Origin of the sequence: Nonomuraea sp. CA-141351 (assembly GCF_050944675.1) — a bacterium.
In the GTDB taxonomy this organism is placed as follows: domain Bacteria; phylum Actinomycetota; class Actinomycetes; order Streptosporangiales; family Streptosporangiaceae; genus Nonomuraea.
Genome location: NZ_CP191982.1, coordinates 12,377,215 through 12,434,504, shown reverse-complemented (window position 1 = coordinate 12,434,504; position 57,290 = coordinate 12,377,215). Strand labels below are relative to the sequence as shown.

49 protein-coding genes (2 of these 49 only partly in view) are annotated in these 57,290 nt (G+C 70.3%); 27 read left to right on the top strand and 22 right to left on the bottom strand.

What is annotated here, in order from left to right; all coding sequences use genetic code 11:
* On the bottom strand, positions 1-843 hold the 5' portion of the coding sequence (locus ACQPWU_RS58430; RefSeq protein ID WP_433435694.1) for a 4-hydroxy-3-methylbut-2-enyl diphosphate reductase. 105 nt of this gene lie to the left of the window's left edge; the window shows 843 of its 948 coding nt (coding positions 1-843); the start codon lies at positions 841-843; its stop codon lies off the left edge, out of view.
* An 11-nt stretch (positions 844-854) separates the two neighbouring features.
* Positions 855-1,904, bottom strand: a complete 1,050-nt coding sequence (locus ACQPWU_RS58425) for a polyprenyl synthetase family protein (protein ID WP_433435693.1) — start codon at positions 1,902-1,904, stop codon at positions 855-857.
* A gap of 220 nt (positions 1,905-2,124) precedes the next feature.
* Here ACQPWU_RS58425 and ACQPWU_RS58420 point away from each other — a divergent pair, with 220 nt between their 5' ends.
* From ACQPWU_RS58420 to ACQPWU_RS58400, 5 genes are all read left to right on the top strand, one after another.
* Positions 2,125-3,306 (top strand): zinc-dependent alcohol dehydrogenase, encoded by a 1,182-nt coding sequence (locus ACQPWU_RS58420; protein WP_433435692.1) that lies wholly within the window; start codon positions 2,125-2,127, stop codon positions 3,304-3,306.
* Between the two features lie 52 nt (positions 3,307-3,358).
* Entirely contained in the window at positions 3,359-4,408 is a 1,050-nt protein-coding gene (locus ACQPWU_RS58415) for an NAD-dependent epimerase/dehydratase family protein (RefSeq protein WP_433435691.1), read from the top strand.
* A 97-nt stretch (positions 4,409-4,505) separates the two neighbouring features.
* Positions 4,506-4,976, top strand: a complete 471-nt coding sequence (locus tag ACQPWU_RS58410; protein WP_433435690.1) for an ATP-binding protein — start codon at positions 4,506-4,508, stop codon at positions 4,974-4,976.
* Between the two features lie 72 nt (positions 4,977-5,048).
* Positions 5,049-5,948, top strand: coding sequence for a dihydropteroate synthase (gene folP, locus ACQPWU_RS58405; RefSeq protein WP_433435689.1), 900 nt, complete (start codon positions 5,049-5,051; stop codon positions 5,946-5,948).
* Between the two features lie 9 nt (positions 5,949-5,957).
* On the top strand, positions 5,958-6,353 hold the full coding sequence (locus ACQPWU_RS58400) for a DUF1992 domain-containing protein (protein ID WP_433435688.1): 396 nt from the start codon (positions 5,958-5,960) through the stop codon (positions 6,351-6,353).
* A gap of 158 nt (positions 6,354-6,511) precedes the next feature.
* Here ACQPWU_RS58400 and ACQPWU_RS58395 read toward each other — a convergent pair whose 3' ends face one another.
* Positions 6,512-8,869, bottom strand: coding sequence for a glycoside hydrolase family 6 protein (locus ACQPWU_RS58395; RefSeq protein ID WP_433435687.1), 2,358 nt, complete (start codon positions 8,867-8,869; stop codon positions 6,512-6,514).
* A 268-nt stretch (positions 8,870-9,137) separates the two neighbouring features.
* On the opposite strand from ACQPWU_RS58395, the gene ACQPWU_RS58390 reads away from it, so the two are divergent.
* The 3 genes from ACQPWU_RS58390 (at position 9,138) to ACQPWU_RS58380 (ending at position 16,236) form a co-directional block, all read left to right on the top strand.
* Positions 9,138-12,086, top strand: a complete 2,949-nt coding sequence (locus ACQPWU_RS58390) for a glycoside hydrolase family 48 protein (protein WP_433435686.1) — start codon at positions 9,138-9,140, stop codon at positions 12,084-12,086.
* Positions 12,029-14,590 (top strand): glycoside hydrolase family 9 protein, encoded by a 2,562-nt coding sequence (locus ACQPWU_RS58385; protein ID WP_433445559.1) that lies wholly within the window; start codon positions 12,029-12,031, stop codon positions 14,588-14,590. The genes ACQPWU_RS58390 and ACQPWU_RS58385 overlap by 58 nt, the downstream gene beginning before the upstream one ends.
* Before the next feature lie 65 nt (positions 14,591-14,655).
* Positions 14,656-16,236, top strand: a complete 1,581-nt coding sequence (locus ACQPWU_RS58380; RefSeq protein ID WP_433435685.1) for a cellulase family glycosylhydrolase — start codon at positions 14,656-14,658, stop codon at positions 16,234-16,236.
* A gap of 225 nt (positions 16,237-16,461) precedes the next feature.
* Here ACQPWU_RS58380 and ACQPWU_RS58375 read toward each other — a convergent pair whose 3' ends face one another.
* The 5 genes from ACQPWU_RS58375 to ACQPWU_RS58355 all read right to left on the bottom strand — a co-directional run bounded on the left by ACQPWU_RS58375 (position 16,462) and on the right by ACQPWU_RS58355 (position 22,788).
* Positions 16,462-16,989: a hypothetical protein gene (locus tag ACQPWU_RS58375; RefSeq protein ID WP_433435684.1), complete on the bottom strand. Its 528-nt coding sequence runs from the start codon at positions 16,987-16,989 to the stop codon at positions 16,462-16,464.
* The gene (locus tag ACQPWU_RS58370) at positions 16,986-18,038 is read right to left on the bottom strand and encodes a lytic polysaccharide monooxygenase (protein ID WP_433435683.1); all 1,053 of its coding nucleotides are present in this window, start codon (positions 18,036-18,038) and stop codon (positions 16,986-16,988) included. Before ACQPWU_RS58370 ends, ACQPWU_RS58375 begins: the two co-directional genes overlap by 4 nt.
* A gap of 236 nt (positions 18,039-18,274) precedes the next feature.
* The gene (locus tag ACQPWU_RS58365; RefSeq protein ID WP_433435682.1) at positions 18,275-19,510 is read right to left on the bottom strand and encodes a serine/threonine-protein kinase; all 1,236 of its coding nucleotides are present in this window, start codon (positions 19,508-19,510) and stop codon (positions 18,275-18,277) included.
* Positions 19,497-20,468 (bottom strand): LacI family DNA-binding transcriptional regulator, encoded by a 972-nt coding sequence (locus ACQPWU_RS58360; protein WP_360683780.1) that lies wholly within the window; start codon positions 20,466-20,468, stop codon positions 19,497-19,499. The genes ACQPWU_RS58365 and ACQPWU_RS58360 overlap by 14 nt, the downstream gene beginning before the upstream one ends.
* Positions 20,469-20,649: 181 nt before the next feature.
* Positions 20,650-22,788, bottom strand: coding sequence for a transglycosylase domain-containing protein (locus tag ACQPWU_RS58355; protein WP_433435681.1), 2,139 nt, complete (start codon positions 22,786-22,788; stop codon positions 20,650-20,652).
* 288 nt (positions 22,789-23,076) lie between these two features.
* On the opposite strand from ACQPWU_RS58355, the gene ACQPWU_RS58350 reads away from it, so the two are divergent.
* From ACQPWU_RS58350 to ACQPWU_RS58335, 4 genes are read left to right on the top strand one after another with little or no spacing between them, the layout of a single operon-like run.
* A complete protein-coding gene (locus ACQPWU_RS58350) occupies positions 23,077-24,354 on the top strand; it encodes a hypothetical protein (protein WP_433435680.1) in 1,278 nt (425 codons plus the stop codon).
* Entirely contained in the window at positions 24,351-25,349 is a 999-nt protein-coding gene (locus ACQPWU_RS58345; protein WP_433435679.1) for a hypothetical protein, read from the top strand. The genes ACQPWU_RS58350 and ACQPWU_RS58345 overlap by 4 nt, the downstream gene beginning before the upstream one ends.
* 18 nt (positions 25,350-25,367) lie before the next feature.
* Positions 25,368-25,877, top strand: a complete 510-nt coding sequence (locus tag ACQPWU_RS58340) for a MarR family winged helix-turn-helix transcriptional regulator (protein WP_433435678.1) — start codon at positions 25,368-25,370, stop codon at positions 25,875-25,877.
* 60 nt (positions 25,878-25,937) lie between these two features.
* Positions 25,938-26,357, top strand: a complete 420-nt coding sequence (locus ACQPWU_RS58335) for an STAS domain-containing protein (RefSeq protein WP_433435677.1) — start codon at positions 25,938-25,940, stop codon at positions 26,355-26,357.
* Here the strand turns inward: ACQPWU_RS58335 and ACQPWU_RS58330 are convergent.
* A complete protein-coding gene (locus ACQPWU_RS58330) occupies positions 26,345-27,751 on the bottom strand; it encodes a dihydrolipoyl dehydrogenase family protein (RefSeq protein ID WP_433435676.1) in 1,407 nt (468 codons plus the stop codon). The genes ACQPWU_RS58335 and ACQPWU_RS58330 overlap by 13 nt on opposite strands.
* A 146-nt stretch (positions 27,752-27,897) precedes the next feature.
* On the opposite strand from ACQPWU_RS58330, the gene ACQPWU_RS58325 reads away from it, so the two are divergent.
* On the top strand, positions 27,898-28,998 hold the full coding sequence (locus ACQPWU_RS58325; RefSeq protein WP_433435675.1) for a sialidase family protein: 1,101 nt from the start codon (positions 27,898-27,900) through the stop codon (positions 28,996-28,998).
* A 23-nt stretch (positions 28,999-29,021) separates the two neighbouring features.
* On the opposite strand, the gene ACQPWU_RS58320 is transcribed toward ACQPWU_RS58325, so the two are convergent.
* Positions 29,022-30,572, bottom strand: coding sequence for an IucA/IucC family protein (locus ACQPWU_RS58320; RefSeq protein ID WP_433435674.1), 1,551 nt, complete (start codon positions 30,570-30,572; stop codon positions 29,022-29,024).
* Positions 30,573-30,653: 81 nt separating this feature from the next.
* Here ACQPWU_RS58320 and ACQPWU_RS58315 point away from each other — a divergent pair, with 81 nt between their 5' ends.
* Complete coding sequence (locus ACQPWU_RS58315; RefSeq protein ID WP_433435673.1) at positions 30,654-32,222, top strand: IucA/IucC family C-terminal-domain containing protein; 1,569 nt, start codon at positions 30,654-30,656, stop codon at positions 32,220-32,222.
* Here ACQPWU_RS58315 and rfaE2 read toward each other — a convergent pair.
* Entirely contained in the window at positions 32,194-33,609 is a 1,416-nt protein-coding gene (gene rfaE2, locus ACQPWU_RS58310; RefSeq protein WP_433435672.1) for a D-glycero-beta-D-manno-heptose 1-phosphate adenylyltransferase, read from the bottom strand. The two genes, ACQPWU_RS58315 and rfaE2, sit on opposite strands and share 29 nt — an antisense overlap.
* A gap of 189 nt (positions 33,610-33,798) precedes the next feature.
* On the opposite strand from rfaE2, the gene ACQPWU_RS58305 reads away from it, so the two are divergent.
* The 3 genes from ACQPWU_RS58305 to ACQPWU_RS58295 are packed head-to-tail and all read left to right on the top strand — an operon-like array spanning position 33,799 to position 36,259.
* A complete protein-coding gene (locus tag ACQPWU_RS58305) occupies positions 33,799-34,854 on the top strand; it encodes a glycosyltransferase family 9 protein (RefSeq protein ID WP_433435671.1) in 1,056 nt (351 codons plus the stop codon).
* 47 nt (positions 34,855-34,901) lie between these two features.
* On the top strand, positions 34,902-35,480 hold the full coding sequence (locus ACQPWU_RS58300; protein WP_433435670.1) for a TetR/AcrR family transcriptional regulator: 579 nt from the start codon (positions 34,902-34,904) through the stop codon (positions 35,478-35,480).
* Between the two features lie 20 nt (positions 35,481-35,500).
* Complete coding sequence (locus ACQPWU_RS58295; protein ID WP_433435669.1) at positions 35,501-36,259, top strand: SDR family NAD(P)-dependent oxidoreductase; 759 nt, start codon at positions 35,501-35,503, stop codon at positions 36,257-36,259.
* Between the two features lie 65 nt (positions 36,260-36,324).
* Here ACQPWU_RS58295 and ACQPWU_RS58290 read toward each other — a convergent pair whose 3' ends face one another.
* Positions 36,325-37,839 carry an N-acetylmuramoyl-L-alanine amidase gene (locus ACQPWU_RS58290; RefSeq protein WP_433435668.1) on the bottom strand — a complete coding sequence of 505 codons (1,515 nt, stop codon included), beginning with the start codon at positions 37,837-37,839 and terminating at the stop codon, positions 36,325-36,327.
* A gap of 186 nt (positions 37,840-38,025) precedes the next feature.
* Between ACQPWU_RS58290 and ACQPWU_RS58285 the strand changes: the two genes are divergently transcribed.
* Together ACQPWU_RS58285 and ACQPWU_RS58280 are read left to right on the top strand one after the other, a co-directional pair.
* On the top strand, positions 38,026-39,972 hold the full coding sequence (locus tag ACQPWU_RS58285; protein ID WP_433435667.1) for a family 10 glycosylhydrolase: 1,947 nt from the start codon (positions 38,026-38,028) through the stop codon (positions 39,970-39,972).
* A gap of 40 nt (positions 39,973-40,012) precedes the next feature.
* Positions 40,013-41,083 (top strand): sensor histidine kinase, encoded by a 1,071-nt coding sequence (locus tag ACQPWU_RS58280; protein ID WP_433435666.1) that lies wholly within the window; start codon positions 40,013-40,015, stop codon positions 41,081-41,083.
* A gap of 1 nt (position 41,084) precedes the next feature.
* On the opposite strand, the gene ACQPWU_RS58275 is transcribed toward ACQPWU_RS58280, so the two are convergent.
* On the bottom strand, positions 41,085-41,462 hold the full coding sequence (locus ACQPWU_RS58275) for a YbaB/EbfC family nucleoid-associated protein (RefSeq protein WP_433435665.1): 378 nt from the start codon (positions 41,460-41,462) through the stop codon (positions 41,085-41,087).
* A gap of 15 nt (positions 41,463-41,477) precedes the next feature.
* Positions 41,478-41,867, bottom strand: coding sequence for a YbaB/EbfC family nucleoid-associated protein (locus ACQPWU_RS58270; RefSeq protein WP_433435664.1), 390 nt, complete (start codon positions 41,865-41,867; stop codon positions 41,478-41,480).
* Positions 41,868-42,003: 136 nt separating this feature from the next.
* On the opposite strand from ACQPWU_RS58270, the gene ACQPWU_RS58265 reads away from it, so the two are divergent.
* From ACQPWU_RS58265 to ACQPWU_RS58250, 4 genes are all read left to right on the top strand, one after another.
* Positions 42,004-42,324, top strand: coding sequence for a hypothetical protein (locus ACQPWU_RS58265; protein ID WP_433435663.1), 321 nt, complete (start codon positions 42,004-42,006; stop codon positions 42,322-42,324).
* Positions 42,321-43,448 (top strand): hypothetical protein, encoded by a 1,128-nt coding sequence (locus ACQPWU_RS58260; protein ID WP_433435662.1) that lies wholly within the window; start codon positions 42,321-42,323, stop codon positions 43,446-43,448. The genes ACQPWU_RS58265 and ACQPWU_RS58260 overlap by 4 nt, the downstream gene beginning before the upstream one ends.
* Before the next feature lie 6 nt (positions 43,449-43,454).
* Complete coding sequence (locus ACQPWU_RS58255; protein ID WP_433435661.1) at positions 43,455-44,138, top strand: hypothetical protein; 684 nt, start codon at positions 43,455-43,457, stop codon at positions 44,136-44,138.
* A gap of 133 nt (positions 44,139-44,271) precedes the next feature.
* Positions 44,272-45,417: a monooxygenase gene (locus tag ACQPWU_RS58250; RefSeq protein ID WP_433435660.1), complete on the top strand. Its 1,146-nt coding sequence runs from the start codon at positions 44,272-44,274 to the stop codon at positions 45,415-45,417.
* On the opposite strand, the gene ACQPWU_RS58245 is transcribed toward ACQPWU_RS58250, so the two are convergent.
* A complete protein-coding gene (locus ACQPWU_RS58245; protein ID WP_433435659.1) occupies positions 45,414-46,379 on the bottom strand; it encodes an ABC transporter substrate-binding protein in 966 nt (321 codons plus the stop codon). The two genes, ACQPWU_RS58250 and ACQPWU_RS58245, sit on opposite strands and share 4 nt — an antisense overlap.
* A gap of 121 nt (positions 46,380-46,500) precedes the next feature.
* Between ACQPWU_RS58245 and ACQPWU_RS58240 the strand changes: the two genes are divergently transcribed.
* Positions 46,501-46,917: a hypothetical protein gene (locus tag ACQPWU_RS58240; protein ID WP_433435658.1), complete on the top strand. Its 417-nt coding sequence runs from the start codon at positions 46,501-46,503 to the stop codon at positions 46,915-46,917.
* A 49-nt stretch (positions 46,918-46,966) separates the two neighbouring features.
* Positions 46,967-48,385 (top strand): pyridoxal phosphate-dependent decarboxylase family protein, encoded by a 1,419-nt coding sequence (locus tag ACQPWU_RS58235; RefSeq protein ID WP_433435657.1) that lies wholly within the window; start codon positions 46,967-46,969, stop codon positions 48,383-48,385.
* On the opposite strand, the gene ACQPWU_RS58230 is transcribed toward ACQPWU_RS58235, so the two are convergent.
* Genes ACQPWU_RS58230 through ACQPWU_RS58200 form a run of 7 tightly spaced genes read right to left on the bottom strand, consistent with a single transcriptional unit; the run spans position 48,378 to position 56,372 of the window.
* Positions 48,378-49,556 (bottom strand): ABC transporter permease, encoded by a 1,179-nt coding sequence (locus ACQPWU_RS58230; RefSeq protein ID WP_433435656.1) that lies wholly within the window; start codon positions 49,554-49,556, stop codon positions 48,378-48,380. The genes ACQPWU_RS58235 and ACQPWU_RS58230 overlap by 8 nt on opposite strands.
* Position 49,557: 1 nt before the next feature.
* Entirely contained in the window at positions 49,558-50,232 is a 675-nt protein-coding gene (locus ACQPWU_RS58225) for an ABC transporter ATP-binding protein (RefSeq protein ID WP_433435655.1), read from the bottom strand.
* Positions 50,225-51,952 carry a peptidoglycan-binding protein gene (locus tag ACQPWU_RS58220; RefSeq protein WP_433435654.1) on the bottom strand — a complete coding sequence of 576 codons (1,728 nt, stop codon included), beginning with the start codon at positions 51,950-51,952 and terminating at the stop codon, positions 50,225-50,227. Before ACQPWU_RS58220 ends, ACQPWU_RS58225 begins: the two co-directional genes overlap by 8 nt.
* A complete protein-coding gene (locus ACQPWU_RS58215) occupies positions 51,953-52,849 on the bottom strand; it encodes a hypothetical protein (protein WP_433435653.1) in 897 nt (298 codons plus the stop codon).
* A 34-nt stretch (positions 52,850-52,883) separates the two neighbouring features.
* Positions 52,884-53,795, bottom strand: coding sequence for a hypothetical protein (locus ACQPWU_RS58210; RefSeq protein WP_433435652.1), 912 nt, complete (start codon positions 53,793-53,795; stop codon positions 52,884-52,886).
* On the bottom strand, positions 53,792-54,112 hold the full coding sequence (locus tag ACQPWU_RS58205) for a PadR family transcriptional regulator (protein WP_360683677.1): 321 nt from the start codon (positions 54,110-54,112) through the stop codon (positions 53,792-53,794). The genes ACQPWU_RS58210 and ACQPWU_RS58205 overlap by 4 nt, the downstream gene beginning before the upstream one ends.
* Positions 54,113-54,155: 43 nt before the next feature.
* Complete coding sequence (locus ACQPWU_RS58200; protein ID WP_433435651.1) at positions 54,156-56,372, bottom strand: glycoside hydrolase family 9 protein; 2,217 nt, start codon at positions 56,370-56,372, stop codon at positions 54,156-54,158.
* 189 nt (positions 56,373-56,561) lie between these two features.
* Here ACQPWU_RS58200 and ACQPWU_RS58195 point away from each other — a divergent pair, with 189 nt between their 5' ends.
* Positions 56,562-56,744, top strand: a complete 183-nt coding sequence (locus ACQPWU_RS58195; RefSeq protein WP_433435650.1) for a hypothetical protein — start codon at positions 56,562-56,564, stop codon at positions 56,742-56,744.
* Positions 56,741-57,290, top strand: partial view of a GNAT family N-acetyltransferase gene (locus tag ACQPWU_RS58190; protein ID WP_433435649.1) — the 5' portion only. 50 nt of this gene lie beyond the right edge of the window; the window shows 550 of its 600 coding nt (coding positions 1-550); its start codon is at positions 56,741-56,743; its stop codon lies off the right edge, out of view. Before ACQPWU_RS58195 ends, ACQPWU_RS58190 begins: the two co-directional genes overlap by 4 nt.

Below are 57,290 nucleotides of genomic sequence, written 5' to 3'. Positions count from 1 at the left end.
CCAGTCGAGTAACTCCCCGACCAGCCGCTCGGGGACCGAGGCGCCGGAGCTGACCCCGACGGTCCGCACGCCGTCGAGCCACCGCTCGTCGGCGTCGGCGGCCCTGTCGACCAGGTACGCCGCGTCCGCGCCGGCGCCCAGTGCCACCTCCACCAGCCGCCGGGAGTTGGAGGAGTTGGCCGAGCCGACGACGATGACCAGCTCGCACTGCGGGGCGATCCTGGTGATCGCCTCCTGGCGGTTCTGGCTGGCGTAGCAGATGTCGTCGCTGGGCGGGTCGACCATGTCGGGGAAGCGCTTGCGCAGCTCGGTGACGGCCCGCATGGTCTCGTCCACGGCCAGCGTGGTCTGCGACAGCCAGCTCACCGGCCCCTTCACCGGCCCCTTCGCCGACACCTCGCCGGGGCGGGCCGGGTCCACGATGTGGATGCGGTCGGGGGCCTCGCCGTACGTGCCCTCGACCTCCTCGTGCTCGGCATGGCCGATGAGCACGATCTCGTAGCCCGCCTCGGCCATGCGCACGGCCTCCTTGTGGACCTTCGTGACCAGCGGGCAGGTCGCGTCGATCGTCCGCAGGCCGCGCCGCCCCGCGTCATCCTTGACGGCCGGCGAGACGCCGTGGGCGGAGAAGACGACCAGCGATCCGTCGGGCACCTCGTCGAGCTCCTCGACGAAGACCGCGCCGCGCCGGGTGAGGTCGTCGACCACGTAGGTGTTGTGGACGATCTGTTTGCGCACGTAAACGGGTGCGCCGAAGCGTCTCAGCGCCTCTTCCACGGTGCTGATCGCGCGTTCGACGCCCGCGCAGAAGCCGCGCGGGGCCGCGAGAAGTACCCGTCCCATCTGGGAACCCCCTACTTGGTGCGGTGCGCGAGCTGGTCTGCCAGAACGGCCAGCGCTTTGGCGGCCTCCGGTTCGATCGGCGCCGCGGCCAGTGCCGTCACGGCCTCGCGCACGCGTTCTTCGATCATTTCCTCGACCTCGGCCAGCGCGCCCGTGTCGCGCAGGATCTCCCGCACCTCCGCGGCGCGCTCCTCGGTCAGCTCCGGGTTGCCGTGCCAGCTCTTGAGATGGATGAGCTGGGCGGGTGAGGCACTCCGCACGGCATGCGCGAAGAGCACCGTGTGCTTGCCCTCGCGCAGGTCGTCGAGCGCCGACTTGCCGGTCTCCGGCTCAGAGCCGAACGTGCCGAGCACGTCGTCTCGGAGCTGGAACGCCTCGCCCAGCGGCAGGCCGAAGCGGGAGTACGACTCAAGCAGCTCCATCGAGGCCCCCGCCAGCGCGCCGCCGATCTGCAGCGGCCGCTCGACGGTGTATTTGGCGGTCTTGAACCGGATCACCGTAAGGGCCTCGGCCACGCTCGCGCCCGAGCGGAGCTGGGCGAGGATGTCGAGGTACTGGCCGCTGATGACCTCGGTGCGCATGGCGTCGAACACGTGGTGCGCGGCGCGCAGCCGATGAGGCTCCACCGCGCACGACGCCAGCATCGTGTCGGACCAGGCCAGGCTGAGCGTGCCGAGCAGGATGCCGCCCGCCTGCCCGAACGCCTCCGCGCCCGGTCCGCGGTGCAGCCCCGCCAGGCTCCTGTGCACGCTGGTCCGGCCGCGCCGCACCTCGCTGCCGTCCATGATGTCGTCATGGATGAGCAGGCCGGCGTGGCACAGCTCCAGGGCCGCGGCAGCGGTGATGATCTCCTCGCTGTCGCCGCCGCCGGCGCCGCGCCAGCCCCAGTAACACAGCTGCGGCCTGACGCGCTTGCCGCCGCAGAGGATGAAGTCGGCCAGCAGCCGGTACGCCGTCTTGACGTCGGGGTCGTCGACGGGGGCTCGCCAGATCTCGAGGAAGCCGGCCAGGCGCCGGTCCACGCGTGATCCGACGTTGTGCTGAGTGAAGCTCACCGGCATCCGCGCGGCTCCTTCGGTCAGACGCTCACTACCAATAGTTATTCATCCAATACGCAGCGTGTAAAGTGTCTTTTGTAGCTGGAGCCTTCTTTTGCCACAGCAGTCCCAACGGCAGGGCGTGTCGAGACGCGGGGCCGTGTGGGCATTCGCAGCCGGAGCCGTTTGATGCGCTATGTGGGGGTATGCCGCATTTGTGTGCCCCCTTCCGTAAGGAGACACCATGAAGGCAGTCACCTGGCACGGTAAGCGCGACGTCCGGGTCGAGGAGGTCCCCGACCCCGCCATCAAGGAGCCCAACGACGCGGTCATCAGGGTGACCAGCTCCGGCATCTGCGGCTCAGACCTGCACCTGTACGAGGTGCTCGGGCCGTTCATGGCCGAGGGCGACATCCTCGGGCACGAACCCATGGGCGTCGTCGAGGAGGTCGGCCCCGCGATCGACAACATCAAGCCGGGCGACCGCGTGGTCATCCCGTTCAACATCTCCTGCGGCCACTGCCACATGTGCTCCATGGAGCTCTACGCCCAGTGCGAGACCACCCAGGTGCGCGAGCAGGGCACGGGCGCCGCGCTGTTCGGCTACACCAAGCTCTACGGGCAGGTGCCCGGCGGGCAGGCTCAGTACCTGCGGGTGCCGGAGGCGCAGTTCGGCCCCATCAAGGTGCCCGAGGGCCCGCCGGACGAGCGGTTCCTGTACCTGTCCGACGTGCTGCCGACCGCCTGGCAGGCCGTCGCCTACGCGGACGTCCCCGAGGGCGGCAGCGTCACCGTCTTCGGCCTCGGCCCGATCGGCCAGATGTGTGCCCGCATCGCCGCTCACCTGGGATACCGGGTGATCGGCGTGGACGGCGTCACGCAGCGCCTCGAGATGGCCCGCCGCCACGGCATCGACGTCATCGACGCGAGCGAGGTCACCGACGTCCCCGAGGAGATCCGCCAGCGGACCTCCGGGCGCGGCACCGACTCGGTCATCGACGCGGTCGGCATGGAGGCCCACGGCTCGCCCGCCGCCAAGCTCGCCCAGACCCTCACCGGCATGCTGCCGGCCGGGGTCGCCGCGCCGCTCATGACCCACACGGGCATCGACCGGCTGGCCGCGCTCAACCAGGCCATCGACTCGGTACGGCGCGGCGGCGTCATCTCCGTCATCGGCGTCTACGGCGGCATGACGGATCCCATGCCCATGCTGCGCATGTTCGACAAGGGCATCACGATGCGCATGGGCCAGGCCCATGTCAGGCGGTGGACCAGCGTGCTGATGCCGCTGGTGACCGACGAGTCCGATCCGCTCGGCGTGATGGACCTGGCCACTCACCGGATGCCGCTGGAGCAGGCGCCCATGGCGTATGAGATGTTCCAGAAGAAGTCGGACGGAGCGGTCAAGATGCTCCTACAGCCATAACTTGGCAGGTCACGGGGATTTTCCGGCCCTAAGGGCGGGCAGCGCAGCTTCCATGAGAGTCGTTGTGGTGGGAGCAACCGGGAACGTCGGCACCAGCGTGGTGCGCGCGCTGGCCGCGGACGGCGGCGTGACCTCGATCGTCGGGGTCGCCCGCCGGTTGCCTGGGTGGCGGATCGACCGCACCGACTGGCGGCAGGCCGACATCGCGAGCGCGGACCTCACGCGGATCTTCGACGGGGCGGACGCGGTCGTGCACCTCGCGTGGTTGTTCCAGCCGACCAGGCACCCGTCCACGACCTGGCGGGCGAACGTGCTGGGCAGCATGCGCGTCTTCCGCGCCGTCGCGGAGGCGGGGGTGCCCTCGCTGATCCACGCCTCGTCCGTGGGAGCGTACTCGCCGGGGCCCAAGGACCGGCCGGTGGATGAGAGCTGGCCCACGCACGGCTGGCCGGGGGCCGCGTACGGGCGGGAGAAGGCGTACGTCGAGCGGGTGCTCGACGTCTTCGAGCACGATCACCCCGGCATCCGCGTGGTGCGGATGCGGCCCGGGTTCGTCTTCCAGCGGGTGGCGGCGACCGAGCAGCGCAGGCTGTTCGGCGGGCCGTTCGTGCCGCGGCGGCTGATCAGGGCGGGGCGCATCCCATTCGTACCGGACATCCCCGGCCTGCGGCTGCAGGTGCTGCACGCGGAGGACGCGGCGGAGGCGTACCGGCTGGCCGTCACCAAGCAGGTGCGGGGCGCGTTCAACATCGCCGCGGAGCCCGTGCTCGACCCGCCCGACCTGGCCAAGCTGCTCGACGCCCGCACGGTGCCGGTCTCGCCGGGCGTGGCCAGGGCGATCATGGCGGTGGGCTGGCACCTGAGGCTCATACCGGCCGCGCCCGGGCTGCTCGACCTGGTCCTGCGGATCCCGGTCATGAAGACCGACCGGGCCAGGGAGGTGCTGGGCTGGACGCCGCGGCACTCGTCGTGGGAGGCCATGCGGGAGCTGCTCGAGGGGCTGCACGACGGCGCCGGCATGGAAACCGCGCCGCTGGCTCCCGACGGCGGACCGGTCGAACGGGTGAAGGAACTCGTCACCGGTGTGGGCGGGCATTCGTAATTGAGGCCTGGGGTGTAAGTCCTCGGCTCCGGGGAACGGGAGACACAACGCGAGGTCCTGAAGCGCGGCCTGTGTGTCGGACGACACGGAGGAGTGCATGCGCACCCTGATGGCCCAGCCCTTCACCCTCCACGACGTCACGAGACTGCGTCGCACCGTGGCCGAGCTGGCCCGGAGTTGCGGGCTCAGCGGTCCCCGGCTCCACGACTTCGTGCTGGCCGTCCACGAGAGCGTGGTCAACGCCGTGGAGCACGCCGGTGGGCACGGGTACTTCAAGCTGTGGACGGTGAACGGCGTGATCCGGTCCGAGACGACCGATGGGGGCTCGGGCATCCCCGGCGCGTACGTGGACGCCGACCTCAAGCCTCCCGACCTGTCCCAGGAGGGCAGAGGGATCTTCCTCATCCGCCGCTTGTGCGACATGGCCGACTTCGACACCGGCCCCGGCGGCACCACCGTCCTGCTCACCATGCGGCTGCCACGAGCGCCCCATCACACCACCCATCGGGCCATGAAGCGGATCCGGGTGGACGCCGGCCACCACCCCTTCGGCCGCTTCACAGCCTGACACCTGCCCTGGCGTCCGGGCGCGTGGTGGGCGGGCGGCTGGCCTGGGCAACGGGCAGGTAGGCTCACAAAGGTGAGCGGCGAAACGCCTTCCCCCGGGATGATCCAGCCCGTCCGGCGCATCGGGCGGCGGGAGTTCGATTTCGCGCGCCAGGTCGCCATCATGGCCATCGTCAACAGGACGCCCAACTCCTTCCACGACCGGGGCAGCACGTTCGAGCTCGACAGCGCCGTCGCGGCCGCGTGCAAGGCCGTGGACGAAGGGGCCGACTGGGTCGACATCGGCGGGTTCGCCTTCAGCGCGGCCCAGGCCCAGATCGGCGCGGACGAGGAGATCGACCGGGTCGCGCCGGTGATCGCCGAAGTGCGGAAGGCCACCGACGCCGTCATCTCCGTCGACACCCACAGGCCCGACGTGGCGCGGGCCGCCGTCGAGGCGGGGGCCGACGTGATCAACGACACCAACGGCCTGCGCGAGCCCGGCATGGCGGAGTTCGCCGCCGAGTCCGGGGTCAGCGTGATCGTCACGCACAGCCTCGGCGGCCCCGGCAAGCGCGTCTTCCGGCCGAGCTACGCCGACGTCGTCTCCGAGGTGGCCGCGTTCCTGCGCGAGCGGGTCGCGTACGCGCTGAAGGCCGGCATCGCGGAAGACAAGATCATCATCGACCCCGGCCACGACCTCAACAAGAACACCTTCCACTCGCTCGAGATCACGCGCCGGCTCGACGAGATCACCTCGATCGGATATCCGACCCTGGTGGCCCTGTCCAACAAGGACTTCATCGGGGAGACGCTCGACCGCCCCCAGGGCGAGCGGAAGGAGGGCACGATCGCCGCCAACGTCTTCTCCATCGTCAAGGGCGCCCGCATCCTGCGGGTGCACGACGTGGCCGCCACGCTTGCCTCCGTACGCATGACCGAGGCCATGCTCGGCTGGCGTGGCCCGCTGATCCCGAGTCACAATCTGGCCTGAGGAGGTCAATTGACCGAGCGGAAACCACTGGGGATGCCGTTCGAGAGCTGGATCGACCGGCAGATTCGCCAGGCGGAGGAGCGCGGGGAGTTCGACAACCTGCCGGGGGCCGGAAAGCCTCTGCCGGACCGGCCGCACGACGACATGTGGTGGATCAAGCAGAAGGTCGAGAGTGAGGGGCTGTCGATGCCCCTGCCGCCCACGCTGGCGCTGCGCAAGGAGGCGGAGGAGGCGCTGGCCGAGGCTCGCGGCGCCAGGTCGGAGACCGAGGTGCGGCAGATCCTCGAGGACATCAACAAGAAGATCCGCCAGGCGATCAGGACGGGGTTGTCCGGTCCACCGCTCAACCTGATGCCGTTCGACGTGGACGAGATCGTGTCGGAGTGGCGCAGGGCCCAGAAATAGCAGGGCTCACAAATAGAAGGGGCCCCGAGATCGGGGCCCCTTCGACTGGCCGAGGGACCCGGGTCAGGCGGGCCCCTCCGAGAGACCCGGGTCAGGCGGGTCGCTCGGGCTTGAGTCCGGGGCCCGGATCAAGGTCCGGGCCCCTGCGGTGCCGGTTGCTAGTTGACTGGCGGGTACGCGTTCCTGAGCAGCTCCTGGAACTGCGCCGAGAACCACTGCCCGGACAGCGGCGCGTTGGGCAGCGCGCCCGACAGGTTGTTCTTGTTGAGGTTGTTGCCGTGGTACGTCGGGTCGCACATCCTGTCGAACTTCTTGCCCTCGTCGTTCGGGATGTCCGAGCTGGCGCCGTCCGACTCGCCCGGAGGCTTGATCCAGACGTAGGCGTCGAACCCGGACGCGGGGTTGGCGGTCGGCCGCGCGCCCAGGCCCGCGCCGCTCTGGTTGCACCAGTTGCCGGGGTGGATCCGGCGGTCGGTGCGCGACTGGTCGACGAACTGGTTCAGGTCCGTCGAGGTGCTCGGCCCGCTCGGGCGGGCGGTGCCGCCCCAGCCGTTGCGCGAGGTGTCGATCAGCATGCCGAGGCGCTGCTTGAAGCCCTTGGAGATGAGCGCGCTGCGCAGGGCGGTGGCGAAGGTCGACTCGTCCACGTAGTAGTTCCAGTCGACCCAGTTGGACTGCCGGACCGTGGTGCCGTTCACGGTCGAGTTGATCGTGAAGTACGGCTCGGTGGTCGCGGAGTAGTTCGCGGTGTTGACGATGAAGCCGTCCACGCTGTCCACACCGGCGGTGGCGCCGGCCACGGTGCTGTAGAAGATGTTCACCGACGGGTTGAAGTTCGAGTCCCAGCCGAGCCAGGCGTGGTGGGCGGCGTCGATGTAGGTGTAGACGTTGGTGATGGCGTGCAGCTTGTTCAGCGCGTAGCGGACGCCGTCGACGTAGGCACCGGACGAGTTGGCCTCGGCGCACTTGGCGAAGCTGAGGTTGGTGACCAGGTTGGGCAGCGAGTCGGGCTCGATGATCGTGACGATGCGCAGGTTCGCGTAGGCGGGGTCGCTCATGATCGCCGAGATCGGGTCGATGTACTCGGTCTTGTAGCGGTTGAGGCCGTTCTCGGCGACGAGCAACTCACCGTTGGAGGCCAGCGCCGAGCAGTCGCGGTTGGGCAGGTCGTAGATGACGAACTGCACGGTCAGCGGCGCGGAGCCGTTGGCGGCGTCCTGCCTGACGGCCTCGTCCAGGTGAGCGCGCAGGCCCATGGCGGAGGAGGAGCCGGCGATGGCCGCGATGCGGTCCAGCCACACGGCGGTGGAGGTGTTGGCCACCGCGGAGCCGCCGGGCTCGGCCTGGGCCTTGGCCTTCCAGTTGGGGTTGACGTAGCCGGTGGCGCCGGCGTACGGGTTCTCGACGTGGCCGCCGGGGGTGGTGCCGCCGTCGTTGTCGGCCTCGGTGGCGGTGACCGTCCTGGAGGTCAGGCCGGTGGAGGCGACGGTGATGGTACGGCTGCCGTTGGCCGTGTCGGAGTCCTCCGCGGCGGCCAGGGTGACCGTCTGCGGGGTGTTCCAGTTGGACGGCGTGAAGGTGAGGCTGCCGCCGCTGGAGACGGTGATGTTGGTGTCACCACTGCTCGCCGCTGTCGAGGTGACGGTCACGTTCGAGGCCGGCGCGGTGGCCAGGCGCACGGTGTACGTGGCGGTGGAGCCCTCCGGCACGGTCACCGAGGCCGGCGTGACGATGATCGACTGCTCCACCACGGCGTCGTCGTCCACCTCGGTGGCGTTGACCGTGGCCGGGGTGACGCCCGTGCCGCCGACGGTGAAGGCGGCCGTGCCCGCGGTGGTGTCGGAGTCCTGGGCCGCGGCCAGGGTGACCGTCTGGGCGGTGTTCCAGTTGGACGGGGTGAAGGTCAGCGAGCCGCCCGAGCTGACGGACAGGTCCGTGTCACCGGTGGTCCGCGTCGTGGTGACGGTCACGTTGGCGGACGGCGCCGAGGAGAGCTTGGCCGTGAACGTGGCCGTGCCGCCCTCGTTCACCGCGACCGAACTGGCCGAGGTGACCACCGACGGGGTCGTCGGGGTCCCACCGCCGCCGCAGGTGGTGCCGTTGACACTGAAGCTGGTCGGGTTCGGGTTGCTCCCCGTCCAGGTGCCGTTGAAGCCGATGGAGACCGAGCCGCCGGTGGACAGGCTGCCGTTGTACGACATGTTCGTGGCGGTCACGCGGGTGCCGGACTGGCTCCAGTTGGCCCCCCAGCCGGTGGGGGTGTACTTCTGACCCGTGGTCGGGAAGTCGAAGCCCAGATTCCACGACGTGATGGGGTCGCCGGTGTTCTTCAACGTGATGTTCGCGGTGAACCCGCCCTGGCCAGGGCTGCTCGTCCACGAGTTGGCAGAGTAGGTCACGTCGCAGGCGACCGCGGCGTTCGCGGCCGTGCTCTGGCCGACGACGAGCCCAAGGGCCGCGACACTCGCGGCGGTCGCGGTCACGGCCCATTTGCGAAGGCCGCGTTGGAGTCTCACGAGCGATCATCTCCAGTGTTAGAGGGCTGGGAGCGCTCCCATGGTCTGCCGCGGTCGCATTCGTGTACAGGGGTCGGCGTTCCAAAAGGTGTCCGCCGCCCCACATGCTCGTTGAATGCCCCGGAACCCGGATGAAACTTTCATCCCGGGCAGCCTGGTGAGAGGAAACACGGGGGTTACCGGACCGCCATTCCGTTGACATACGCGGGAGGGCACCCACAATCCCGTTTGGGAGCGCTCCCACTCCTCTACTCCCCATGGAGATCCCGTGAAGTACAGACCTCCTTCCCTCCTCACCCGCTTATCGAGGCGGCTCGCCGTGGCCACGACGCTCGTCCTCGTGGCGGGCGCGACCGCGGCCGTGGCGGCCAGTCCGGCACAGGCAGCCGTGGCGTGCGACGTGACGTATGTGGCCAACTCGTGGACGAGCAGTCCCGGCCAGGGCGGGTTCACCGCGAACATCACGTTGAAGAACACCGGCGATCCCATCACCTCTTGGAATCTGGGCTTCGACTTCCCGACCACGGGTCAGAAGTACACCCCCACCGGCTGGGGCGCCAACTGGAGCCAGTCCGGCACCCGCGTGACCGGAACCAACATGTCGTACAACGGCAGCCTGGGGACGGGCGCGTCCGTGTCCATCGGCTTCAACGGCACCTGGACGGGGAGCAACCCGAACCCGACCAGCTTCAGCGTCAACGGCACCACCTGCGGCGGCGCGGCCAACACGCCGCCCACCGTGTCGCTGACCTCGCCGACCGCAGGGCAGACGTTCAGCGCCCCGGCCACCGTGCCGATCGCGGCGAACGCCTCCGACACCGACGGCACGATCTCGAAGGTCGACTTCTACCAGGGCTCCACGCTGCTCGGCACCGACACCTCGGCGCCGTACAGCTACAGCTGGACGAACGTGGCGGCCGGCAGCTACTCGATCACCGCGAAGGCCACCGACAACGGCGGCGCGACCACCACCTCGTCGCCGGTCGGCATCACGGTCTCCCAGAACACGGGCCCCGCGCTCGTGGTGAGCCCGACGACCCTGTCCGTGCCCGAGGCGGGGACCGCGAGCTTCGGGGTGAAGCTGTCGCAGGCGCCCTCGGCCAACGTGACCGTCACCACGGCGCGCGCCAGCGGCGACACCGACCTCACGGTCTCCGGCGGCGCCAGCCTGACCTTCACGCCGTCCAACTGGAACACCGCCCAGAACGTCACGCTGGCGGCGGCCAACGACTCCGACACGACCGCCGGCTCGGGCGTGTTCAGGGTGAGCGCCACCGGCTACACGGCGGTGGACGTGACCGCCACCGAGGCGGACGACGACGTCGGCGGCGACAACACGTACGTCCAGCGCTTCGTCGAGATGTACAACGAGATCCACGACCCGGCCAACGGCTACTTCTCGCCCGAGGGCGTTCCCTACCACTCGATCGAGACGTTCATGGTCGAGGCGCCGGACCAGGGGCACGAGACCACGTCCGAGGCCTACAGCTACTACCTGTGGCTGGAGGCGGCGTACGGGCAGGTCACCGGCGACTGGTCGAAGTTCAACAACGCGTGGGCCTCGATGGAGAAGTACATCATCCCGGCCACGGCCGACCAGCCGACGAACTCCTTCTACACGCCGTCCAAGCCGGCCACGTACGCGCCGGAGTCGAACACGATCAGCAGCTATCCGTCGGCGCTCGACAGCGGCGTGTCCGTAGGCCAGGACCCGATCGCGGGCGAGCTGCAGAGCGCGTATGGCACCCGTGACATCTACGGCATGCACTGGCTGCTCGACGTCGACAACACCTACGGCTTCGGCCACTGCGGCGACGGCACCACGAAGCCCGCCTACATCAACACCTACCAGCGCGGTCCCGAGGAGTCGGTCTTCGAGACCATCCCGCAGCCGTCCTGCGACACGTTCAAGCACGGCGGCCCCAACGGCTACCTGGACCTGTTCGTGAAGGACAGCTCCTACGCCAAGCAGTGGAAGTACACCAACGCCCCCGACGCCGACGCGCGCGCCGTGCAGGCCGCGTACTGGGCGGAGACGTGGGCCAAGGCCCAGGGCAAGGACTCGCAGATCTCCGCGTCGGTCTCCAAGGCCGCGAAGATGGGTGACTACCTGCGCTACGCGATGTACGACAAGTACTTCAAGAAGCCCGGCTGCACGAGCACCTCGTGCGCGGCCGGCACCGGCAAGGACGCCTCCAACTACCTGCTGAGCTGGTACTACGCCTGGGGCGGCGCGACCGACACCAGCGCCGGCTGGGCGTGGCGCATCGGCTCGAGCCACAACCACTCCGGCTACCAGAACCCGCTCGCGGCCTGGGCGCTGGCGAACGTGGCCGAGCTGAAGCCCAAGGGCAGCACCGCGGTGACCGACTGGAGCACCAGCCTCACCCGGCAGCTGCAGTTCTACGGCTGGCTGCAGTCGGCCGAGGGCGCCATCGCCGGTGGCGCGACCAACAGCTGGGAAGGCCACTACGCGGCGCCGCCGGCCGGCCTGCCCAAGTTCCACGGCCTGACCTACGACTGGCAGCCCGTCTACCACGACCCGCCGTCGAACCAGTGGTTCGGCTTCCAGGCGTGGACCATGGAGCGGGTCGCCGAGCTGTACTACGCCTCGGGCAACGCCGATGCGAAGGCGCTGCTCGACAAGTGGGTCACCTGGGCGATGGCCAACACCACGATCAACGCGGACGGCTCGTACCAGATCCCGTCCACGCTGAAGTGGACCGGTCAGCCCGTGGGCGACTTCACCGCCACCTCCGGGATGCCCCCGGCCAACCCCGGCCTGCACGTGACGATCGCCGACTACACGAATGACGTGGGTGTGGCGGGCGCGTACGCCAAGGCGCTCATGTACTACGCGGCCAAGGCGAACAACACGGCGGCCAAGAACATGGCCAAGTCGCTGCTCGACGGCGTGTGGAAGTACCGCGACGCCAAGGGCGTGTCGGTCCCCGAGACCAAGACCGACTACAAGCGCATCGCCGACCCGGTCTACGTGCCGTCCGGCTGGAGCGGCAAGATGCCCAACGGCGACGCCATCAACTCCAGCTCGACGTTCATCTCGATCAGGTCCTTCTACAAGAACGACCCCGACTGGGCGAAGGTCAACGCCTACATCAACGGCACCGGCCCCGCGCCCGTCTTCAACTATCACCGGTTCTGGGCGCAGGTGGACGTCGCCGTCGCCCTGGCCGAGTACGGACGGCTCTTCCCGTGAGAAAGGCACTGATCGCCGTGGCGTCGCTGGTCCTGCCCCTGTGTTTCACAGGGGCGGGGCCGGCGGCCCACGCCGCCGCACCGGCCTTCGCCTACGGCGAGGCGCTGCAGAAAGCGCTGTGGTTCTACGAGGCCCAGCAGTCCGGCGACCTGCCGAGCTGGAACCGCGTCTCCTGGCGCGGGGACTCCGGCATGAACGACGGCAAGGACGTGGGCGTGGATCTCACAGGCGGCTGGTACGACGCGGGCGACCACGTCAAGTTCGGCCTCCCGATGGCGTTCTCCACCACGATGCTGGCCTGGGGCGCGGTCGAGTACCGCGACGCCTACTCCTCTTCCGGCCAGCTCACGCACCTGCTCAACAACCTCAAGTACGTCAACGACTACTTCGTCAAGGCCCACCCGTCGCCGAACGTGCTCTACGGGCAGGTCGGCAACGGCGGCACGGACCACGCCTGGTGGGGCCCGGCCGAGGCCATGCAGATGTCGCGGCCGGCGTACAAGATCGACGCGTCGTGCGGCGGGTCCGACCTGGCGGGTGAGACAGCGGCCGCGATGGCGGCCTCGTCGATGGTCTTCCGCCCGACAAATCCGACTTATGCTGACACGCTGCTGACGCACGCCAAGCAGCTGTACTCCTTCGCCGACACCGTCAGGAAGAAGTACAGCGACTGCATCACCGACGCCCAGGGCTACTACAACTCGTGGAGCGGCTACAACGACGAGCTGGTCTGGGGCGCGATCTGGCTCTACCGGGCCACGAACGACGCCTCCTACCTGGCCAAGGCCGAGACCGGCTACGACAGCCTGGGCAGCGAGCCACAGACCACCACCAAGTCGTACAAGTGGACGATCGCGTGGGACGACAAGTCCTACGGCGCGTACGTGCTGCTGTACAAGCTGACCGGCAAGCAGAAGTACCTGGACGACGCCAACCGCTGGCTCGACTGGTGGACGGTCGGCGTGAACGGCTCCAAGGTGGCGTACTCGCCGGGCGGCGAGGCCGTGCTGGACCGGTGGGGCTCGCTGCGGTACGCGGCCAACACCTCGTTCGCGGCGCTCGTACACAGCGACACCATCACCGACGCCACGCGTAAGGCCCGCTACCACGACTTCGCGGTACGGCAGATCAACTACGCGCTCGGCGACAACCCGCGCAACTCCTCATACATGATTGGGTTCGGCAACAACCCGCCGAAGAACCCCCATCACCGCACGGCGCACGGCTCGTGGACCGACCAGATCACCAATCCCGAGCAGACCCGCCACACCCTGTACGGCGCGCTCGTCGGCGGACCGCCCGACGCGAACGACGCCTACACCGACAAGCGCGACGACTACGTCATGAACGAGGTCGCCACCGACTACAACGCCGGCTTCACCAGCGCGCTGGTCAGGCTCTACAAGGAGTACGGCGGCGCCCCTGCGACCGGCTTCCCGGCGCAGGAGACCCCGGACGGGCCCGAGCTCTTCGTCGAGGCGGGCGTGAACGCCTCGGGGAGCAACTTCACCGAGATCAAGGCCATCGTCCGCAACCAGTCGGCCTGGCCCGCCAGGGTCCTGTCCGACGGCTCCTTCCGCTACTACTTCACGCTCGACGGCACGACGACCGCCTCGCAGATCACCGTGTCGTCCGCCTACACGCAGTGCAAGGCGCCCACGCTGAACCAGGCGAGCGGTACCACGTACTACGTGAACATCGACTGCTCCGGCCAGGTCATCGCGCCGGCGGGACAGTCGCAGCACCGCAGAGAGGTGCAGTTCAGGATCACCAGTTCGGGCACGTGGGACCCGGCCAACGACTGGTCGTACCGGAACATCCCCACCACGCCCGGCGCGACGCCGGTGCGGACCGGGAACATCACTCTCTACAGCGGCGCGACCAAGATCTGGGGTGAGCCCCCGGGTCCGGAGGAACAGGACACGACAGCGCCCAGCAAGCCGGGCAAGCCCGAGGCATCCGGGATCACGGGCTCGACCGCCAAGCTGAGCTGGACCGCCTCCACGGACAACGTGGGCGTGAGCGGCTACGACGTCTACCTGGGGTCCACAAAGGTAGGCACGGCCACGAGCGCGTCCTTCGACCTGAGCGGGCTCACCCCTGCCACGGCCTACACCGCCCACGTGGTGGCGCGGGACGCGGCGGGCAACACCTCGGCGCCGTCCGACAGCGCCTCGTTCACCACCACGAACACGACGCCGCCGCCCACGGGCGGATGCGCGGCGACGTACAAGGTGACGAGCTCGTGGAGCGGCGCCTTCCAGGCCGAGGTGACGGTGAAGAACAACGGCGCGGCCGCGACCACCGGCTGGACGGTCACCTGGACGTCGGCGAACCAGATCACCCAGCTCTGGGGCGGCAAGCACACCCAGTCGGGCTCCGCCGTCACCGTCAAGAACGAGGCCTACAACGGCGCACTCGCTCCTGGCGCCGGCACGACGTTCGGCTTCATCGCCAACGGCACATCCACCGTCCCCGACCCGATCACCTGCACTCCCGCCTGAGTGAAGACCCCGCCCCCGCCGCAGCAGCGGCGGGGGCGGTTCCACAGCTCAGTGAAAGGCAGCACATGAGAGCACTGTTCACCGCGCTGGCCTGCCTCTTCGCCCTCTTCGTCGCCCCCGCCGTCCCCGCGAGCGCCGCCACCGGCATTCACGTCAGCGGCACGAAGCTCCTGGAGGCCAACGGCCAGGAGTTCATCATGCGCGGCACCAGCCACGCGCACACCTGGTACGCCTCGCAGACCAAGGCGTTCGCCGACATCAAGTCTCTGAAGGCCAACACCGTCCGGGTCGTGCTCAGCGGCGGCCGCTGGACCGCCAACACCGTGGCCGACGTGGCCAACGTCGTCTCGCTCTGCAAGCAGAACAAGCTCATCTGCGTGCTCGAGAACCACGACACCACGGGGTACGGCGAGCAGAGCGGCGCCTACACCCTCGACCAGGCCGCCAACTACTGGATCAGCGTCAAGTCCGCCCTGGTCGGCCAGGAGGACTACGTCATCATCAACATCGGCAACGAGCCGATCGGCAACAACGCCGTCACCCCCGGCTGGGCATCCGCCACCACGGCCGCGATCCAGAAGCTGCGCAGCAACGGCTTCCAGCACGCGCTGATGGTGGACGCGCCCAACTGGGGCCAGGACTGGCAGTTCGGCATGCGGGACAACGCCAAGACGGTCTTCGACAGCGACCCCGCCAAGAACACGATCTTCTCCATCCACATGTACGGGGTCTTCGACACGGCCGCGGAGATCAACGCGTACATGGACGCGTTCAAGACCGCGGGGCTGCCGCTGGTCGTCGGCGAGTTCGGGTTCAACCACTCCGACGGCGACCCGGACGAGGACACGATCATGGCGCAGTCCGTGAGCCGCGGCCTCGGCTACCTCGGCTGGTCGTGGAGCGGCAACGGCGGCGGCGTCGAGTACCTCGACCAGGTCACCAACTTCGACGTCACCCAGCTCACCTCCTGGGGCCAGCGGCTGTTCAACGGCGCCAACGGCATCGCCGCGACCTCCAAGCAGGCCTCGATCTACGGCGGCGGCAGCACCGACACGAGCCCGCCGAGCGCGCCCGGCACACCCTCGGCGTCCGGCATCACCTCGTCCGGGGCCACCCTGAGCTGGACCGCCTCCACGGACAACGTGGGCGTGACCGGCTACGACGTCTACACCTCGACCGGCACCGCGCTCGGCTCGACGGCCACCAACTCGATCACGCTGACCGGGCTGTCGGCGGCGACCGCGTACCAGGTCAACGTGAAGGCCAGGGACGCGGCCGGCAACCAGTCCGCCGCGTCGCCGACGGCGTCGTTCACCACTCTGAGCGGCGGCAGCGGCGGCGGCTGCACGGCCGCGGGCACCGTGCAGAGCCAGTGGAGCACCGGGTACGTCCTGCAGCCCGTGACCGTGACAAACACCAGCACCTCGACCAAGCCGAGCTGGACGGTCACCTTCACGCTGCCCGCCGGCCACACGGTCACCGGCTCCTGGAACGCCGCGGTGACGGTCAGCGGCCAGACCGTGACGGCCAAGAACCTGAGCTACAACGGCTCGCTCGCGCCGAACGCCAGCACCAGCTTCGGGGTGCAGGCCAGCCGTCCGAACGGCAACACGGCCGTCCCTTCCGGCTACACCTGTGCCAACTGAACCGCCCGTCGGATCGCTGCGTATGAGGAGGTGAGGCGGAACACCAACATCCCTGCCTAACGACACCATCCCGCCCGGATGGGACGGACGCGGCCGATACCTCCAGTCGGCCGCGTCCGTGTTCATGGCCTCCACTCCGCGGAGGCGGCTCGGTCGCTGGGATCCGTCGCGGGCCCAGGCGACGGCGCTCCCTCGCGGGCCCAGGTGGCGGCGCTCCCTCGCGTGTTATTTGGCCTGGGCTTTCTTGATCTCGGTGAATCGCTGGCGGGCCGCGTCGATCGCGTCCTCGTCGTCGAACTCGGCGAAGGCCTCATCCTGGTAGCGCGCGGGGATGAGCCGCCTGACCCGGTCCGGATACCCCATGCCCGGCTCCGGCACCTGGACCACGGGAGGGATGCCGATGCGGACGGCGATCGGGCCGGAGGCCCGCACGGAGGTCGCCCAGTCGGTGCCCGCGCCGGTGACCGCGCACATGTGGCGCGCGTACACCCACTTCACCTCCACGACGGAGGTGGCGTTCGGCGGATCGGTCCCGAAGGTCTCCACGGCGCACACGACGCGCGAGTCGAAGTCGTGGCCGTGCGCGTGGTGCTCGTCGAGCGAGGACTGCTCGAGTGCCAGCGTCACCTGGGCGGCGAGCTCCTTGTACAGCTGCGACGACGGCTGCCGACCGGCGAAAAACATCACCCCGGCCAGGGTCAGGCCGGCCAGGGTGACGATTGCCGCGGCAAGCCCGCGACGTGATTTGATCACGGGCTGGTGCAGGTCAGGGCCGGGGCCGGGTTGGGGATGGAGCCGGTGGCGTTGAAGCCGAACGAGGTCGTCGCGTTCGGCGCGAGCTGCCCGTTGTAGGTGGCGTTCTTGACCACCACGTTGGGCGGCTGCCCGGACAGCACGCCGTTCCACAGCGAGCCGTCGAAGCCCTGGCCGCCGGAGTAGGTCCACTTGACGGTCCAGCCGTTCATCGAGGAGGTGCCCGTGTTCTTCACGGTCACCTCGCCCTGGAAGTGGCCGGCCCAGCCGGTGTCGGTGGCCTTCCAGGTCGCCGTGCAGGCGCCGGTCGGCGGGGGCGGGGTCGAGGTGTTGGGGGGCGGTGTGCTCTGGCCCGGGCCGACGCCGGTGACCTCGCCGTTGCCGCCGTCGAAGACGACGTCGGAGCAGCTGTAGAAGTTCTCGTTGCTGTCGGAGCGGATCCAGTGCGTGTAGATGATGTGCCGGCCGGTCTTGCCGGACGGGAGCTGGGCGTTCCAGTAGTAGTAGTTGAGCGCGCCGGCGGGGCCGGTGTCGGGCGGGTTCGTGACGCTGCCGAACGGCTCCAGGTCGGACCACTTCAGCGGCCCGTCCGGGTTCCAGCCGTTCTTGGTGATGTAGTAGTTGAAGGCGCCGGGGTGCTTGGCCCAGTTGCTGTGCCGCATCTGGATGGTCGCGCCCGAGGTCAGGTGGGTCACCGGCCAGTCGTTGCGTACAGCGTTGTAGGCCGTGAAGTCGTAGGGCCCGCCGGTGCCGCCGCTGCAGAGCTGGCCGTCAGGGATGAACCCGGAGGTGCGGCCCGCGCCGTCGGAGCGCAGCACCGCGAACCAGTTGTAGAGGGGGGTCGGGCCGCTCTGCGCGACGGCCGCCGCGCACGCGGGGTTGTAGGGGATGATCTGGCCGTTCTCCCGCAGGCCGTCCTGCCAGCACAGGAACGTCCTGGCGCCGGGGAACATCGACACTCCGTGCGCCTGTGCCTGCATGGGCACCATCAGGACAGTCGCGATCAGTACCGTGACGGCGGTGATCGCCGCCGACTTGAATAACCTCATGGGGGATTCCCTTGCGCTGATGACAGAGGAAAACCTGCCCACGACCTGCCCGCCCGGCGAGCGCATTGAATCATGCCTCGCACGGCTCCGACAACGCTCTGTGAAACTTTCAGCCGATCTTGGTTATGGTGCCCTATGCTTGGGAGCGCTCCCATTCAGGGATATGGCGCGGGTCGTGCTTGCGAGGGGTGCGGCTCGCGTTTCGAGGGGTACGGCCGGTGCTGCCGTACCCCTCATCAATCCCCGTGGAGTGCGGCGTCGATGTCGTCGAGCCTGGCCTGCAGCTCGCTCAGGCAGGCGGGCGCGAGCCGGCCCTCGGCCATGCGGTCGGAGAGCTTCCTGCGCAGGCCGGCCGTCGTCGACGTCGACGGGCCGTGCGGTGACACCGCGGCGTGCAGCACCTGCTTGAGGTCCAGCACGACGTCGGCGTCGGTCGCGCCGCACGGTGTCTTGGCCTCCAGCACGGTCTTGAAGTCGTCCACGGCCTGTTCCACGGTGACCGTCGCGGACGGGGTGCTCTCGACGAGCCTGGCCGTCGGCGACGGCATGACCGCCCGCTCGAGCTCCTGGAGCCCCGTCTGCTGGAACCACAGCAGGGCGGAGAGCGCGACGGCCGCCGACCCCGCGACCGTGAGGCCGCGCCTCACATGCCGGCCCAGTGTCGCCGTGCCGAGCGCGGAGGTCAGCGCCGAGACGATCTCGGCCGCGGTCGGCCGCGCGTCCGGCCGGCGCGCCAGGCAGCGCTGGGTGAGCGAGGCCACGGAGTGCGGCACGCCGGGGACACGAGGCGTGGGATACATCCTGTGGGCCGCCTCGACCTCCTCCCACGTCGTCCCCGGGTACGGCGTGCGCCCGGTGAGCATGGCGTGCAGCAGCACGCCCAAGGCGTACACGTCGACCGCGGGGTGGGTCGGCGCGCCGAGCAGCCGCTCGGGGGCGACGTAGGGAGGGGTGCCGCGATCGTCGTCGGGATCTCCGGCCCAGGCCGCTATGCCGAAGTCGAGCAGCTTGGGGCCGTCGGTGGTGAGCAGGACGTTCTCGGCCGTGACGTCCCGGTGGACCAGGCCGCGGGCGTGCCCGGCCATCAGGACCCGGGCCAGCCGCAGCGCGATGGCCGCGGCCTCGGCCCACGGCAGAGGGCCCTGCTCGATGCGCTCGGCCAGCGGTGTGCCGTCGAGCAGCGGCATCACCACGTAGGCCGCGACGCCGCCGTTCGTGGTGACGGTCTCGCCGTAGTCGTAGATCTCGATGGAGTCGGCATGGATGAACCTGGCGGCGGCGCGGGCCTCGCTGCGCGCGCTGACCCGTTCGCCGTCGCCGGCGTGGAGTGAGGCGGTGAGCACCTTGACGGCGATCATCCGGTGCAGTGACTGGTCGAAGGCACGCCAGATGACCGACATCCCCCCGCGGGCCAGCGGATCCAGCAACAGATACCTGCGGGCCAGCACATCCCCCGGCTCAAGCCGACTCACGGATGACCAGTTCCGTGGGGAGTACGGGGTCGATCCCCGCGGCCCCCGTCAGGAGCAGCCGGGTGGCGACCGTGGCGAGCTCCTCGACGGGCTGGCGGATGGTGGTCAGGGTGGGGACGGTGTGCCTGGCGACCGGTGCGTCGTCGAATCCGATCACCGCGACGTCCGCGGGCACCTTGCGCCCGGCCCTGCGCAGTGCCTGGATCGCACCCGCCGCCATCAGGTCGGACGCCACGAAGACGGCGTCCAACCCGGGGGCGTGGCGTAACAGCCACTGCATGGCGTGGGTGCCGGAGGCCGCGGTGAAGTCGCCGTACGCCACGGGCACGTCGGGGAGGCCGGCCGCCTGGAGTGTGCGTACCAGGCCCTCCAGGCGGTCGCGGACGCCGGGTAAGGACGGTGGTCCGCCGATGGCGGCGACGTTGCGGCGGCCGGACAAGAGGAAGTGCTCGGCTGCCTGGCGGCCGCCGTCGAGGTTGTCCACGTCGGCGTACGGAAGTTTGAGGTCGTGAGGCGGGCGGCCGATGTTGCGCACGGGGACGCCCGAGGTGGATAACTTGATCGCCAGAGGATGTCGCTCTCTGGCGCCCACGATGAGCACCGCGCCCGACAGCACGGGCAGGGTGGATGACGTGGGGGTGACGGTGGTCACCATGAGGTGGGTGCCGTGCTCGGCGATCACGGCACCCGCCGCGGACAGGAGCCTGGCGTAGTACGGCTCGGAGAAGAGGCGGGGGAGGTGGTCGCAGATCACTGCCGTGACGCCGTCGGCGATGGTCTTGGCGGCCGTTCCCCGAGGGGCGCGTTGGCGCACGTATCCCATGCGGGACACGGCGTCGTAGACTTGCCGGCGGGTCGAGGTACTGACCCGCACCGAGCCCGTGAGGACTCGAGATGCGGTCGCGGGGGAAACCCCTGCAGCGGCCGCCACCTGTGCCAGTGTGGGCTGCTCGGTCATGGAGCACCTCGCGGAAAAAGATCCTGGGAGCGCTCCCACGGTACCAATGTTTCGGCGCTGTTAATAGGGCCTTTGCAGGGAGTGCGTCCCATTGTGCGGACGCACTCCGAATTTGCTCAGCTAGAGGCATTGGCAACCGGCAGGGTTTCTGAGTTTTCCCAGTTTTCCCCCGCCGGTTGGATCAGTGGGTCAGCGTCGTGTCGATGTTCGCGTCGTCCAGCAGCCCGTCCGGGGTGTGGCCCGGGTCGGGCTCCTGCCGCCGGGGCTGGCAGCTCGCCCCGCAACCGCCGAAACGGGAGCTGTTCACCGGCGTGAAGTCGGTCGCCGGGATGCCCTTCAGCGCGGACAGCATGGTGTCCTTCCAGATCGGCCCGGGAATGGAGGCCCCGAAGACCGAGCCGTAGTACCGGCCGCCGATGGTGATGTTGTTCAGCTTGTAGCTGACCGCGCCACGCGGGTCGCCGATGCTGACCGCGCCCGCCAGGTCTGGGGTGAAGCCGGCGAACCAGGCGGTGGACTGGGCGTCCGTGGTGCCGGTCTTGCCCGCCGCCGGGCGGCCGATGCCGCCGACGCCGCGCATGGTGCCCTTGGTGAACACGCCGGACAGGATGTTCGCCGCGGCGTCCGTCACCTCGGGGTCGATCGCCTGCTTGCACTTGGGCTTGTAGTTGGTGACCTTGCCGTCGCGGTCCTTGATCGAGGTGATGGCCATGGGCGCGCAGTACTTGCCGCGGGCGCCGATCGCGGCGTAGGCGGTGGCGACGGTCACCGGGTCCATCTCGTTGATGCCGAGCGTGAACGTCTCGAACTCCCGCAGCGGGTTGCCGTCGGCCCGCTTGATGCCCAGCGACTGGGCCGTCTTGATCACGTTGCAGAGGCCGACCTTCTGCTCCAGCGTCATGAAGAAGGTGTTGACCGACCCCCAGGTGCCGGTGGCCAGCGACTTGAAGCCGCCGCCGCCCTCGTCGTTGGTGATGGTGGCGGAGGGGTCGCCGATGTTCTCGCCCTTGCAGTTCTTGAACGAGGAGTAGTAGGGGGCGCGGAATCCGCTGCCGACCGTGAAGCCGTCGTTGATCTTCATGCCCTGCTTGAGGGCCGTGAGCAGGGTGAACGTCTTGAACGTCGAGCCGGCCTGGAAGCCGATGCCGCCGCCGTGCACCGCGTCCGCGACCACGTTGTACGACATCTCGTTCTTGCGCTTGGAGATGCCGTAGTTGCGGCTGGCGGCCATGGCCTTGATCTCACCCGTGCCGGGCTTCACCAGGGCCTCGGAGGCGACCGGGTTGTCCGACGGGTGCACGTGCTTCTTGATGGCCTTCTCGGCGGCCGCCTGCATCTTCGGGTCGAGCGTGGTCCGGATCTCCAGGCCGCCCCGGTTGAGGAACTGGGTCCTGGCCTTCTTCGTCTTGCCGAAGTCCGGGTTGCTGAGGATCTCGTTGCGGACGTACATGCAGAAGTACGGGTAGTCGCTGGCCTCGCAGCCGCCGGGCAGCGGGGTGCCCTTGTAGCCGAGCTTGGTGGCCTTCGCCGCGGTGGCCTCCTCCGGCGTGATCTTCTTGAGCTCGGCCATCCTGTCGAGCACGACGTTGCGCCGGGCCAGCAGCCGGGCCCTGTACTCCTTGCCCCGGCTGGGGTCGGTCTGGAGCGGGTCCTGCACGGCGCCGGCCAAGGTGGCGGCCTGGGGCAGGGTCAACTCGGCGGCGGTCACTCCGAAGAAGCGCTTGGCGGCCGCTTCGATGCCGTAGGCGCGGGCGCCGAAGTACACGATGTTCAGATATTTCCCGAGGATCTGGTCCTTGGTGTACTTCTTCTCGATCGCCATCGCGTACCGCAGCTCGTTGAGCTTACGCGCGTAGCTGGCCTCGAGGGCCGCGTTCTTCTCCTTCTTGGTGGTGCCCGAGTTGAGCAGCACCTGCTTGACGTACTGCTGCGTGATGGACGAGCCGCCCTGGGAGATGCCGCCCGAGCTGAGGTTCTTGGCCAGGGCGCGGACGGTGCCCTCGATGTCGATCGGTCCGTGCTCGTAGTAGCGGTAGTCCTCGATCGAGATGATGGCCGTCTTCATGACGTCGGCGATCTGGTCGAGCCTGACGTTCTGGCGGTACTCCTCATAGAAAGTCGCGATCGGCTCGCCCTTGGCGTCGAGCACCGTCGTCCTCTCCGCGAGGGGCGGCTCCTTGAGCTCCTGCGGTTTGATGCCGAGGTCCTCCGATGCCGAGACGAACATCGCTCCCGTCCCCCCGACCGCGGGTAGCGCGATGGCCGCGGCCACCACACCGGCCGCGACCGCGGCCCCGGTCAGGCGCGCGATACTCGACATACGGGAACCCATGGTGGTAAAACCTCCCCCTCGTGGCAATACGGTGCATCCTAAACCCCGCCATGACGTGCTCTATGTAAAACCTTGGACCCCGTTCGGGGCCGGTTTGTTCGCGCGGCAAGCGGTTTTTCTCCGCCTCTGGCCGATTGACCGAAGTTCGGGCCGCCTGGGGCCTGTGTGAAGGCTGTGGCGATCTTCAGTTTTCGTCAAAGAAAGCGTGTTGACGTGCGGTCGGGCGTTGGCCGCTCTGGCAATGTCGGGTTCCTACCGGTCGTGGTGGGAGGTCTTATGCGACGTGTCGGGGATGGCGAGCACTTCGATCGGCTGCTCGCCGCCGCCAGAACGTACTGGGGCGAGAGTCCGGGCGGCGACAGCTGCGTCGTGGCGGAGGCGTTCGACCAGGACATCCGGGTCGTGGTACGCACGCTCATGGTGGCGAACGCGGTCTGCGAGCTGCTGTCCGCGCGGCTGTTCGCGCTGGTCGATCCGGAGTGGCGCAGGCTGGCCGACGTGTTCGGGGCCGAGGCGGACGGGACGCCGCGGGTGCCGCCGGCCGCGCTGGTCACCAGCAGGGTCGATCTCGACGTGCCCAGGGACATCCCTGTCGTGCACGTTCACGGGAAGGGGTCGCTGAAGGCGTACGCGATCTTCCCTGATCAGGGCCCCTGCTCGTTCTACGACGAGTTGCCCGCCAGGGTCGGCGCGTTCTTCGAGCGGCACGTCTGGCCGCACAGGCACGTGATCGCGCCCGACGCGGAGCGGACGGCCTGGCGGGCGAAGAGCGGTTACCAGGTCCGCACGGACACCGAGCGCCGCCAGCTCCGCCACTACGGCTGCGCCCGTCTGGGGCTCGACCCCGACCGGCCGACGATCACGGTCTTCGGCCACGCGCCGGAGCAGGACACGGACCTGTTCGAGTCGACGGTGGAGTACGCCGCGTCGGACGTGTCGGCGAACTGGCTGTTCCTCGACCCCGTCCCCAGAACGCATTCCCGGATCAGGCGCGTGGACGACGACCTGTCCGCGAACCTGCTCTGGAGCATGACGGACGCGGGCGTCGCGTTCGGCGACAGCGATCTGCCCGCATTCGGCATCCCCGTCGTCCAGGCAGGCTGGTCGGTGGGGAGAGCCTGCCGCGCCACGCACGTCGCACGGCAGCCGTCGGACATCCGCGTGCTGCTCGACGAGGCCATCGCCAAGCACGACAAGGGGGAGTCCATCCTCGAGCCGGAGCAGCGCGAGCGCGCCCGCCTGTGGCTCTGGCTGCGCCGCTGCGGCGCGGACGTGCCCACCGGGCTCCTGCCGCACTGGGAGCACGGCGCCGACTACGCGCGGGCGCTCGCCGTCAACCTGTGGCACGTGGAGCGCGACGGCGACCCCCTCTACAGCGCGGTCGCACGCATGTGGGACCGGCGCGAACCCATGCTCACCCGTTTCGACTTCCACGACCCGGCGGGGCCGTACATCAGGAGCGCCCACGACCGGTTTCGCCGAGTCGGGCGAAACGATCATCACCAGGAGTTTCCCGACCCGGAAGGGCCGTTCGTCACCAGGAGCACCCCATGACCAGCCCAGGATCCGCTACCGAGCTCGACCAGCTGATTCTTCCCGCCATCCCGCCCGTACACATCAACAACGGCCAGATCTCCGCGCTGCAGGTGACCGACAACTTTCACCGGGGCACCCAGATCCTGGGCAGGTTCGAGACCTCGGGGCTGGCGGGGTTCAAGGTCTCCGCGCAGGGGCGCTCGCTGCGGGTGCTGCTGTCGCTGTCGCTGGACGAGCGGTCCGTGATCGGCTGGCACGACGGCCAGGCCGAGGCCACGAGTTTGCTGCCCCGGCTGGTACAGGTCCGCTCCCAGGGGCAGCTGCGCCAGTGCGTGCTGCTCAAGGGGAAGCGGGCGCACGCCCGGGTGACCTTCGACCTGTCGCCGGAGGAGATCCCCGACGACGGGCTGATCTGCGTCGAACTGCTCGACATCACAGAGGGCGACGGGGTTTCCGGGGAGCTACGCCAGGCCGTTCGGGGGCGCGTCATGCCTGACGGGGTGGCCGGGGTACGGCTGAACAAGGTGGTGTTCGAGGAGCCGCCGCCGGTGGACTTCGACCCCGACACGCTCGACGGCCTCCGCTGTGAGCAGTCCTCGCTGATCAGCGCGGGCGGCCTGGTCAACTTCAACCGGCAGGGCGCACGTGTGCTGCGCACGGGCATGTTCGTGGTCAACCCGGTGCTGAAGGACACGTTCGGGTCGAGTGGCCGCATCACGTTCAGGCTGGGCACCAAGGCGGAGCCCGCGAGTGTCATCCCCGCGACGTGGCGGCGGGTCAACAGCGAGCTGCGCTGGATGCGTCATGCCACCAGAAAGCTGCTGGGCATGGCGGCGCCGCCCGTGAAGCGCGTGTTCAGCATCAGGGACGGGAACATGGGCGGGCCCGAGGAGCGGGTGGACGGCAACGTGACCGAGCTCATGCTGCCCAGTGCCAAGAACTCGCCGTACCTGGTGATCATGGGCTCCTGCCTTGGCGCCATGCCCACGCTGGAGTCGGCCGCGACGCACTAGTACGTAAGATGCGGTGTCATGGGCGACGCTGTCGACGGGATCCTCGAGCAGTGGCGGCGCGAGCGGCCGGATCTCGACCTGTCGGCGATGGGTGTCTTCGGCCGGCTCGCACAGGTGATGCGGGTCCTGGAGCCGCAGGTCGACCGGGTCTTCATCAAGCGCGGGCTGCGGCAGGGTGAGTTCGACGTGCTGGCCGCGCTGCGCCGGGCCGGGCCACCGTACACGCTGATTCCGTCGGAGCTGTCGGCGGTGCTGATGATGTCGCGAGCCGGCATGACCAACCGGCTCGACCGGCTGGAGGCGGCGGGGCTGGTCGAGCGCAGCCTCGACCCCGCCGACCGGCGGAGCTTCCGCGTCCGGCTGACCGATGAGGGCCTGCGGATCATCGACGAGACGCTCACCGAGCACGCCGCGAACCTGGCCCGTCTGGCCTCCCCCCTCACCAGCGAAGACACCGAGACGCTCGCCACGATATTGCGCAAGTTGCTCGACGGACCGCTTGGTAACCCAGGGGGCCCGGAGGCTTAATGTGGTCGGAAAAATGCCAATAGCCTGTGATAACGCCGCTCAGCGGGCAGTTTTCCTGTTGTGACCAGCGGCCTGCGAATCGAGACGATCCGGCATCTTCATTGCACGGTGCTGCGCGCCAGGGGCGAGCTCGACCACGCGGGCCGGGTCCGGTTCAGCGCCTGCATCAACGCCGTGTGGGACTGGTCGGAGGGGCCCGTCCTGGTGCTCGACCTGGCTGATCTGGACTTCTTCGATTCGTCGGTCATCGGGGTGCTCGCGATGGCCATGCAGCGGATGGAGGAGGAGGGAAGCGGCCGCATCATCCTGGTGCGGCCCTCCGGCCACCTGCTGTCGGTGCTGCGGCTGACCGATCTGCTGTCACATGTGGAGCTGCGGGGGAGCGTCGAGGAGACGGTGGCCGAGCTGATGCTGCAGTCGACAGCGGCCGCCGCCTCGCGCCAATCCGAGGCGGCGGCCGAAAGAGATCACAACCCGTAGGCCTCCAGCAGCCGCAGCCACACCTCGCTCACCGTCGGGAAGGACGGGACGGCGTGCCAGAGGCGGTCGAGCGGCACCTCGGCCGTCACGGCGATCGTGGCGGAGTGCAGCAGGTCGGACGCGCCCGGCGCGGCGAACGTGACGCCGAGGAGCACCTTCCTGTCCTCGTCCACCACGGCCCTGGCCCGGCCGCGGTAGCCCTCGCCCATCAGGTATCCCCCGCTGACCGCCCCCATGTCGTAGTCGACCACGCGCACCCGGAACCCGTCGGCACGAGCCACCGCCTCGGTCCGGCCGACCGCGCAGATCTGCGGATCGGTGAAGACGACCTGCGGCGCGCCGTACGCGTCCGCCAGATCCCGCATCGCGGACAGCTCGTCACCGCGGGCCCGCGCGGCGATCACGTCACCGCAGATCCTGGCCTGGTACTTGCCCATGTGGGTGAGGAGCGCGCGCCCGTTGACGTCGCCCACGGCGTACAGCCAGCCGTCGGAGATCGCGGTGGCCCGCATGCTGTCGTCCACCTCGACGTATTCGCCGTTGGGCAGGCCCACCGTGCTGAGCCCGAGGTCGCGGGTCGCGGGCCGGCGGCCGGTCGCCACCAGCAGCTCGTCGGCCTCCAGCGGCGGCCCTTCGGACAGGTGCACCGTCACCTTTCCGCCGCGCTCCGGGCGCTCGACCCCGACGACCTCGACGTGGGTGCGAACCTCGATGCCCGACTCCGCGAACGACTCGGCCAGCATCTCTCCCGCGAACGGCTCCATCCGGCCCAGCAGCCCGCCGCCGCGCACCAGCACGGTGGTCTGCCGCGCGCCGAGCCCGTGCATGGCCTGGGCCATCTCACAGGCGACCACGCCGCCGCCGAGCACGGCCAGCCGGTCGGGGATGGAGTTGGTCACGGTCACGTCGTGGCTGGTCCAGGGCTCCGCCTCGGCCAGCCCCGGGGTGGGCGGTATGGCGGGCGTGCTGCCGGTGGCCAGCACGACGGCCTGCCGGGCCGTCAGTACGCGTTCGACGCCGTCCTCGGTGGTGACGCGTACGCGCTTGGGGCCGTCGAGCCGCCCGCGCCCACGTACGAACTCGGCCGGCACACCCTCGATCCACCGCACCTGACCGGAGTCGTCGAAGTGCGAGACGGCCTCGTCGCGCCGGGCCAGCACGGCGGCCACGTCGACGGGCCCGAGCGACAGCCCTGGGGCCCGCGCCACCTCGCCCGCCAGATCGACCGGTCGCAGCAGCGCCTTGCTCGGGACGCACGCCCAGTAGGCGCACTCGCCGCCGGCCAGCCGCTCCTCGACGATCGCCGCGGTCAGCCCGCCGCGCACTGCCCGGTCCACGACGTTCTCGCCGGCGGGACCGGCGCCGATCACGATGACGTCGAACTCGTCAGCCACCCTGCCTCCAGAAGCACTCGCCTGTGAATTGCACTCTTTCATGCCGGAGCTCCCACCCTCTTCGCGACGCGGCGGCTCGCGTGCCGTTCGCGGGAGGGGGCGGGGAACGTCATGCTGCGTTCACCCGGGGCCCGTAACGTGCCCACATGGTTGATCATTACCCGACGTCGGTGCCGTACCGGCAGCGGACGGATGGCTATCACACGTACCGGATCCCCGCGGCGGTGGTGACCGGGGCGGGCACGGTGCTGGCGTTCGCGGAGGGGCGGCACGCCTCGGCCGGGGACTCCGGCCACATCGACATCGTGCTCAAGCGGTCCACGGACGGCGGCAGGACGTGGGGCGCCCTGCAGGTCGTCGCCACGGAGCCGCGCCGGGGCACCGCGGGCAACCCGGCGCCCGTCGCGCTGGCGGACGGCCGGATCGTGCTCGTCCACGTCAGGCAGGGCCCGTCGGCCACGGAAGACAAGATCAGGCGCGGCCAGGTGTCCGCGGCGGACGGGCGGCGGGTGTTCGTCCAGGTCAGCTCCGACGACGGGGTCACCTGGCCGGCGCCTCGCGAGATCACCGGCAGCGTGAAGCGCGCCGAGTGGCGCTGGTACGCGACCGCTCCCGGGCACGCGGTCGAGCTGCGGCACGGCCCGCACGCCGGGCGGATCGTGGTGCCCGGCAACCACTCGCTGCCGCCCGCCGGGTCCGACAACGGGACCGAGGGCAAGTACAACGGCGGTCATGCTCTGCTGAGCGACGACGGCGGCCAGACGTGGCGCATCGGGTACGTCGACGACAACCCCGACGGGTACGTCAACGTCAACGAGACCACGGCCACCGAACTGCCGGACGGGCGCCTCTACGTCAACGCCCGCACCGACTCCACCGCGCCCGGCACCAGGGCCGACGCGTACTCCTCCGACGGCGGGCAGACGCTGGACCTGCCCTTCCGCCCCCAGGCGGGGTTGGCAGGACCGGTGGTGGAGGGGAGCGCGCTGTGGTGCTCGTCGCCGGACGTGCTGCTGTTCTCCGGGCCCGCCGCCCCGGACACCAGGGCGTTGATGACGGTACGGGCCAGCGGCGACCTCGGGGTGACCTGGCGGGTCGCGCACACGGTGTCGGGGCTGCCGGCGGCCTACTCCGACCTGGTCAGGGTGGACGGGGACACGGTGGGGCTGCTGTTCGAGACCGGCAGCTTCGGGCCGTACGAGACCATCGCCTTCCGCCGCCTCCCCGTAGCCGAACTGATCCCCTGACTCCGCGCCCCGGGCCGCGGGAGTCAGGCGGCGAGGGGGTTGCGCAAGGTCGTCCAGCTGTCGCCGGGCGGTGCGCCCTCCAGGCGCGCGAGCAGGTGGGCCTTGACCGTGATGTGCGTCCCGAACAGCGCCTTGCGGTCCTCGGCGCCGGGCAGCTCGTCGAACGCGTCGCGTGCCGCGACGGCCACGACGTCCCAGAGGCGGGACTCGGCGGCCCGGTCGCCGCGGCAGAAGAGCGCGATCAGGCTGCCGAACGTGGTGCCCACGAGCCCGCCGAAGAGCTTGGCGTGCAGGATCTCGGGGTCGTCGGTGAGCAGCCTGGCGCTGACCGGCGGGAGCTCGATGCCGTTGCGGGCGAGCCGGGCCGGGCTGATCCTGATGTCGGCCAGGTCGCGGCAGACCAGCCGGTACGGCATGCCGTACCGGTCGAGCTCCACCAGCAGGTTCTGGCCGTGCGCCTCGAGCGCCACGCCGAGTGCCAGCAGGCCCAGGGCATCACTCAGGGCCAGCCGGGCGAACGCGGTCAGCCACGCCACGGGGTCGCGGACCATCGCGCGGGTGACCGCCGCGACGGGGATGGCGGCCCCTGTCGGCTCGCGCAGCATGGCCGCCAGGTCGGGGCTGTGCTCGCCCTTCACCTTCGCGGCGGCCCCGGCGAGGTAGCGGGCGATGCGCGGCCGTCCCCCCTGCCGGGCGGACAGGGTGGTGAGCAGGCGCGAGAGGTTGACGCAGTCGCGGACCGAGCCGGGCGAGATGTCCCTGACGCCGGACGTCATCCGGGTGCTGAAGGCCGTCTTGACGTGCGGGCCGCCGTCGAGAGGGGCGAGGGTACGTACGGACATGAGCGGGCGGGCCGGGACGGCGCCGGTGACGTGCGGGCGCAGGCCCAGGCGGGGCAGGACGTGGGCGCTCTGCCAGGGGTGCACGGGGAGCAGGAGCCGGTCGCCGTCCATGAGGGAGTCCGGCCACGGACCGGAGATCAGGCAGTCCGCGGCGGGGACCGCGAGCAGGTCCAGGTGGACGACCGGCCGGTGCTCCGGCATGTACGCGAGCTGCTCGGCCACGGAGACGCCGGGACGGCTGCGGCAACCCGGGTGGTAGGGGTGGCCGTCCACCACGCTCTGCTCGTGATCCTCGGGAGTGGCCGGGGCGTGGGCCGGTTGCGCGCGGGACAGCGCCAGGGAGGCCACGCTGTTGTCCAGGTCCTCGACCAGCGGGCCCGTGCCCGGCAGGCCGAGAGCGGCCAGCAGCTCGGCCGGGTGCGTGTACGGGTGACCGTTCAGCCAGAGCGCGGGCTCGCCCCCGAGGTCGTACGGCTCCCGTGCCCGGCCCATGAGCCTGCGCCCGTCCGCCAGCGCGATCTGGACCCGTGGACGCTCCGAGGCCCCCGCAGGCGAGCCGGCCGTGCCGGGAAGCGGTCCCAGCAGGCCGGGGAGCGGCTCGTACAGGAGGCTGCGCCAGAGGCGCCCCAGGACGGCGGCACGCGCGTCCGGGAGGGCCGCCATGTACGCGGCGGACAGATCCGGGCGCACGAGGGCCAGGTCGGCCGCGAACTCCGCCTCCCAGCGCCTCATATTTCCCAGCTTTCCCAGAAAGACGCCCGATAGCTACGCTTGTTGGCATCAATGGGGACAAAGGGTAGGGGTACGGTCGCCATGACAGCTACCGACGGCCTCCTCCCTCTCTCGCGGGAGGCAGGAAGAGACGCCGCAGCACTCGCGGTGACGGCACTGCTCAACTGCCTGATGCGCGAAGTGGCCCGTCCCGCGTGGGACGGTGCTTTCCTGCTGCCCGCGACCGGACACGTCCTGCGCGCCGACGACGGGCGGTTCCCCGGCAGGCCCGCGCTCCACACGCCGGACGGCTGGTGCCCGCTGTCGCTGGACGACCTGGTCGCGCTGACGGCCGCCGAGCTGCGCGCCGGCACAGGGGTGGCCAACGACGAGTTGCCCGCGGAGATCGCGCACAGCCGGGACGTCATGGCCGCCCTGCTGGCCGCCAGGCGGACCGCGACGCCGCCCGCGGACCCGTACCTGCGCTCCGAGCAGGCCCTCGTCGCGGGTCACCGCTACCACCCCGCGCCCAAGGCCCGCGGCGGTTCGAATCCTGGAGCCTGGCTCCCGTACTCGCCGGAGGCGCACGCGAGCTTCACGCTGCCGCTGCTCGGCGTGCCCGCGGAGCGGCTGATCGAGGAAGGGGACGCGAGCGCGCTCGACCGGCTGGGCCCGGCGCCGGGCGACGGCCTGGTACTGCTGCCCGCGCATCCCTGGCAGGTGGAGCTGCTGGGCGGCTCGCCGCTGCGCGACCTGGGCGTCACGCGGGCCGTGGCGTGGCCGACCTCGTCGATTCGCACGGTGTACCTGCCGGAGGCCGACCTGTTCTGCAAGTTCAGCCTGGACGTGCGGATCACGAACGACATCCGCCGGCTGTGGCTGCACGACCTGAAGAAGCTGGCCGCGATCGCCGACCTCTTGGGGCACGCGTTCGACGACCTGCCGGAGCACGTGTCCCGCCCCGCCGTGCTGTGCGACCGCGGCTACCGCAGCGCGGAGCTGGGCCGGGACGGCGGAGAGGCGCTGGCGGTCATCGTCCGCGACGGGCTGCGCGAGCACCTGCGCCCGGGGCTGACGGCGCTGCTGGCGGCGGGGATCAGCGAGGGTTTCCCCGGCAACCCGATCGACGGGCTGGACGAGGACCGGGCGCTCGCGTGGTGGGGGCGCTACCTCGACCACGTGGTGCCCCCGGTTCTGCACGCCTACTTCCGCCACGGGATCGTGCTCGAATGCCACCTGCAGAACGTGCTGATCGCGGTGGACGGGCACGGTGCCCCCGCGCAGGCGGTCTTCCGCGACCACGAGGGCGTCAAGCTGCTCGCGGAGCGGCACCCGCTGCTGCCGGGCATAGATGCCTCGTACGGGTGGGAGCGGCTGGTGTACTGCCTGGTGACCAACAACCTCTTCGAGATCGCGGGGGCTCTGGCGGACCGCCATCCGGGACTGCGAGGGGAGCTGTGGGCGCGGGCCAGGGAGGTGTTCTCCGCCTGCGGCAAGGACCACGGCGATCCGGATCAGCTGCGTGACCTGCTGTCCGCCACGCATGTTCCCGCCAAGGCCAACCTCCTGCTGCGCTGGCTGGACGCGCCGGGTGGGGACATGAGGTGTGTGCCCGTGCCGAACCCGCTGAGCCTCGGCCGTTTCAGGGAAGCGAGCGCATGCGGCCGATGATGGCCGTGGTCGAGTGGTCGGACAGGTAGCCGAGCACCCGCACCTCGCCGCCGAGCGAGCGGACCAGCGGCGCCTCGGGCAACATCTCCGCGGTGTAGTCGCCGCCTTTCACGTAGAGCTCGGGGCGGATCATCCTGAGCAGCCGTTCGGGCGTGTCCTCGTCGAACTCCGTCACGTAGTCCACGTCGTTCAGCGCCGCCAGCACGGACATGCGGTCCTCGCACGGATTGAGCGGCCGGCCCGGCCCCTTCAGCCTGGCCACGCCGGCGTCGCTGTTGACCGCCACCACCAGCACGTCGCCGAGCCGGCCCGCCTGCTCCAGGTACGTCACGTGCCCCCGGTGCAGCACGTCGAAGCAGCCGTTGGTGAACACCACCCGTTCGCCCCTGCGCCGATGCTCGTCCAGGAGCTGGGCCAGGCGCTCGGCCGTCTGCACCGTGCCCTCGTGACGCCGCAGGGCGCGCAGCAGCTCGTACCGGGTGCAGACGGCCGTCCCCTGGCGGCGCACGACGACACCGGCCGCCGCCTGGCCCGCCTCCGCGGCCTCCTCCGGCGACGCGCCGCCGGCCAGCCAGAGCGCGAACGCTGCCGTGTAGGTGTCGCCCGCGCCCGTGGCCATGTGCTGGGGCGCGGGCCGGGCGTAGGTGCGGTACGGCGGGCGGCCGCTCCTGTGCAGCAGCGTGCCCTCGCCGTCCAGCGTGGTCACCACGATCCCGGCGCGGGTCAGCTCCATGAGCCGGCTGGAGCGGGCCGACAGGTACGCCAGGCGGTCGGCCGGCTCGTCCGCGTCGCCCAGCAGGCTCACGACCTCGGCGTAGTTCGGCAGGACGACGGCGGGAGCGCATTCACCCCACGGCGCGACCGCGTGCGCGTCCACCACCAGCAGAGGGAGCCCGGTGAGCGCCCGGCGCACGGCCGGGGTGAACACGCCGCCGCCGTAGTCGCACGCGACCACCACGTCGGCGCCGCGCACGGCCTCGCCCAGCCGTCCGAGCAGCTCCCGCTCGGTCCGCCCGGGGAGCACGTCGAGGTCCCCCTCGTCGTAGCGGGCGGTGAGCTGGCCGCCGCTGACCAGCCGCCGCTTGTGCGCGGTACGCCGGCCCGGCACGGTCACCAGGTCCGTCTCGACGCCGAGCAGGTGGAGCGACTGCACGAGCTTGTCCCCGCAGGCGTCGTCGCCCACGGCGCCCAGGAGCCGTACGCGGGCGCCGAGGGCCACGAGGTTGGCGGCGGTGTTGGCGGCCCCTCCGGGGGAGTCCTCGGTGGCCTCCAGGCTCATCACGGGCACGGGCGCCTCCTGCGCCAGGCGCTTGGCCGAGCAGCGCAACCAGGAGTCGAGCATGACGTCGCCGACGACCACGGCGCTGATGGTCCTCTCTGTGCCCATGTGGAGCGAATACCTGAGAAGGCGCTGCTCAAACCCTGTTTATCCGCAACCGCTCGCCCCTGCGGAGGTTCCCCCGCGGAGGTTTACGCGCCCATCGCCACGAGGCACCCCGAAAGGACCTCCGCGGTGGGACGGGAGGATGCGGCGCGGCAGGTTAAACGACCGACCTCCCTGGGTAGCCGGGCGCCCATGCGAGCCACATCCGGGCTGGTCGAAAGGGTCGAGCGGATCGCCGTCCTACGAGCCAACGCGCTCGGCGACTTCCTGCTGGCCGTCCCCGCTCTCAAGGCGCTCAAACGGGCTTATCCCGGCGCCCGCCTGACGCTGCTCGGCACCCCATGGCACGCCGAGTTCCTCGAGGGCCGCCCGGGTCCGGTGGACGACGTGGTGGCGCTGCCGCAGATCACGGGCTTGTCGACGCAGGACGGCGGGTACCCGGCGCCGGAGGAGCTGTGCGAGGGGCTGCGGGCGCGCCGGTTCGACCTGGCGGTGCAGATCCACGGCGGCGGTCGCTACTCCAACCCGTTCATCCGCCGGCTGGGCGCCAGAGTGACCGCCGGAATGCGCGCTCCCGGGGCGGAGAGCCTGGACCGCTGGGTGCCGTACACGGACTACCACCACGAGACCCTGCGCTTCCTCCAGGTGGCCGCGCTGGTCGGCGCGGTGGCGGACGGCCTGGAGGCGCGGGTGGCCGTGACCGGAGCCGACCGGGCGGAGCTGGCCCGGGCGCTCGGCGAGCCGCCGCGAGGGCTGGTGGCCCTGCACCCGGGCGCGAGGGACCCGCGGCGGCGCTGGCCGGTGGAGCGCTTCGCCGAGGTGGCCGACGGGATCGACCGCCCCGTCGCCGTCACGGGCGCTCCGGAGGAGAAGGACCTGGTGATGGGCGTGGTCGGCGCGATGCGCCGGCCCGCGATCCCCGTCGTCGGCGCGCTCGGAATCGGCGGCCTGGCGGCGCTCTACGAGCGATGCGATCTGGTGATCGCCAATGACACGGGCCCGCGTCACCTGGCCGCCGCAGTCGGCACGCCCACGGTCGCCGTCTACTGGTGCGGCAACCTGATCAGCTTCGGGCCGCTCAGCAGGGACAGGCACCGGCCGCTGATCTCGTGGACCACGGCCTGCCCGGTCTGCGGTGCCGACGGCATGGACCCGCGTGCCGAGCGCTGCCCGCACGACCTGTCATGGGTGACCGACGTCTCGGTGGACAGCGTGATGGAGCAGGTTCGCGATCTGCTGGACGCATAGCGAGACGCAACTAGACCGAACGTTCTTGAATCTGTTAGCTTGTCGCCGTGGCGAGGAGCAAGGAGTTCGATCCCGAGGTCGCGTTGCAGAAGGCCCTTGAGCTGTTCTGGGAGCGCGGATACGAGGCCACGTCGATGGCGGACCTCGTGGAGCACCTCGGCATCGCGCGGGCGAGCATCTACGGGACCTTCGGCGGCAAGCGCGAGCTCTACCTGAAGGCGCTGGAGCGTTACCTGGGTCAGCGCAACGTGGTCGAGCCGCTGTCCCAGCCGGGGCCGGCGCTGCCCGCGATCAGGGCGTTCCTCGACTCATATGTGGCGGAGTGTCTGGCGGACGAGCTGCGGCGGGGCTGCATGGTGGTGAACTCGGCAGTGGAGTTCGCCTCGCGTGACGGCGCCGTGGCCGCGAAGGTGGCGGCGAGCTGGGCCGAGTTGGAGACCGCGCTCGCCGCCACCCTGGTCAGGGCACGCGCCCAGGGCGAGATCCCGCCGGAGAAGGACCCGTACGCGCTGGCCAGGTTCCTGCTCGTGCTGCTGCAGGGCCTCAGGGTGCTCGGCAGGGCCGACCCCGACCCGCGCCGGCTGCGTGACGCGGTCGAACAGGCCATGATCGCTGTTCAAATTTGAGAACGATTGGTATGGAATAGATGACTCGTTTTGAAGGCAAGGTCGCTCTGGTCACCGGCGCGAGCGGGGTTCTGGGGCGCGCCGCCGCGCTGGCATACGCGCGCGAGGGCGCGGCGGTGCTGGTCGCCGGGCGCGACGCCGCCCGGCTGGCCGAGGTCGTGAAGCTGATCGAGGAGGAGGGCGGGCGGGCGAGCGCGTTCGCCGTGGACATCACCGACTCTTCCGAGGTCGCCGCCATGGTCGAGGCCGCGGTCACCCGGTACGGCGGGCTCCACGTCGCGCTCAACACGGCCGGGATCTTCGGCACACTGGCGCCGCTGGCCGACTACGACGAGGACACCTGGGACCAGGTGCTCGCGGTGAACCTCAAGGGCGCGTTCCTGTCGATGAAGCACGAGATCGACCACATGCGCGCGCACGGCGGCGGCGTCATCGTCAACGTGGCCTCCAACCTCGGTGCACACTGGCGGCTGCCCGGAGCGGCCGCGTACGCCGCCTCGAAGGCCGGGGTGAGCTTCCTGACCCGCACGGCCGCCCGTGACCACATCGCCGACGGGGTGCGGATCAACGCCGTCAGCCCCGGTCCGATCGACTCGCCCATGTCGACGCGCCCCGGCGAGACCCGGGAGGAGCGGGACGAGCGCATGAAGGGCGCGCTGCCGATCGGCCGGGTCGCCACGCCGGAGGAGGTCGCCGCCGCGGCGCTGTGGCTGTCGTCGCCGGAGTCCGCCTTCGTCGTGGGCCAGGACCACGTGATCGACGGCGGCGCCACCGCCTGACCCCTGACAGAGGTACGGCTCGCGCCCCCGCTGCGGAGAGGGCGCGAGCCGTACGAGCCGGTCTGTCAGACCCGGCTGATGCGGACCGCGTCTGCGATGACGAGGCCCGTTCCTGAGGTCCATCGGCTCACGCCGACGACGTTGTAGGTGCCGGCATTGAGCGAGAAGGTGCCGAGGCTCTTCCAGGCCCCTCCGCCGGAACGCTGGTCGACGTAGACCGTCTGGTTGCCGCTCGACGTCGCCACGATGTACGGCGCCGAGCTGTTGTACCCGGGATCGTCCGGATACCAGACCTCGATGCGGTACGTGCCCGCGCTGGGGATGGCGGCCGAGTACCACGCCGGGTCGCTGGCGGCGACGGGGTCGGCGAAGCGGTAGTCGGCGCCGTAGCGCTGGCTGGAGTAGGAGGAGGTGCCCCAGTTCGCACTGGCGGTGAACTGGCCGGAGGTGCTGTTGTCGATGGTCGTGGACCACGACGGGGTGCCGCCACCGGTCACGTAGTTCATGTACGTGGTCCAGTTCCAGTACGGGCCCGGGTCGGTGTGGTCCGCGCCCGGCACCTCGACGTGCCCGATGATGTGGCTGCGGTCCTTCGGGATGCCGTACTTGTCACAGATGGCCTTGGTCAGGGCCGCGGACGCCCGGTACATCGCGTCGGTGAACCACGAGGCCTCGCTGACGTAGCCCTCGTGCTCGATCCCGATGGACCTGGTGTTGTAGGTCCAGTTGCCGGCGTGCCAGGCGATGTCCTTGTCGCGCACCATCTGGGTGATGGCGCCGTTGGAGGACTTGACCACGTAGTGGGCGGAGACCTGCGCGGCGGAGTTCTGGAACCAGGAGATGGTGCCCGCGTACGAGCCCTGGGTGACGTGGATGATCACCCGGTCGATGGCGTAGCTCGACTCGCGGCTGGAGACGGTGTAGTTGCTGGAGCTGGCGGGCACCCATGCGGCCGGCGGGTAGTCGGGGCTGGCCACTTCCGCCTGCGCGTTCAGCTGGCGGGCGTTGGCGAGGTCGCCGCGGTCGGCGGTGATCTCCTGCGGCTTGACCTGCACGCCGCGGATGTCGATGCCGAGGCCGAGCTGCTCGTACACCGCGTCGGCGTAGAGCCGGGCCAGCTCGGGCGAGGGGGCGTTGCCGTACTTGGCCACGGCCTGGTACCAGCGGCCGAGGTCCTTCCTGGCCGTCTCGTCGAGGCCCAGCGCGTCGGCCTGGGCACGAAGCACGGCCGCGCCGCCGAGGATGTTCGCCTCGTCGTCGGCCTTCAGCTTCTCGACCGGGAGCTTGGTGAGCTCGGCGGCCTTCTCGAGCGAGTGGTTGGTCGGGTTGCTGACCAGGTGCATGACGCCGTAGCCGCCGCTGGCGCTGGGCTCGCCCTTGTGCCCGTCGAGGTGGGTCTCGGCATAGCCGAGCGCGACGAGCAGGTCACGGGGCACGCCCTGCGCGGCCGCCGCCTTGGCGAACGCGGCTTGGAGCGGGCTGTCCTTGGCCACCGCGAGGGCGGGCTGGCCTGCGGCGATGAGGAGGACGGCGAGGATCGAGGTGGCGAGGGCGGCTAATCGCGTGCGGGCGAGAGTCATGGGTGCTCCTCGTTGGGGGTGACGGGTGCAACGTAAGACATCTCCTGACTAATGTCGATAATTGACATTACTGCTGTGTTAGGTGAAACTTTCCGCCCGCTCCCCCCGTCGCCCGGGGTTGCGGTCCTTTGACGGAAGTTGTGAAGACTATTGCGCTTTCATCTGATCGCGCTGAAACTTCCTTTCGTGACCGCGCTCCTGCGTACCGTCCTGGCGGCGCTCACCGCCGCACTCGTCAGCATCGTGGCCCCCACCTCCTCCCCAGCCGCCGCCCTGGCCTGCACGACCGATCCCGCCACCCCGAAGCGGCAGCTCAGGGCCATGTGGATCTCGTCGGTGGCGAACATCGACTGGCCCAGCCGCACGGGGCTGAGCGCGTCGGCGCAGCAGGCCGAGTTCCGCGCCTGGCTGGACCTGGCCGTGCAGAAACGCATGAACGCCGTGGTGGTGCAGGTCAGGCCCACGGCCGACGCGTTCTGGCCCTCGCCGTACGAGCCGTGGTCGCAGTGGCTGACCGGCACCCAGGGCGGGAACCCCGGGTACGACCCGCTGGCCTTCATGGTCAGCGAGGCCCACGCCCGCAACCTGGAGTTCCATGCGTGGTTCAACCCGTACCGGATCTCCAACGACGACGACGCGAGCAAGCTCCTGTCCACGCATCCGGCGCGGCAGCACCCCGGCTGGCGCTTCGCGTACGGCGGGAAGCTCTACTACAACCCCGGGATCCCCGAGGTGCGGGACTTCATCGAGACCGCGATCATGGACGCCGTCTCCCGGTACGACGTGGACGGCGTGCACCTCGACGACTACTTCTACCCCTATCCGGTGAGCGGCGAGACCATCCCCGACTCCGCCACGTACGCCCAGTACGGCGGCTCGTTCGGCAACGTCGGCGACTGGCGGCGCAACAACGTCAACCTGCTCGTACGCGAGCTCGGCCAGCGCATTCACGCTGCCAAGCCGCACGTGTCGTTCGGGATCAGCCCGTTCGGCATCTGGCGCAACGCCGCGACGGACCCGCTCGGCTCGCGTACCTCGGGGCTGCAGTCGTACGACGCGATCTACGCCGACAGCAGGCAGTGGGTGAAGCAGGGCTGGGTGGACTACCTGTCGCCCCAGATCTACTGGCACATCGGCTTCTCCACGGCCGCTTACGAGGTGCTCACCGCCTGGTGGTCCGATGTGGTGCGGGGCACCGGCGTGCAGCTCGTGGTCGGCCAGGCCGCCTACCGCGCCGGAGCCTCCGGGCAGGACGCCGCCTGGCAGGACCCGGCGGAGCTGAGCGACCACCTGACCGACAACCGGCAGCATCCCGAGGTGGTCGGGGACATCTTCTTCAGCGCGAAGGACGTCAAGGCGGACCGGATCGGGGCGATCACCCGGCTGGTGAACACCCACTACACCCGTCCCGCGCTGTTGCCGGCCCGCGGTTCGGCGGCCGCGCCGTCCGCCCCCGCTCTCACCTCGGCCGTTCAGGGCTCGAACGGCGTCCAGCTCGCGTGGACGGGCTCGGGCACGTCGTACGCGGTGTACCGGGTGGACGGGTCGCAGTCCACGGCGGACCCGTGCTTCTTCGCCGACGCCCGGAACCTGATCACCACGACCCGGCAGACGTCCTTCACGGACACCGGCGCCTCCTCGGGCACCTACACCTACTTCGTCACCGCGCTCAACCGGACGCACCAGGAGAGCTCGCCCAGCACGGGCAAGGCGGTGGGAGGGACGGGGTTCAGCGTGGTGATCGACAATGCGGACACGGGCTTCACCGCCAGCTCGAACTGGGGCACCTCCACCTACTCCGGGCAGCTGCACGGCACCGACTACCGCTTCGCCAATCCGGTCTCCGCCAGCGACCCCGCCTGGTATCAGGCGACCATTCCGAGCGCCGGGAGTTACCGGGTGGAGGTGTGGTATCCGGCCAACTCCGGGTACAACAGCGCGACCCCGTACATCGTGGCGGCCTCCGGCGGGAACCAGACGGTCGTCGTGGACCAGCGCAGCGGCGGCGGGCAGTGGCGGGTGCTGGGGACGTACACGCTGGCGGCGGGCACGTACAACGTGGTCGGTGTGAGCCGCTGGACCTCCACGACGGGCTACGTGATCGCCGACGCCGTTCGCATCACCAAGACATAGCCCTCTGGGCAGGGCCGGTAGGTGATCGTACGATGAGCCGGTGGACGGTGTCCGTCCGCGGCCGATCGACGCGGTCGCGGTCCTCGTCGCGGAGGGCTTGACGCTGGCGACCGGCTACACCGGTTCGGTCCTCGTGGTCCTGCTGGCGGCGGCGGTGCCGGTGCTGTGGATGCGCAGGGCGCCGCTCACCGTCGCCTGGGTCAGTGCGGGCACGGCTGCCGCCCTGCTCGCGCTGAACGTGATCGCGGGCGTGCCGCCGCCGGCCGGGGCGCTGATCTGGCCCCCCACCTGCGCGTTCGCCGCATACGGCGTGATGGCGTACGCGGGGGAGCGCGGCACCCGGCGGTGGCTGCCGGTGATGGTCCTGGCCCTCGCGGTCCTGGCGCTCCCCGACCGGCCCCCCGTGGTCTTCCGCGCCGAGACGGCGATCGCGCTGGCCACCCTGTACGGCATGTACGTGGCCGTCCAGGAACGCCTGCGCCGCGAGCTGGCGGAACGGGCCGAGCGGGTCGAGCGCGAGCGGCTGGCGGGTGAGATGCACGACGTCGTCACCCACAGGGTCAGCCGGATGGTGCTGCAGGCCGGATCGCTGGCCATGGCCGCGGGCGACGAGCGCGGCAGGGCGGCGGCGGAGGAGATCCGGGCGACGGGGTGCGAGACGCTGGGCGAGCTGCGCCACATGGTGGCGCTGCTGCGGCGCGGCACCGGAGAGGGATTCGACCTGGGATTACCGCTGCCCGACCTCCGGCCGCTCGTCACCGAGTCCGCCTGCGCCGGGGTGCCCGTGGAGCTGGTGGTGGACGGGACGCCGGTGCCCGTCTCCGGCGCGGTGGGGCGTACCGCGTACCTGCTGGTCCAGGAGGCCCTCGCCAACGTCCGCAAGTACGCGCCCGGCGCGGAGGTGCGGGTGAGGGTCCGTTACCTCCCGGGATCGGTACGGATCGGCGTCCGCAACACCCCTGGCCGGCCGGACGCCTGGGTCGCCGCCACCGGCCCGGGGATGGGGCTGCTGGACCTGCGGCAGCGGGTGAAGGTGGCCGGCGGCACCCTGGAGGCGGGGGAGGACGGCGATGGCGGTTTCCACGTCGAGGCGACCCTGCCCACGTCGTAGGTCACCGCCAGGCGTTCAGCATCTGCTCGAAGTGGGCGCTCGCCTCCGCCGGGTCGTACCCGGGCATGGCCGCGCGCATGAGGTCTGAGAGCTGGCGCTCGACGTCCGCGCACGCCTCGCTCACCGCCGCGAGAGTCTCCTCCGCCAGCTCGTGGCTGGACAGGCGCAGCGCCCGTGGCCCGTAGGTGACGTCCAGGACCTGGCCATTGAAGTCCACGCTCGCCTTGACCTGGCCCGACGCACGTTCGCCGGTCCCGACGATCTTTTCGAGGTCCTCCTGGGCCGTGTCCAGCCAGACCTCCAGCTGCTCCTGCTGCCTGGCGACCTCCTCCAGGTCCTGTTGCCTGATGTCGGCCGGGTCGAAGTTGTGCTGGTACATCGTTCGCCTCCCGGCCTAGAGAAGATCGCGGGCCACTTGCTCGACCCGTTCGCGCACGAAGGTCTCATCGAGCGGCTGCGGCATGGCCAGGGCACCGGCCTCGGCCTGGTCGACGATCTCCTGTGCTTTGCGTGCAGCGTCGTCCTGGGCTGCCCTGAGCACGGCCGCCACCTCGCGGCCCAGTGTCGCCTCGCCGAGCCGCAGCGCCCGCGGGGCGATGCGCAGGCCCGTGAGGCCGCCCTGACCGTCGGCGGTCGCCTCGACCAGGCCGTCCCTGCTCTGCGCTCGACCCTCCAGCTGCTGGATCGCGGACCGCGCCGCCAGCAGGTCGCGGATGATCCGCTGGCCTTGGGCGGAGTATTCGGCCAGGTATTCGGCGTCGTTTTCCGGCGCAGGTGACGACATGTCGACCTCCGGCTGTCAGAGAGCGGACAGCGAACCAGTCTAGACACCTTCTTGTGTGATCTTGACGCTGAGATGTAGCTCTCATGAACAGAAATTGTTGCCCGAACCGTGATATGTACCGATATGGTCCTTGGGCATGACGGGACTTGAGATCGCTCTGGGGGCGGTGGGGCAGGAGGCCTCGCAGATCAGGACCCACGGGGAGGACTACGGCGCCGCGCTCGCGCCGATGCACGCACGCGGGGATGGCGTGTCCTCCTGGGGTGACGACGGCCTTTTCGCCATATTCACCAGCACGTACGCCGAATCGCGCGCGGTGTCGATGGCCGCGCTCACCGGGCTCTCCGAGGAGATGGGCGCGACCGGCGAAGGCCTGCACGCCGTGGTCAAGAACACGGGCGACGCCGAGGCCACCAACGTCCAGACCATCCAGGACCTCGGCAGCGCATGGGCGTGACACTTCCCCCGGAGGCCGCCGGGGTCATGCAGATGCTCGGGCCCTGGCCGAACTTCAACGAGGACGACGCCAGGCAGGAGCGCGACGCCGTACGCTCGGCACACGCGAACACGATCCCCGCCGTGACGGGGGCCGACTCGGCGGTCCGCGCCACTCAGCAGGTCTACCGCGGCGAGTCCGCCGCCGCCATGCAGAGCCACTGGGAGCGCACGGGAACGCAGAACGGCCACGTCGCCCAGGCCAACGCCGCCCTGAAGACGGCTCCCGCGGTGCTCGAAGGCGCCGCGGCAGTGGTGTCGGCGGTGAAGGTCGCGGCGGGCACCCAGGCGATCTACACCTCGGTCGAACTGACCAAGCTGCTGGCGTTCGGCGGGGCGGTCGGAGCGACGGCCGCCACAGCACGCGTGCTTCTGCGCCGCAAGGTCGTCGGAAAGATTCTCCGCGAGGGCAGCGAGGGCACCGGCAAGGTGATCGCCCCCATCGTGCGCCGCCGCATCACCGAGCCGATGCGCCGCGTTCTGGAGGGTCTGCGCCGCCCCGGCGGGCCGCGCCCGGCGCTCGCAGGCGCGGGCGGCCGCAACGTTCCGTTACGGTCCGCGGGCATGAGGGAGTCCGGCCCTCGGTCCTTCAAGGACGGCATCGCCAAGATGGCCCGCAAGAACAACAGGGATGAAGGCAGGGGCCGCGGCAGGGGTGGAGGCAGGGGCGGTAGCGGTAGCCGCGGAGGAGGAGGCTTCTTCTCCCGGCGCCCGAGCAACAGCAACTCATCCGGTTGGCGCGTGGAGAATGACGGAAGAATTCACGGCGATCCGCCCAGCAGCGCCAAGGGCATGACGGAGCAGGAGGCGAAGAGCCTCAGGGACAAACTGAAGAGGAGCATCAAGACAAGGAAGCAAGAGGAAGAAAGAAAGGGCTACGAGGTCGGGCACGCGGAGAGGCTCAGAAGGGAAGAGAAGACTCTCAGAGACCTCGAGGAGAGCATGCGGCGGCGGGAGTACGACCAGCCGTCCAGCGGCGGCACGTCCAGCGGCGGCCAGTACAACAGCGGCGGCAGCCAGGCGTCAGCCGACCGGTACCCCACTGACGAAGAGTGGGAGCAGCATCAGAGGAACAGGAGGTGGTGACAGCCGATGCAGACGCAAACAGGCGATGATCTGATTGAGCGCATCCGCACACATCCGGCCGACGACGACATCGTGGGCGCGGCGGCCAACGACCTCCTCAGCGAGCTGTACGCGGGATACCCCGTCGAGAACCTCGACAGGCTCCTCCACAGCGACGACGCAGTGGTCGTCGGGGTGGGCGCCTGGTTGCTCTCGGAGCTAGTGGAGCTCGCCGCCCCGATGATGGACGAGGTCCCGGCCCTGCTCTCCAGCCCGATCCGCAGCGTGCGGTACGACGCGATAGCGGTGGTGCTGGAGAACGCCGACGAGCGGCACGGGCCCATCATCGCGCAGGTCATGAATCTGAGCCGAGACCCGGAGAGCGGCGTCCGCTGGAAGGTCCTCGAGTTCCTGACCGAGGCCTCGATCGAGCAGCTTGAGGCAGGGGCGTCCTGCCTGCCCCCCGGTCAGATCAAGGAGCTGGCAGAGTGGCTGATCCTGCAGGACGGTGAGGAGCCCGACCCGGGCGGCATCATCATCCGGCTGGAAGCAGGCGACCCGGTGACCCGGCTGTTCGCCGCGGCGGCCGCCGCGAGCCTGGCCGACGAGGAGAACACGGACCTCCTGGAGCACGCGGCCATGGTCGAGCAAGAGGAGATCCGCTCGTTCGCCCAGGAGCGGCTGAGCGAGCCGGATGAGCCCATCACGTAACGGCCGGTACCGGCTTCAGGAGCTCTCGGCTCTGGTGGCGACCCGGGTCTGATGCCGGGGTCATACCAGGGAAGGAACGGAAACGTCCTGAGGAAGGATGTCCGGCGCGGCCTCGCGGGCGAGTGTTGATTCCATGAATCGACTCGCCCGGACGGCCGCCCTATTCGTCGCGGTCGTCCTGCTCGCCTCGTGCGGCGCCCAGAGCACCCCCGCCCCGGCCGGTCACGCGGGGCACGCGGGGCACGCGGGGCACGCCGCCAGCGCTGCGCCGGTCGCGGCCCCGCTGCGGACCGGCGAACGGTTCGCCGACCTCACGATGGCGGAGCCGTACACGCCGGCCCCGCCCAACGGCGGTACGGACGACTACCGCTGCTTCCTCATCGACCCCAAGCTGACGAGCAAGGTCTTCCTGACCGGCACCCAGTTCCGGCCCCAGAACCGCGACCTCGTCCACCACGCGATCTTCTTCAGGCTCGACCCCGAGCACGTCGCCGAGGCGCGCAAGCTCGACGACAGCACCCCCGGCCAGGGCTGGACGTGCTTCGGCGACTCAGGTGTCGACGGCGACTCATGGGTGGCGCACTGGGCCCCCGGCACCAGCGAGACGCTGCTCGACCCCAAGTACGGCTACGAGCTGCCCCCGGGCAGTCAGCTGGTCATGCAGGTCCACTACAACCTGCTGGGCGCGGAGGGAAAGCCGGCCACCGACCGATCCGGCATCCGGCTCCGCCTCACCGACCGGACGCTGCAGCCCCTGCGGACCGCCCTGTTCCAAGCTCCGGTGGAGCTCCCCTGCACTCCGCAGGAGTCGGGGCCCCTCTGCGACCGGGCCGCCGCCGTCAAGGACGTCGGCGCCAGGTTCGGCGACGAGCTCAGGGAGGAGGTGGCGATGCTCACCAAGTTCTGTGGCCCGTCCGAACCCGGGCCGACCCAGCACTGCGACATGCCCGTCCAGGGAGCCGCGACCGTCCACGCCATGGCGGGGCACATGCACCTGCTCGGCCGCTCCATCAAGGTCGAGCTCAACCCCGGCACCCCGCAGGCCCGGACGCTCCTGGACGTGCCCAAGTACGACTTCGACGACCAGTCGCTGCGGGTCCTGCCCACGCCCGTCAAGGTCAAGCGGGGCGACGTCGTACGGGTGACGTGCACGCACGACGCGGGCCTGCGCGCTCAGCTGCCGCAGCTCCAGAAGCTGCCGCCGCGGTACGTGGTGTGGGGCGACGGGACCAGCGACGAGATGTGCCTGGGCATCGCCATCGTGACGCCCGACTCCTAGACGGCGACAGGCCCGTCGCTCTCCCACCGGGTGAGCGCCGTCCTGTGCCCGGTCTGTGCGCCGGTGCGCGGGTCGATCGCGAAGTCGCCGAACAAGGTGACCGTCTCCAGGCCGGTGGCGGCCGACCACAGCTCCGCCCGCCCGGTGCCGCCCGCCCGTTCGGCGCAGTGAGTCGCGATGATCGCGGCGGCGACGGCCTGAACGGCGGGATAGTCCGGTAGCTTCCCCGCCCTGTCACGGTACGCGGCGAGGAAATCCCCCTCGGAGATCCCCACGGCTGCCTCGCTCCCCAGGCCGGGGAACCATTGCGCGACGCCGTAGATCCCGCGAGGGTCGCCGACGGCCGCGCCGAACTCCCGTACCCCCGCGGCCACGGCACAGACGACGCGCGAACGCCCGGCCCTCTTGACGAGGTCGACGTCCTCGTCGAAGGACCCGGCGGACAGGAGATTCCAGGAGTCCTCCACCAGGCCGCCGCGGACCACCGGAATGCCCTGCTCGTTCGCGGCCCGCGCGGCGCCCTCCGCCACCTGCCGGGCGAAGCCGCCCTTGCCGTGCACGATCCTGAGCGGGCTCCGATCGCCCGTCTCCACGAGGTGGCGGATGAACGGCTCGGCGTACCGGCTCGCCGGCGTCAGCACCGAGACGACATGTCCGGGGCGCGCCGTCTGCACGTTGTCACCCGAACCGCCGTGGTTCCAGATCAGCTGGTCCAGCGCGGCCCCGAGGCCGGCCGCTCTCCGCATGAGCTGCGTCGAGTACGGCCCCAGCAGGAGGTCGCACTGCCCCGCCAAGCGGGGAAGTATGACGTCCAGGGTCCCCGGTTCGCTGCAGTCGTCCTCGACGATCAGCTCCACGGACGGGTTGAGGGCCTGCCAGACCTCCAGCCCGACCTCGACCTGCTCGCCGAAACGGGCATGCTTCCCGGACAGCGATACAGGCGCTCCGATCCGTAGTGTCACCTGGTCCTACTGCCCTCGGCACTCCGGACCACTCGCCCGACGAACTTCAGGAGCTGACCGGCTGAACCGAGTGTCGCGCTTGAGCCGTTCGGCGCTCTTGTACGTCAATGGAGATGTGAAGATGTGGCGAATCGTGCTCCTGCCGGTGCTCCTTCTGGCGCTGACCGCGTCCATGGCGCCGGCGCAGGCGGCGGCCGTGCACAAGAAGAAGGTGCTGGTCGAATACAGCAGACAAGGCGGGTTCGCGGGGTTCGACGACCGCGTGATCGTCTACGACAACGGCTGTGTCCGGCTGAGCCGCCGTACCGGGCCGGCCATCGACAAGTGCCTGACCGGCAAGGAGTATCGCAGAATCCAGACGTACCTCAAGGACCTGAAGATCGGTCCGTCCGAGGCCCAGCCGGCGGGGGCGGACTTCCTCAAGTACACGCTTGTTTATGAGAAGCAGCGCGCCACTCGCTACACGCTGCCGTCCAGTTGGCAGCCGGTGGTGCGGGAGCTGGACAAGATCATGCAGAAGTACGGGGCGCCAGGCTGAGCAGCCTGCCGTTCGTGGCCTGGTACGGCCGACTCGCGAAGGAGCCCGCGTGAACCCGAAGGGAAGGACCGCCGAGGACCTGCTGGCCGAGGTGGCTCGGCTCAAGGAGCACGACTTACCGGTGCGCGGCGGTCAGGTGACCGCGTACGTCTACGACACCGGCCTGCCCGAGGTCCATGAGGCGGCGGCGCGGGCGTACTTCGAGATGCTCGAGGTGAACTGCCTCGACCCGACCGCGTTTCCCAGCGTGGTCGAGATGGAGCGGCAGGTCGTCGGCGCGGTCGCGGACCTGCTCGGCGGCGGCCACGGCATCTTCACCAGCGGCGGGACGGAGTCGATCATGCTGGCGGTCAAGGCCGCCCGCGACCACGCCCACGTGCGGAGCCCGAACCTGGTCCTCCCCGTCACCGCGCACCCCGCCTTCCACAAGGCGGCGCACTACCTCGGCGTCGAGGTCGTCGCCGTGCCCGTGGACCTGGAGACGTACAAGGTGCGGGCCTCGGACGTGGCGGCGGCGATCGACGAGAGCACGATCCTGGTCGTCGCCTCCGCCCCGTCCTACCCCCAGGGAGTGATCGACCCGATCGAGGAGGTCGCCGCCGTGGCCGCGGCGGCGGGCGTGCCGTGCCACGTGGACGCGTGCGTGGGCGGGTGGCTGCTGCCGTGGCTGCGCGAGGCGGGCGCGACGGTGCCGCCGTTCGACCTGTCCGTGCCCGGGGTCACGTCGCTCTCCTGCGACCTGCACAAGTTCGGGTACGCCCCCAAGGGCGCCTCGGTCGTGCTCTTCGCCGATCCCGCGATGCGGCGCGACGCGTACTTCGCCTCGGCCGCGTGGCCCGGTTACACGATCATCAACGCGACCGTGCAGAGTTCGAGGTCGGCCGGCCCGCTCGGAGGCGCCTGGGCGACGTTGCAGGCGCTGGGCAGGGAGGGCTACCTGGAGCTGGGCCGCGCCACGCTGGAGGCGACGATCAGGCTGCGCGAGGGGATCGCGGCGATCCCCGGGCTGCGGGTGCTCGGCGAGCCGGAGTCGTCACTGGTGGCGTTCGCCGGGGACGGGATCGACGTGTTCGTGCTGGCGGACGAGGCGCGGGCGCGGGGCTGGTTCCTGCAGCCGCAGCTCTCTTACGCGGGCATCCCGGCCAACCTGCACATCACGGTCACCGGGGTGACGCCGGCCGGGGTCGAGGCCATGCTGAAGGTGATCGCCGAGTCGGCCGAGGCCGCCCGGCAGCGGGGTCCCGTCACGCTGCCCGACGGGCTGGTCGAGCTGGTGGCCGGGATGGACCTGGCAGAGCTGGACGACGCGACGTTCGCCGAACTGGCCTCGTCCGTCGGCGTGGACCTGCGGCCGGGGGCGGGGCAGCCGGAGATGGCGATGGTCAACGCCATCCTGGACGCGCTGCCCGCGTCCAGCAGGGAGGCGGTGCTCGTACGGTTCATGTCCACCCTCTACAGCGCTACCTGAGCGCCTCCACCGGCTCCATCCTGGCCGCCCGCAGGGCCGGATAAAGTCCGGCCAGCAGGCCCACCGCGGCGCCCGCGACCGGGGCCGCGACGGCCAGCCGCAGGTCCAGGAGGGGCGTCCACTGCTTGGCGGCCGACACCGCGACGACGGTGACGATGCCCACGGCGGCGCCGATCACGCCGCCCGTGAGGCCGATCAGCGTCGACTCCAGCAGGAACTGGGCCGCGATGTGCCGCCTGGCGGCACCGAGCGAGCGGCGCAGGCCGATCTCCGGTACGCGTTCCATCACCGTGACCAGCGTGACGTTCGCGATGCCGACCGCGCCGACGACGAGCGAGACCAGGCCGAGGATCAGGAAGAGCGCGTTGACGTCGTCCTGCGCCTTGTCACGTGCCCTCGTCGGGCTGGGCGGGGCGACCACCTGCAGCATGTCGCCGTTCCCGGGGCTCAGCGCGGTGGGCGCCTGACGGGCGATCAGCTCGGCGGCGCCCAGGCTCGTGTTGACCAGCACCCTGGTGACGTCCCGCAGCCCGAACTGCCTGCCCACGGTGGGCGGCACGAGCACGGCGGTGCTCAGATTGCGCTCCCGGCGCAGGTCGCCCAGGATCCCGATGACCGTGTACGCGTGCTTGCCGATGAAGATCGCCGGTGCCCGGTCGAGCCGCGTGACGCCGAGCAGCCTGGCGGCCTGGTCGCCGATCACCGCCACCCGGTCGTGCCGCCGGATGTGGCCGATGTCGTAGAACCTGCCCCGCACCATCCTGCCGCGCGCCGCCTCCGGCAGCCCGGTGGTCGCTGCCAGCACGGTCAGCGACTGCGTGGTGACCCGTGTCGGGTCCACGATGTCGTTGGAGCGCACGGACACGTTCGCGCCGTCCTTCGACTCGGCCACCGCCGCGGCGGACTCCACGCCGCGCAGTCTGGTCAGCCGGTCGATCGCGTCCCACCCCACGAGCGGCGCGCCCGGCGATTCCGGCACCTCGACCGTGATGGCCGTGGCCACCAGCTCGTCGAAGCGGCCGACGATCTGGTTGCCCGCGGTGGCGGCCACGCCGAGCGCGACGACCAGCGTGGTGATGCCGAGCACCGTCCCGAGGGTGGTGAGCGCCGAGCGCACCGGCCTGGCGAGCATGCCGGCCACCGACTCCCCGATCAGGTCGCGCACGTGCATGTCACTCCTCCACCAGTACGCCGTCGGTGATCCGCACCCGCCGCCCGGCCCGCTCGCTGACCTCCTGCTCGTGCGTGATGACCACGATCGTCAGACCCTGCCGCCGCAGCTCGTCGAACAGGTCCAGCACCGCCTGCGTGTTGCGGCTGTCGAGGTTGCCCGTGGGCTCGTCGCACAGCAGCAGCGACGGCTCGCCCATGAGGGCCCTGGCGATGGCCGTACGCTGGCGCTCGCCCCCGGACAGCCGGTCGGGCAGGAACCCCGTCCGGTGGCCGAGGCCGACTCGCTCCAGCGCCGCCAGGGCCCGCTCCCGCCTGCCCCCACGTCCCCGCTTCCGGTAGATCTCGGCGAGCATGACGTTCTCCACCACGCTGCGGTGGGAGAGCAGGTGGAAGGCCTGGAAGACGAAGCCGATCCGGTCGCCGCGCAACCTGGTCCTGGCCCCGTCGCGCAAGGTCGTGGTCTCCGTGCCGTCCAGCCGGTAGCTGCCCGAGCCGGGCCGGTCGAGCAGGCCCAGCACGTTCAGGAGTGTGGACTTGCCGGAGCCCGACGGGCCCACGATGGCCAGGTAGTCGCCCCTGCCGACCCGGAGCGTGACGCCGTCGAGCGCCCGGACCGGGGGTTGCGCGGGAAACTCCCTGCAGACGTCCACCAGCGAGATCACCGGCTCAGGCACCGCTGACCACCACCCGGTCGCCCTCCTTGAGTGCGCCGGTGACCTCGACGTTCCCGTCGGCGGTCAGGCCCGTACGCACCTCGACCTCCCTGGTCTTGTCGGCGGCGTACTCGACCTGCACCCGCGCCTTCCCGTCCGCAGCCGTGATCACGGCGGCCACGGGCACGACGAGCACCGGCTTCTCGGTCGCCCCCACCGTCACGCGGGCCGTCACCGCGGTGCCCGTCTTGAGCCCCTTCGTCGAGGCAGGCGTGAGCAGGACCGGCTGCGCCCCGTTCGCGGGCTCCTCGGCGCCGGGCACCTTGGCCTGGTCACCGACGGCGGTGAGCGCCGCCTTGTACGTCTTGCCGCTGTCGAGCTCGATGCTCGCTTCCATGCCCGTGCGCAGCAGGTCCGCCTCCGTCGCCTCGACCGACCCGGTCACCATGAACGTCGAGCCGGTCACCGTGGCGATCTCGTTCTGGACCTGCTGCCCCGCCTTCACGGAGACCTTCTCCACCCGTGCCGGCAGTTTCGGCAGGAACACCACCTCGCCGGGCGGGATGGAGGTCCCGTACGTACGCGCGAACTCGGCCAGCATCCCCTTGGCCGCGGCCACGTCCTTCCTGGCGCCGGCCACCTTGAGCCTGGTGGGGGAGAGCTGCCTGGCCTGGCGCAGCGCCTGCTCGGCCGTGGCCTTGGCCTCCTTCGCCGTGCGCACGGCCCTGCGCAGCTCTTCGAGCCGCTTGTCCCTGGCCTGCCGCGCCTCCTCCGAGGCCCGGTCGCGCGCCTCCCGCGCCGCCGCCAGGTCCGCTCTCGCGTTCTCGACCCGCATCTCCAGCAGGCTCGTGTCAGTGGAGGCGGTGGGCTGCGGCGTGGCGGTGGCCCCCGAGGTGGCCCCCGAGGCCGGCGGGGTCGGCGGGTTCCTGGCCGCGGCGAGTTCCTGCTCTGCCTGCGCGAGCTTCTCCTCCGCCGCGCGCACGGCCGCGTCCGCCGCCGCCAGCCTGGTCTCGTCCTCGGGCGTCGTCTCCTGCGACTCGGCCTCCTTCAGCGCCCGCTCGGCCGACTTCAGGTCCGCCTTGGCGTTGGTCAGCTTGATCTTGAGAGGCAGGACGTCACGCCCCTGGTCGAGGGTCTGCTGCTCGGTCGCCAGGGTCTCCTGGGCGGTCTGTACGGCCTTGCGCAACGTGTCGTACTGCTGCCGGTCGACGAGCGTGGGCTGCTGGGCCTCGTACCCCTTCTTCGCGTACATCCGGGTGACCGCCGAGATCGTGCCCCGGTCGAACACGCCCGTGACGGGGGCGCCGTGCCCCAGCCGGCGCAGTGCCCGCTGGAGCTGCAGGACGTCGTCCCCCTTGGTGCCAGGGGCGATCGTGCGGTGCATCGGCACGGACCCGCGCAGCGCGAACACCGGGCGGCCGTTGACCTCCATCAGCACCGCGCCCTCCTTGAGCCTGCCCCGGCGCGGGGCCCGGGTGGCGCGCTGCAGCTCGGACGTGCCACCGACCACCCCGGCCAGGCTGATCGGCAGCGGCGAGCCGTACTCCAGCGTGCCGCTGACCACGACGGTGCTGACGAGCTTGCGGCGCTCGACGGCGGCGGTGATCAGCGACGCTCTGGGCGCGGCCCGGCGGGCCGCCTCGTCGGCGGGGGAGCGTAACCGGGTGCTCACCGCCCACCCCGCCCCGGCGACGAGCACGACACCGGCGAAGACGCCGGCGAGGAGTCTGCGTGGTCTCATTCACATGCCGTACTGCTCGTTGACCCGCTCCCTGATCTCCGACTCCTTCGGGAGGTAGGCGGGGTAGAACTCCTTGCCGCAGTCCACGTCGTCGAGGGCCGCCTTGATCTCCTTGGCCAGGTACGGCCTGGCCTCCTCGGGGGTAAGCGTCGGCGCGTAGATCATCGGTGCCTCGTCCTGCTTCTGCGGAGGCGCGACGTCGGGCACGTCGTCCATCTGCGCCCTCCCCAGCTTGTCCTCTTGGGCGCGGAACTCGTTCCCGCCACGCTCCGCCATGGCCATCGGCGTCGCGTCCGCGATCGCGTAGCCCCTGCCCTTCAGGCACGTGGCCATGGCGGCGGCCAGCTCCACGAGCTTCGGGTCGCTGTTGACCGTGGTCCTGACCGCCCGATTCGACGCCTTGGCCGCCTGCATGAAATAGCTCGTGCCCTGCTTCAGGTTCAGGCCGAGCAGCTGGTTGGCCGTCGTGATCTCGCAGGTCTCACTCGCTTTCCGGTACGCCTGGTTCTGCGCCTTGGAGAGCGAGGACTGGATCTTCCAGTTGGGGTCGACTTCGCCGGGGTTGTCGGGCTTGACCTGCGGGTTTCCCATCTCCTTGGGGTAGACGTACATGGCGAAAACCCCGAACCCGTATTTTTCGCGATATTTCCGCATCGCCTGGTAATCGCCCGCTGCGCGGCGGCGCCCCTCTTCGGTCCCCTGCGGCTCCGGATGGACGTAGGGGATGTACTTGAAGCCCTTCTGCTTCATGCAGTCGGCCTTGGCCGCTTCGAGTTGTTGCTTCTTGCTCTTGGCCGCCGCGCTGGGCGAGGGCGTGGCGGCGGTCTCCGCGGCGCCCCCGCAACCGCAGAGGACGGCCAAGGCCAGCAACGCAGTAGGCAGCGTCTTCCTCGTCATGGCGAGCGACCATACTCTGTTTAACGAAGTATGGTCAATCCAGACAGTGCCGCCGCTGCCGGAGGGGGGCGAACGCGCACGCCGTGGTCAGCAGTGCCAGCACGCCCCAGTAGGCCACGTGCTGCCTGGTCAGGAACTCGGCGTGCATGGTCAGCTCGACGGACGTCACCAGCAGATAGATGCCCGACGCGAGCGCCCACCGGTGGTCGCGTGCCAGATAGCAGGCCGCCGCGGCCAGCCCGAACGCCGCCGCCTCCACCGCCAGCCTGCTCAGGCTGAGCGGGAACATCGTGTCCTCCCCCATCCACTGGGGACCCGCCCACGCGGCGGCCACGGCCGCCGCGAACCACCACCATGACCGGACCCGCGGCGCCTCCCGCCTTCTGGACGCGAGCACCAGCAGCCCGAGCAGCACCACCGCGTACCTCGAGGCCACGGCGAAGGGGTTGCTGTCCGCGAACAGGGAGCGGTCGGCGAGGAACGACGGGTCCACCGGCAGCAGCGTCAGCTCGAACACCTGCCATCCGCCCGCGACCGCGACCGCCTTCACTCCGGTGACCAGGGAGAGCGACAACGCCGCCGGCACCCGGCCGCGCAGGATGGCCAGCAGTGCGAGCGCCGACAGCAGCGTCCACAGCGGCATAGCGCCCATGTAGGGGAGTAGTGCGGCCAGGTTCGCCGCCGCCACCGCCGTGACGCCCAGGTGCAGGCCGTCCGCCCACGCGCTGCCCGTCGCCTGGTGGGCGATGCGGCTGCGCACACCGCCCGTCAGCAGGCCCCACGCCTCCCTGAGCACAGGGACCGTCCTGCCGGGGTCGGCCGACTCCAGCAGGAGGTCCAGCAGCTCGTCGCCGTGCGCCGCGCGGTACTTCCTCGGGTACGCGAGCAGCAGTCTGCGGTAGCGACGTTCGAGGGCGGTCACGGGCTGGGGCGCGGTGGTGGTCATGTGCTGGGGCGCAGCACGAGCTGGGCGGCCTCGTGCATGCGCCTGGCCTCGGCCTCGACCAGCGCCTGGCCCTCGTCGGTGATCCGGAAGTAGCGCCGGTTGCGGCCGTTGACCATCTCCTCCCTGTCCACGGTGATCACGCCCCGCTCGTTCAGGCGTTCCAGGATGCCGTAGAGGGTGCCGACCGACGGCTGGACCCGGCCGCCGGACAGCTCCTTGATCGACTTGCTTATCGCGTGGCCGTGCAGCGGGCCGGCGCGTAGGGCGGTGAGCACGAAGTACATCGGCTCGCTGACTTCAGAGGTTCCCCTGGGCATGCGCCGACAGTATTCCGTTGAACGAAGCGTCCGCAACGCCGGGTCATCGGGATCGCCTGCCCTTGTCCGCCAGGAACGCGGAGACCCAGGCCAGCGGGGAGTTCCAGTTGATGGTCAGCTCGTTCGTCGCCCACGACTCGATGTCGTCGATGTAGCAGAACTGCGGCTTGCAGCCCTTGAGCAGCCGCTGCGCGAGCGGGTCCTGGATACCGGAGTTGGGGCCGCCGGCCAGCGTGCCGCGCGGCGGGTTGGGCAGCGCGGGGTCGAGCTGGTGGGCGTACCAGCGGCTGTGCTGGTTGTGCGAGGCCACCTCGCCGTAGCCGGTCACGTACGACTGGTTGAGCGCGTTGCGGCCGAGGAGGTAGTCCATGCCCTCGCGCACGGCCGCCCGGTACTTCTCGCGCCCGGTCAGGTCGTAGGCCGTGGCCAGGACGACCATGTTGTTGAGCACCAGGTTGTTCGAGCCCCAGTCGAAGTCCGGCGGGTTGTACGGCAGCCCGTACGGGTGCGCCCGCTGGATCGCGAGGTACTTCTCCGCTCCCTCGACCACGGACTGCCGCACCCGCGCCCGGTCGGGGATGACGTTGGGCACGGTCGCCAGATCGAGGCGGCCGAGCTGGGCGGTGTTGCCCCAGTCGAAGCCCCTGTCGCGCCAGATGTCGCCGGTGTGGTGCGGCGAGGCCAGCAGGAAGTCCTTGAACTCCTTCCCGCCCGTCGTGATGAACAGCTCCGCCGCCGCCCAGTAGAACTCGTCGCTCACGTCGCCGTCGCTGTAGGTGCCGCCGCCGATGCCGTCGTTCGGGTCGGCGTACTTCGCCGGGTTGGCCTTGGCAGCCGCCCACGCCCTGCGGGCCGCCTTGAGGTTCCTGGCGGCGAACGCCGGGTCGTACCGGGCGAACAGCCTGGCGGCCTGCGCCGCCGTCGCCGCCAGGTTGAGGGTGGCGGCCGTCGATGGCGGGTGCAGCTCGCGCGGCTGCGGGTCCAGGTGGGGCAGCAGCGGCAGGCCCGTCCAGTTCTGGTCGTGGATCTTGTGATGGACCATCCCCGCGAGCGGCTTGCCCTCCGGCACCTGCATGCTCAGCAGGAACTCCATCTCCCAGCGGGCCTCGTCCAGGATGTCCGGCCGGCCGTTGCCGCTCTCCGGGATGTTCAGCTGGCCGTCCTTGAAGGCCTCCTTGTTCCGTTCGTACGCGGCCATGAGCTGGTAGACCGAGATGCCGCCGTTGACGACGTACTTACCGTGATCGCCGGCGTCATACCAGCCGCCCTTGACGTCGAGCGAGTAGTCGCAGACGCCGGCCTGGCACGGGACGCTCACGTCACCCTGGTTCGGCGCCACGCCGGCATGCCCGGCGGGCCTGCCGTAGCCGGGCCGAAGGCTGTCCAGGATCTCGATGCCGCTGCGCTGGGTGTAGTAGAACTTCAGCGCGTCCGCGGGCAGCTGGTCGTAGATGTCGGCGGCGATGTCGAACGGCCTGCTCGTCTCGCCGTCGGCCGTCAGCGTGTAGCCCCTGCCCGATTTGAGGTAGTAGCTGAAGTCGAGCGTGTGCACGTTCTGGCCGGAGCTGGTGTCCACGCCTCTGGGGGTGGTCCTGCCCTTGGCGACCGTCTGCTTGGCGGCGTTCTTGAGCTCCCAGTCGAGGGCCGTGGTCGCGGCGGTGACCACGGTGGCCTTCTTGGGGCCCTGGGGGAGGTAGCCGACCATGTTCACGCGGACGCGGGGTCCCGTGTCCGGCTCGTACGTCTCCGGCTCCGCGCCGCCCTTGAGAGACACGTCGTCCATGCAGAACCTCCACGGCTCGGCGCTGCCGCCCAGTTGGAAGGCGACCTGGGCGTCGGGCAGCGACACGGGGGCGGTGAACGTGTAGGAGTAGTCGTTGCCCGAGACGCTCAGCTCGGGGTTGGCCGACAGGTACTGCGTCCACGGGTCCACGGGGAGCTGGATCAGCGCCTTGCCGACCTTGGCGGGGCTCGCCGAGGCGCTGAACCGGTACGCGTACGTCTCGCCCGCCACCAGCGGGATGTCGTTCTGGCCGATGATGACGTCCCAGGGGTTGGCGGTGCCGCCGGGGATGTCGGCGCAGAGGCGGCCGCCGTCGACCGCGAGGGTGAGGTTGCCGGTGCTCCACCAGGGGGCGGTGCCGGCGTCGAAAGTGCCGTTGACGATCTGCTCGGGTCCCTCGTCCGCCTGCGCCGTCGTGGCGGGGGACAGGGCGACCATGGTAAGGAGGGCCAGTATGGCGGCCCGGCTTCGGGTCATGGAGGTCCTTCGGGGGGTGGGAGCGCTCCCAAAAACTTGGAGCGATCTGATCCTCCAGTCCTGCCGCCGCCTCGTCAACGGCCCGCGCACATCGATCCCGGGACGTTGTGAAACTTTCCGCCGGGCTTTCAAGCGCACGATGCAATGCCGATAAATGGCCCTTTAGTGCTCGCCGCGCTGGTGCCGGCCGTGATGGTGGACAACTTCGCGGCGTTGCTGGGCGTGCCCGAGGGCGATCCGCTGACGTGGATCCTGCCCGCGGTGATCGGGGTGGTGTGGGCGCTCATACTGCGGGCCGGGCGTCCCGCCGTCTACTCTCGAGTGGGAAATGGGCGCCAAAGCGGCGATCCGGGATGGGGCGTGACACGATGACAGAATCCTGGACGATGCGGCCGGTCATCCGCCGCGCGACGGCCGACGACGCGGGGCAGGTGGCGGAGCTCATCGCGACCGCGTTCTCCGGGCTGAGGTCGGTGCACTACCTCGTGCCCGTACGCAGGGATCGCCACCGGGTGATGACCGCCAACATCCGGATCCTCGTCGACCACGCGGTCGAGCACGGCGAGATCCACCTCATCGACGACGGGCCCGCGGTCGCGGTCTGGTTCCCCGGCACCGCGCCGCTGCCCGAGCCGCCCGACTACGACCGCCGGCTGGTCGCGGCCACGGGCCCGTGGATCGAGCGCTTCCGGGCGCTCGACGCGCTGCTCGCGGCGAACCATCCCGCGGAGCCGTACCACTACCTGGCCTTCCTGGCGGTCCACCCGGGCCGCCAGGGCCAGGGGCTCGGCTCGGCGCTGCTGCGTCACCACCACGCCCGGCTGGGCGGCGTGCCCGCGTACCTGGAGGCCAGCGACCCGCGCAACCGCGACCTGTACGCGCGCCACGGCTACCAGGCGCGTGAGCCGTTCGCGCTGC

Excerpts from the sequence above, each read along its gene's own strand:
- ACQPWU_RS58425 (WP_433435693.1), bottom strand. The coding sequence starts at position 1,904 with ATGCCGGTGAGCTTCACTCAGCACAACGTCGGATCACGCGTGGACCGG.
- ACQPWU_RS58420 (WP_433435692.1), top strand. The coding sequence starts at position 2,125 with ATGAAGGCAGTCACCTGGCACGGTAAGCGCGACGTCCGGGTCGAGGAG.
- ACQPWU_RS58415 (WP_433435691.1), top strand. The coding sequence starts at position 3,359 with ATGAGAGTCGTTGTGGTGGGAGCAACCGGGAACGTCGGCACCAGCGTG.
- ACQPWU_RS58410 (WP_433435690.1), top strand. The coding sequence starts at position 4,506 with ATGCGCACCCTGATGGCCCAGCCCTTCACCCTCCACGACGTCACGAGA.
- ACQPWU_RS58380 (WP_433435685.1), top strand. The coding sequence starts at position 14,656 with ATGAGAGCACTGTTCACCGCGCTGGCCTGCCTCTTCGCCCTCTTCGTC.
- ACQPWU_RS58370 (WP_433435683.1), bottom strand. The coding sequence starts at position 18,038 with ATGAGGTTATTCAAGTCGGCGGCGATCACCGCCGTCACGGTACTGATC.
- ACQPWU_RS58360 (WP_360683780.1), bottom strand. The coding sequence starts at position 20,468 with ATGACCGAGCAGCCCACACTGGCACAGGTGGCGGCCGCTGCAGGGGTT.
- ACQPWU_RS58355 (WP_433435681.1), bottom strand. The coding sequence starts at position 22,788 with ATGTCGAGTATCGCGCGCCTGACCGGGGCCGCGGTCGCGGCCGGTGTG.
- ACQPWU_RS58350 (WP_433435680.1), top strand. The coding sequence starts at position 23,077 with ATGCGACGTGTCGGGGATGGCGAGCACTTCGATCGGCTGCTCGCCGCC.
- ACQPWU_RS58345 (WP_433435679.1), top strand. The coding sequence starts at position 24,351 with ATGACCAGCCCAGGATCCGCTACCGAGCTCGACCAGCTGATTCTTCCC.
- ACQPWU_RS58340 (WP_433435678.1), top strand. The coding sequence starts at position 25,368 with ATGGGCGACGCTGTCGACGGGATCCTCGAGCAGTGGCGGCGCGAGCGG.
- ACQPWU_RS58325 (WP_433435675.1), top strand. The coding sequence starts at position 27,898 with ATGGTTGATCATTACCCGACGTCGGTGCCGTACCGGCAGCGGACGGAT.
- ACQPWU_RS58320 (WP_433435674.1), bottom strand. The coding sequence starts at position 30,572 with ATGAGGCGCTGGGAGGCGGAGTTCGCGGCCGACCTGGCCCTCGTGCGC.
- ACQPWU_RS58315 (WP_433435673.1), top strand. The coding sequence starts at position 30,654 with ATGACAGCTACCGACGGCCTCCTCCCTCTCTCGCGGGAGGCAGGAAGA.
- rfaE2 (WP_433435672.1), bottom strand. The coding sequence starts at position 33,609 with ATGGGCACAGAGAGGACCATCAGCGCCGTGGTCGTCGGCGACGTCATG.
- ACQPWU_RS58305 (WP_433435671.1), top strand. The coding sequence starts at position 33,799 with ATGCGAGCCACATCCGGGCTGGTCGAAAGGGTCGAGCGGATCGCCGTC.
- ACQPWU_RS58295 (WP_433435669.1), top strand. The coding sequence starts at position 35,501 with ATGACTCGTTTTGAAGGCAAGGTCGCTCTGGTCACCGGCGCGAGCGGG.
- ACQPWU_RS58290 (WP_433435668.1), bottom strand. The coding sequence starts at position 37,839 with ATGACTCTCGCCCGCACGCGATTAGCCGCCCTCGCCACCTCGATCCTC.
- ACQPWU_RS58275 (WP_433435665.1), bottom strand. The coding sequence starts at position 41,462 with ATGTACCAGCACAACTTCGACCCGGCCGACATCAGGCAACAGGACCTG.
- ACQPWU_RS58270 (WP_433435664.1), bottom strand. The coding sequence starts at position 41,867 with ATGTCGTCACCTGCGCCGGAAAACGACGCCGAATACCTGGCCGAATAC.
- ACQPWU_RS58265 (WP_433435663.1), top strand. The coding sequence starts at position 42,004 with ATGACGGGACTTGAGATCGCTCTGGGGGCGGTGGGGCAGGAGGCCTCG.
- ACQPWU_RS58255 (WP_433435661.1), top strand. The coding sequence starts at position 43,455 with ATGCAGACGCAAACAGGCGATGATCTGATTGAGCGCATCCGCACACAT.
- ACQPWU_RS58250 (WP_433435660.1), top strand. The coding sequence starts at position 44,272 with ATGAATCGACTCGCCCGGACGGCCGCCCTATTCGTCGCGGTCGTCCTG.
- ACQPWU_RS58240 (WP_433435658.1), top strand. The coding sequence starts at position 46,501 with ATGTGGCGAATCGTGCTCCTGCCGGTGCTCCTTCTGGCGCTGACCGCG.
- ACQPWU_RS58230 (WP_433435656.1), bottom strand. The coding sequence starts at position 49,556 with ATGCACGTGCGCGACCTGATCGGGGAGTCGGTGGCCGGCATGCTCGCC.
- ACQPWU_RS58220 (WP_433435654.1), bottom strand. The coding sequence starts at position 51,952 with ATGAGACCACGCAGACTCCTCGCCGGCGTCTTCGCCGGTGTCGTGCTC.
- ACQPWU_RS58215 (WP_433435653.1), bottom strand. The coding sequence starts at position 52,849 with ATGACGAGGAAGACGCTGCCTACTGCGTTGCTGGCCTTGGCCGTCCTC.
- ACQPWU_RS58210 (WP_433435652.1), bottom strand. The coding sequence starts at position 53,795 with ATGACCACCACCGCGCCCCAGCCCGTGACCGCCCTCGAACGTCGCTAC.
- ACQPWU_RS58205 (WP_360683677.1), bottom strand. The coding sequence starts at position 54,112 with ATGCCCAGGGGAACCTCTGAAGTCAGCGAGCCGATGTACTTCGTGCTC.
- ACQPWU_RS58200 (WP_433435651.1), bottom strand. The coding sequence starts at position 56,372 with ATGACCCGAAGCCGGGCCGCCATACTGGCCCTCCTTACCATGGTCGCC.